The following is a 57,671-nucleotide window of genomic DNA, read 5'->3' on the forward strand; positions in this document are numbered from 1 at the left end:
AATTCACTTAGACTAAAGCGGTCTAAGTGGATTTTTCTGTGTGTAAGCATAAATATAGAAAACTTATAGTTTGTACATGACAAAAACGATGAAATACAAAAGTTTTGTAAGATTAGTGTAAAAATAAGTGCTTATTTACGAGAATAATTGTTATAATATTTAAAATAGTTGCAATAATCAAAAATTAATGCGAGGGGGAATTAACATGAAATTTAAAAGCGTCTTTGAAATTATCGGACCGACGATGGTCGGACCTTCATCGTCTCATACTGCAGGGGCAGTTAGAATCGGAATGGTTGCACGTGAATTATTCGGGGATTTGCCAGACCGTGTCGATATTTATTTATATGGTTCGTTTATGGAAACCTATCAAGGTCATGGGACAGATGTTGCATTAGTTGGAGGCTTGCTTGGTTATGATACAGACGATGACCGTATCAAGACCAGTTTACAGACGGCAGAAGAATTAGGAATGACTGTTAACTTTATTTCTATGCATGAAGATAAACCGCATCCGAATACGACGGTATTAAGTATGTCGAAAGGTGATCAAACGTTATCTGTTGAGGGTGTTTCTATCGGTGGAGGCAAAATTGAAATTGTCGCTATTAATGGTTTTCCAATCAGTATCTCAGGTAACTATCCAACATTATTAGTCTTTCATCGAGATACCTTCGGAACTATCGGACGAGTCACGAATATTTTAGGAGAAGCCAGTATTAATGTCGGTTCTATGCAAGTTGCGCGTAAAGAAAAAGGAGATTCTGCATTGATGACTTGTGAATTAGATGAAAGACCGGATGAAGCTATCTTAGATCAAATTAGAATGGTTAATGATGTTACAGCGGTATCCTTAATGGAAGATTGGAAAGAGAGGGGGATATAAGATGTTTCAAACAGTAGAAGAATTAGTAAAGAGATGTGAAACTGAAGACAAAGCGATTCATGAAATTATGTTAGAGCAAGAAATGGATGTGACGGGTGCGACGGCTGAGGAAGTATATGCGGGGATGTCGCATCATTTTAAAACGATGGAAAATGCCTTAGAAGAAGGCTTAAACGGGGTGACTTCTACAACGGGTTTAACGGGTGGCGATGCAGTACTGATTAAAAGATATTTAGAAAGCGGACAAGCTTTATCGGGTCCGATTTTATTAGATGCGGTGAGTAAAGCAGTGGCGACCAATGAAGTGAACGCGGCAATGGGGAAAATTTGTGCGACACCGACTGCGGGTTCTGCAGGGGTTGTGCCGGGTGTATTATTTGCGATTAAGCATCGCTTTAATCCTACGCAACGTGATATGTTGAACTTCTTGTTGACAGCAGGTGCATTCGGCTTTGTGGTTGCGAATAACGCATCCATTTCTGGTGCATCAGGCGGCTGTCAGGCAGAAGTCGGTTCTGCCGCTGCGATGGCTGCAGCCGCAACGGTTGAAATGGCTGGTGGTACGCCGCAGCAATCAGCTGAAGCTTTTGCAATTTGTATGAAGAATATGCTAGGTTTAGTATGTGACCCGGTAGCGGGATTAGTTGAAGTGCCTTGCGTAAAGAGAAATGCGGCAGGTGCTTCGAATGCGCTTGTGTCAGCGGATATGGCACTTGCGGGCGTGACGTCGCGTATTCCGACAGATGAAGTGATAGAAGCAATGTATCGTATCGGGCAGACGATGCCTTCTGCACTGCGTGAAACAGGACGTGGCGGCCTCGCTGGAACACCAACCGGCCAACGCTTAAAACAACAAATATTTGGTGATTAACATGTCTAAAGTAAACCTCATTGATCAGCCGTATACGTTAGACCAAATCAAAGGTTTAGGTCCAAAACGTATAGCGGTGTTAAATGAATTAAATATTTATAACGTAGAAGATTTAGTGCTTTATTTACCTGTACGCTATGAAGATAATAGTGTGGTAGATTTAAACGAAGCAGAAGATCAATCAACTGTGACAGTGGTCGGCGAAGTTTACACAACGCCCACTGTCGCTTTTTTTGGCAGAAACCGTTCTAAAGTTACTGTCCATTTAAAGGTCAACAATATAGCGGTAAAAGCTGTGTTTTTTAACCAACCGTATTTAAAAAAGAAAATCAACTTGCATGACCATGTGACAATTAAAGGTAAATGGAATCGTGCGAAACAAGAAATCAATGGCATGCGTCTCTTTACGACGAATCAGCCAGAGCAAGCACAAGATGGCGAACAATTAGAACCTGTCTATCGTATTAAAGAAGGCATTAAACAAAAGACGCTTCGAGATATCATTCGTAAAGTGTTAGATGATATTGAGATCAACGAATGGCTATCTGAAGATTTACGTCAAAAATATAAACTAGAGTCGTTAGCGTCAACGATTAGAACATTGCATTACGCAGATAATAAAACGGCGTTATTAAAAGCGCGCAGAACATACGCTTTTACTGAGTTGTTTTTATTTGAATTGCGGATGCAGTGGTTGAATCGTTTAGAAAAATCGAGTGATGAAGCGATTGAAATTGATTATGATTTAGCACAAGTCAAAGATTTTATTGACAGTTTACCGTTTGAATTAACGGATGCGCAAAAAACTGCAGTGAATGAAATTTTCAGAGATTTGAAAGCACCGCTTCGCATGCACCGCCTCCTCCAAGGTGACGTAGGTTCTGGTAAAACAGTCGTAGCCGCTTTATGTATGTATGCCTTAAAGACAGCAGGTTATCAATCTGCCTTAATGGTACCGACTGAAATCTTAGCGGAACAACATGCGGAAAGTTTAACGGAGCTATTTGGCGACCGCATGAATGTTGCGTTACTGACAGGTTCAGTTAAAGGTAAGAAGCGAAAACTCTTACTAGAGCAACTTGAAAACGGCACAATTGATTGTCTAATCGGTACACATGCCTTGATTCAAGATGATGTCTCTTTCCAAAATGTAGGACTAGTGATTACCGATGAACAACATCGCTTCGGTGTTAACCAACGTCAAGCATTACGTGAAAAGGGAGCCATGACGAATGTGCTCTTTATGACTGCGACACCGATTCCAAGAACGTTAGCCATTTCTGTTTTCGGTGAAATGGATGTGTCATCGATTAAACAATTGCCTAAAGGGCGTAAACCAATTAAAACGATGTGGGCAAAACATGAAGCCTATGAATCGGTCCTAAACCAAATGACAGCAGAGTTAAATAAAGGCAGACAAGCTTATGTGATCAGTCCGCTCATTGAGAGTTCGGAACACTTAGAAGATGTACAAAACGTCGTAGAGTTATATGAATCACTCGAACAACATTATGGTGTCGGTCGCGTCGGCTTACTGCACGGTAAAATGCCTGCAGATGAAAAAGATGATGTAATGCAGCGCTTTAACCAACATGACATTGATATTTTAGTTTCAACTACAGTGGTTGAAGTGGGTGTAAACGTACCGAATGCGACATTTATGATTATTTATGATGCTGATCGTTTCGGTTTATCTACACTCCATCAGTTAAGAGGTCGTGTCGGTCGTAGCGACCATCAAAGTTATTGTGTGCTGATTGCCTCTCCTAAAACAGAAACAGGGATTGAGCGTATGACTATTATGACGCAAACGACAGATGGATTTGAACTGAGTGAGCGTGACTTAGAAATGCGTGGACCTGGTGATTTCTTCGGGGTAAAACAAAGTGGTCTGCCTGATTTCTTAGTCGCAAACATAGTCGAAGATTATCGTATGTTAGAAGTCGCAAGAGATGAAGCGGCAGAACTTATTCAATCAGGTGTCTTCTTTACAGACCAATACGCGATTTTGCGCAACTTTGTAGAACAAAATCTCTTGCATACAAGTTTTGATTAAAAATGAACGCTTTAAATAATGACAAATCCTTTTGATTTAACAATACATGACACAACAGACTAATTTCGATACACTATACTTAATTAGGCTGTTGTGTTTTTTGTTGAGCAAATTTAAGAGAAAATGATATGATATGTAGGTAGTCTTAAGACTTGGTACTAATTAGGGGGTAAAGCGATGAAGTTGAAGAAACAAGAACGACGTGAAGCTATCAAACAACGACTGCAGGAAAACCCCTTTATGACTGATAATGAACTCAGTGATTTATTTTCTGTCAGTATCCAAACCATCAGATTAGATAGAACGTTTTTGAAGATTCCAGAATTACGTAAACGTATTAAAACCGTTGCTGAGCATAACTATAAGCATATTCGTGCAATAGAAGGAAATGAGATTATCGGAGATTTAATCCGGGTAGAACCAGATGTGACTGCAGAATCTTTGATTTATATTACGGAAGATTCAGTCTTTACACGTAATGACATTGCACGTGGACATATTCTTTTTGCGCAAGCGAATTCGTTATGCGTTGCTTTAATCCAAAAGAGTATGGTGCTGACGAGAGAAAGCCAAGTGACGTTTTTAAAACAAGTGAAACTGCATGATACAGTCCATGCCTTTGCGCAAGTGGTTGATTTCGGTTCGAAATATATTACTGTTGCGGTTTCGTCTTATGTGAAAGATAAATGTGTTTTTAAAGGTACATTTAAAATGTATTATTATAACGAGGAGTGATCACGAAATGGTGACATTAGCCATTGATATGATGGGCGGAGATGACGCACCGGGTATCGTGTTAGAAGCGGTAGAGCAAGCGTTGAATGACTTCCCAGATTTACATATAATTTTATTCGGAGATGAAGCACAGTGCACACTAAAACATGACCGTTTGGATTTCCGTCATACGACTGAAGAAATCGAAATGGAAGATGAGCCGGTTCGTGCCATTAAACGTAAAAAAGACAGTTCAATGGTCAGAGCTGCACAAGCAGTTAAAGACGGTGAAGCTTCTGGTTGTGTCTCAGCTGGTAATACCGGTGCTTTGATGTCAGCAGGTTTATTTATTGTCGGCCGTATTAAAGGTGTCGCACGTCCAGCATTAGTTGTAACTTTACCGACAGTTTCAGGTAAAGGTTTTGTGTTCTTAGATGTAGGTGCAAATGCGGATGCGAAACCGGAGCATTTATTACAGTATGCGCAACTCGGCAATATTTACGCTGAGAAAATCCGTGGAATCGGCACACCGAAAGTCGCATTATTAAACATCGGAACTGAAGCGAAAAAAGGTAACAGTTTAACGAAAGCGACGTATGATTTAATGAAAGCTGATCCATCATTCTATTTCTCAGGAAATGTTGAAGCGAAAACTTTAATGGAAGATGCGGCTGATGTCGTGGTCACTGATGGCTTTACAGGCAATATGGTCTTAAAGAATTTAGAAGGCACTGCGAAATCAATCGGTAAAATGTTAAAGTCTACATTAATGGCAAGCTTTAAAAATAAATTAGCTGCCTTAGTCTTGAAGAAAGACTTAAGCAACATGAGCAAAAAAATGGATTACGCTGAATATGGCGGTTCTGTATTACTTGGCTTAGATGGTATTGTGGTTAAAGCACATGGCAGTTCTAATGCGAGAGCTTTTTATTCTGCGATTCGCCAAGCGAAAATTGCAGGAGAACAACATATTGTTGAAGTAATGAAAGAGACGGTAGGTGAACAAAATGGGTAAAACAGCAATTATTTTTCCAGGACAAGGTGCACAAAAAGTAGGTATGGCGCAAGATTTGTATCAACAAGATACAAAAGCTACTGAAATTTTAGATGCTGCACAAGATGCGGCAGGCTTTGATTTATTAGAAACTATGTTTACAGATGAAGAAGGTAAACTAGGCGAAACTGAAAACACACAACCGGCATTGTTAACACATAGTATTGCGTTATTAAACGCATTAGGTGATGTTGATGCGGACTATACAATGGGACACAGCTTGGGTGAGTATTCAAGTTTAGTCGCAGCAAAAGTCTTAGCATTCGAAGATGCGGTTAAAATCGTCCGTAAAAGAGGCGAATTGATGGCACAAGCTTTCCCAAGCGGTGTCGGCAGCATGGCAGCGGTACTTGGTTTAGATTATGATGATGTCGCAAAAATCTGTGAAGATTTATCAGAAGAAGGTTCTATTATTGAACCGGCGAACATCAACTCACCAGGTCAAGTTGTAGTTTCAGGCCATAAAACAGCGATTGATCGTATTGTGAAAGAAGGTAAAAGCTTAGGTGCGAAACGTGTCTTACCATTAAAAGTGTCAGGACCTTTCCACTCATCTATGATGCAAGTCATTGAAAAAGACTTCGAAGATTACATCAATCAATTCGAATGGCACGATGCTGAAATTCCGGTTGTTCAAAACTACCATGCGCAAGCTGAAACTGACGCAGAAGTGATTAAACAAAACATGGTCAAACAATTGTATTCACCAGTTCAATTCATTCAATCAACTGAGTATTTAATTGAACAAGGTGTCGACCACTTTATTGAAATCGGACCAGGCAAAGTTTTATCGGGCTTAATCAAGAAAATCAACAGAGACGTTAAATTAACTTCGATTCAAACACTCGAAGATGTTAAAGGATGGAATGAACATGAGTAAAAGTGCATTAGTAACAGGAGCTTCAAGAGGTATTGGACGCAGTATTGCGTTACAGTTAGCTGAAGAAGGTTATAATGTCGCAGTCAACTATGCGGGCAATAAAGACAAAGCAGAAGCAGTTGTCGCAGAAATCAAGGATAAAGGCGTTGAATCCTTTGCGATTCAAGCAAATGTCGCAAATCCTGATGAAGTTAAAGACATGATTCAAGAAGTCGTAAAACAATTCGGTTCTTTAGACGTATTAGTCAACAACGCAGGTATTACACGTGATAACTTATTAATGCGTATGAAAGAACAAGAATGGGATGACGTGATCAACACAAACTTAAAAGGTGTGTTCAATTGTATTCAAAAAGCAACACGTCAAATGATGAAACAAAGAAGCGGTGCAATCATCAACTTATCTAGTGTGGTGGGCGCAGTCGGCAACCCTGGTCAAGCAAACTACGTTGCGACTAAAGCAGGGGTTATCGGTTTAACAAAAACTGCAGCACGTGAACTTGCGTCACGTAACATTACAGTTAACGCAGTAGCACCAGGCTTTATCGTTTCTGATATGACAGATGCGTTGAATGACGACCTTAAAGATCAAATGAAATCACAAATTCCATTAGGCCGTTTCGGCGAAGATACAGACATTGCGAACACAGTAGCTTTCTTAGCTTCTGACAAAGCAAAATACATTACTGGCCAAACTATCCATGTTAATGGCGGTATGTTTATGGAATAATAACCATTAATTCACGAGAAGTAGTGGGATTACACTATTTTGTGGGGTAATCCTACTTGTATTCTTGATGATAAAATGGGAAAATAATAGAGTCGTATAGGCTTTTTAAAGGAGGTGAATCGACGTGGAAAACTTCGATAAAGTTAAAGATATCATCGTTGACCGTTTAGGTGTAGATGCTGACAAAGTAACTGAAGATGCATCTTTCAAAGATGATTTAGGCGCTGACTCACTTGATATCGCAGAATTAGTTATGGAATTAGAAGACGAGTTCGGTACTGAAATTCCAGATGAAGAAGCTGAAAAAATCAATACAGTTGGTGACGCAGTAAACTTCATCAATAACCTTGAAAAATAATAACAATATTATCTGAGTCGTCTTAATCAGCGACTCAGATTTTTCTTTTGTTTTGCATTAAATTCACGTAAAATGAGACACATAAGCGCATACAGCGCGATGTTGTATTCTGTAAAATTAAAAGGAGGTCATCTTTTGACCAAGCATAAGAAAGACGCTATGCTGCAGGCTTTTAATCAAAAGTTTGCACAAAAAATGGAGATGTTACATCTCACGTATGACCATTTACCTCTATATCAACAAGCATTTTCACATTCCAGTTTTATCAACGATTTTAATATGGACCGACTTGCGCATAATGAGCGCTTAGAGTTCTTAGGAGATGCGGTATTAGAATTGACGGTTTCACGGTATTTATATGACAAATATCCAGGATTGCCTGAAGGGAATCTGACAAAATTGCGCGCGACCATCGTTTGTGAACCCTCACTTGTAATATTTGCGAATAAAATCAAATTAAATGAATTAATCCTACTTGGTAAAGGCGAAGAAAAAACAGGTGGACGTACACGTCCATCGCTCGTATCAGATGCCTTTGAAGCTTTTGTAGGCGCTTTATACTTAGACCAAGGATTAGATGTGGTATGGCAATTTGCGCAAGAAGTTATCTTCCCCTACGTTGAAGATGATGCGCTAATGGGTGTCATTGACTTTAAAACACAATTCCAAGAATATATTCATCGCTTGAATAAAGGCAGTGTCACATATCGTTTAATTCATGAAGAAGGTCCAGCACATCACCGTCTCTTTACCTCAGAAGTATTATTAGAAGGTGAAGCGGTGGCAGAAGGCCAAGGCAGAACGAAGAAAGAATCAGAACAAAAAGCCGCAGAGAAGGCTTATAAAGTGATGAATCAGAAACAATGAACAAGCTGTGTCAAACAGTGATAGGGAGATCGAGTGAAGTATGGTTTATTTAAAATCAATCAATGCAGTCGGATTCAAATCGTTTGCGCAGCAAACTGAAGTCCACTTTGACCAAGGTGTGACCGCAATTGTAGGTCCGAACGGCAGCGGTAAAAGTAACGTAACAGATGCCATCAAATGGGTCTTAGGTGAACAATCTGCGAAATCTTTACGCGGTTCGAAAATGGAAGATATTATCTTTTCCGGCGCAGAACATCGCAAAGCACAAAACTATGCGGAAGTTCGATTAAAATTAGATAATCATGCACATCAATTAAACGTTGAAGAAGACGAAATCATCGTTACACGCAGGCTGTACCGCAGCGGCGAGAGTGCGTATTATTTAAATAACGAACGTGCCCGTTTAAGAGATATCACAGATCTCTTTTTAGATTCAGGACTAGGTAAAGAAGCATTCAGTATTATCTCACAGGGTCGTGTAGATGAAATCTTGAATGCGAAACCTGCTGACAGACGTCAAATTATTGAAGAATCTGCAGGTGTATTAAAGTATAAAAAACGTAAAGCAGCATCTGTTCAAAAGTTAGATCAAACAGAAGAAAACTTAAATCGTGTTGAAGATATTTTGTATGATTTAGAAGGTCGTGTAGAACCTTTAAGAGAAGAAGCAGCGATTGCGAAAGAGTACCAACATTTATCTAAAGAAATGAAGAAAAGCGATGTATTGGTGACGGTTCATGATATTAATGAGTATAACGAAGCTATCAGTAAAGCAGATGAACGCTTAAATATCTTAAAGAGCCAACAAGCGCAAAAAGAAGCAGACCAAAATCGCTATTCTCGCACGCTAGCGAATTATAAAGCGGAATTAAATCAACAAAACGATGAAATTGAACGCTTGAATTATCAGTTAGTCCAAGCAACAGAAGCAGCAGAAAAATTATCAGGTCAGCTGAATGTATTAGAAGAACGTAAGCGTAACCAATCACAAACGAATGCGCGTTATGAAGAAGAACAAGAAGCATTGAAAGCACAGCATGCACAACTGATTGAAGATCAACAACAAGCTAAAGCAGATAAACAAACACTGACTGAAAAACAACAAAGTTTAGCTGCAGAAGTGAAAAAGCTTGAAGACCAATTATATGTATCAGATGCAGATCATGAAGAGCAACTTGAAGAGATTAAAAATAGTTATTATGATTTAATGTCTGAACAATCAGAGGTTAATAACGATATTCGCTTCCTCCAACGCACTATTGAAGAAAACGAAGCCAAACAAAATCGTTTAGATAGTCGTTTATTAGATGCGTTCAACCAATTAAAATCAATTCAGTCTGAAATTAATCAAATCACAGCACAACAAAAAGAAAAACAACAACAATTAGCTTCCTTAGAGCAACAACAAAAAGACAATGAAGCACAACTGACTGAAACGAAAAATAAACAAAACGAATACGAAGAAAAGTTATACCAAGCGTACCGTTATACAGATAAATTGAAAGCTAAAATAGAAAGTTTAACCAGTCGTGAAGAAGACTATACGTATTTCTTCAATGGTGTAAAACATGTCTTGAAAGCGAAAAACAATCCATTGAACGGTATCCATGGCGCAGTAGCAGAAGTGATTGATGTACCCTCAGAATTAACTACAGCTATTGAAACAGCATTAGGTGCTTCTATGCAGCATATTATTGTGGATACTGAAAAAGATGGACGTCAAGCGATTGCTTATTTAAAACAAAATCGTTTAGGCAGAGCAACATTCCTACCGTTAAATGTCATTCAACCAAGACGTTTACAAGCAGATATTATGAACACTGCCCAACAAGCAACAGGTTTTGTCGGGGTGGCTGCGGATTTAATCGGTGTAGATAACACCTATAGTGCGATTATTTATAATTTGATCGGCAATACCATTATTGTTGATGATTTAAAACACGCAAATGAATTAGCACAAGCGATTCGTTATCGCACACGTATTGTGACACTAGAAGGCGATATCGTGAATCCAGGCGGCTCTATGACTGGTGGCGGTCAACGTCAGACGAAAAGCATTTTAGCACAACGTGATGAATTGACGCAGTTGCGTGAACAGTTGAAACAATTTGAACAGCAGACAACTCAATTTGAAAAAGAAGTTCAAGCAGTCAAAGATGAAGCGAATCAATTGAGTGAAACATATTTAAAAATCAGTCAACAATATAACGAAGCTAAACAAGCGGTGCATAATATCGAACTAGAATTAGACCGTTTGAAGAAAAGTGAAGCACATATTAAGAGTGAACATGAAGAGTTTGAATTTGAGAAAAATGATGGCTATCAAAGTGAAAAGAGCCGTGAAACTTTAGAAGCGAAACAACAACAAAAAGAACAACTCGCGAAAAAGTTAGCCGATTTAGAGCAACAAATCGAAAGTTTGACGCAATTATCTAAAGAAGGTAAAGAAAGTACTGCACAATTACAGCAACAATTGCATCAAAAGCAATCAGATTTAGCTGTGTTGAAAGAACGTAGTAAAACACAACGTCAACAACTTGAACGTATTGATAATCAAATCAAACAAAATCAACTTCAACAAGAAAAATTAGCAGAAGATATTGAGCTGTTTAATTCTGATGAAGTGACAGGACAAAAAGCTTTTGAAACGATTCAAAAAGATATTGAAATCAAACAACAAGAAAAAGCAGATTTAAATGAACGCTTAGACGTATTAAAAGGTAAACGTCAAGAAACGAACGCTTCAATAGAAGAATTTGATGACAAACTTCAAGAAACACATCGCGATATCCTATCAATTGAAAACAGCTATCAAGATATCAAAGCAGAGCAATCCAAATTGGATGTGTTGATTTCACATAGTATGGATCACTTAAATGATGATTATCATTTAACGTTTGAAGCAGCAAAAGACCTCTATGAACAAGATGAGCCGATTGACGCTTTAAGACAGAAAGTAAAATTGACTAAAATGTCGATTGAAGAATTAGGTCCAGTTAACCTTAATGCGATTGAACAGTTTGAAGAAGTGTATGAACGCTTTACTTTCTTAGATGAACAACGTACTGATTTAAGAGAAGCGAAAGCGACATTAGAACAAATCATTCGTGAAATGGACCAAGCGGTAATGGATCGATTCAAAACAACATTCCATGCGGTTCAAGGACATTTCTCAGAAGTGTTTAAATCGTTATTCGGCGGCGGCCAAGCTGAACTGAAATTAACAGATGATGACTATTTAACTGCAGGTGTTGAAATTATCGTACAACCACCAGGTAAGAAGTTGCAGCATTTGTCATTACTTAGTGGCGGAGAGCGTGCATTAAGTGCAATTGCTTTATTATTTGCGTTATTGAAAGTACGCTCAGCACCATTTGTTATACTAGATGAAGTAGAAGCGGCTTTAGATGAGGCGAATGTGATTCGTTATGCGAATTACTTAAGACAATTATCTGAGAAGACACAGTTTATTGTGATTACACACCGTAAAGGAACAATGGAAGCGGCTGATAGACTATATGGTATTACTATGCAAGAATCTGGTGTATCTAAACTGGTAAGTGTGAATTTAAATACGATAGATGAAGTGTTGAAGGAGGAAGAAAAATGAGCTTTTTTAAACGACTAAAAGATAAGTTTGCGGGCAAACCAACGGAAGAAGAAAAAGAGCTTCAAGACTTGGACCAAACGGAATCGTCAGAAGAAGACAAGAAACCAGCTGAAAAAGAAGAAAAATCAACGTTACCTGAAGCAAAACCTAAAGAAGAACCGAAAGATGATTTCGATTTTGATGACGGTTTAATTTCTATTGAAGAATTTGAAGAAATTGAATCTCAAAAATTAGGTGCGAAATTCAGACAAGGTTTAGAGAAATCACGTGAAAACTTCCAAGAGCAATTAAATAACTTGATTGCACGTTATCGTACTGTGGATGAAGATTTCTTCGAAGCCTTAGAAGAAATGTTGATTACTGCTGACGTAGGTTTCAACACAGTGATGGAATTAGTTGATGAACTACGTACAGAAGCACAACGACGTAACATTAAAGAAACAGAAGACTTAAAAGAAGTTATCGTTGAAAAAATTGTAGAAATTTATCAACAAGAAGACGATAATTCTGAAGTGATGAACTTAGAAGATGGCCGTTTGAATGTCATCTTAATGGTCGGTGTCAATGGTGTAGGTAAAACGACTACTATCGGTAAATTGGCACACCGTTATAAAGCAGAAGGCAAGAAAGTGATGCTTGCGGCAGGTGATACATTCAGAGCCGGTGCAATCAACCAATTAAAAGTATGGGGCGAACGTGTCGGAGTAGATGTTATCAGCCAAAGCGAAGGTTCAGACCCAGCAGCGGTGATGTATGATGCGATTAATGCGGCCAAACACCAAGGTGTCGATATTTTAATCTGTGACACTGCAGGACGTTTACAAAACAAAGCGAACTTGATGAATGAGTTAGAAAAAATGAAACGTGTCATCGGACGTGCGGTTCCAGATGCGCCACATGAAGTATTGCTTTGCCTTGATGCGACAACTGGACAAAACGCATTATCACAAGCACGTAACTTCAAAGATGTAACGAATGTCACAGGTATTGTATTAACAAAACTTGACGGTACTGCTAAAGGTGGTATTGTATTAGCCATCCGTAATGAACTGCATATTCCAGTTAAATATGTCGGTTTAGGTGAGCAATTAGATGACTTACAACCATTCGATCCTGAAAGCTATGTTTATGGCTTATTTGCGGACATGATTGAACAAACAGTTGAAGAACATCAAGAAGAAGCAGCAGAAACAACAGAAAACGACGGTGACACACCTGATGAGCAAAAATGATTTAGTTAAAACATTGCGCATGAATTACTTGTTTGATTTTTATCAATCTTTATTGACGAAAAAACAACGTAATTATTTGGAATTATTTTATCTTGAAGATTACTCTTTGAGCGAAATCGCAGATACTTTTGATGTGAGTCGCCAAGCAGTATATGATAACATAAGAAGAACTGGTGATTTAGTAGAAGATTATGAAGCGAAATTAGCGCTTTATTCAAAATTTGAACAACGTCGTGAAATTTATACTCAAATGAAAGCATCTATTGAAGATCCGGATGCCTTGAAACAATATATTGAGAAACTAGAAGAATTAGAATAAGGAGGTCACTTGGATGGCATTTGAAGGATTATCCGATCGTTTACAAGCGACCATGCAGAAGATCCGAGGAAAAGGGAAAGTGACTGAAGCGGATATTAAAGCAATGATGCGTGAAGTGCGTCTTGCATTGCTTGAAGCCGATGTTAACTTCAAAGTGGTAAAATCATTTATCAAAACTGTTTCTGAACGTGCTTTAGGTTCAGATGTCATGCAATCTTTAACACCTGGCCAACAGGTTATCAAAATCGTTAAAGATGAATTAACACAATTAATGGGCGGCGAAAATGCGACGGTTAATATGGCAAATAAACCGCCGACAGTTGTGATGATGGTTGGTCTGCAAGGTGCAGGTAAAACGACAACTGCAGGTAAATTAGCATTATTAATGCGTAAAAAATACAATAAGAAACCATTGTTGGTTGCAGCCGATATCTATCGTCCAGCAGCGATTGACCAACTTCAAACAGTCGGTAAACAATTAGACATTCCAGTCTATAGTGAAGGCGACCAAGTCCAACCGCAACAAATCGTTGACAATGCATTAAAACATGCTAAAGAAGAACATTTAGACTTTGTGATTATCGATACAGCAGGTCGTCTGCATATTGATGAAAAACTGATGAACGAATTAGCTGAAGTTAAAGAATTGTCTAAACCAAATGAAATTATGTTGGTTGTAGATGCGATGACTGGTCAAGATGCAGTCAACGTTGCGCAATCATTTGATGATCAATTAGGTGTAACAGGTGTTACTTTAACAAAACTTGATGGTGACACTCGAGGCGGTGCAGCTTTATCTATCCGTTCTGTTACGCAAAAACCGATTAAATTTATTGGTGTCAGTGAGAAACTTGACGGTTTAGAATTGTTCCACCCTGAACGTATGGCGTCACGTATCTTAGGTATGGGTGATGTGTTAAGTTTAATCGAGAAAGCTCAACAAGATGTAGATGAATCTAAAGCAAAAGATTTAGAGAAGAAAATGCGTACTGCTTCATTTACATTAGATGATTTCTTAGAACAATTAGACCAAGTTAAAAATCTTGGACCATTAGATGAAATCATGAAAATGATTCCGGGTATGGGCAAAATGAAAGGTATGGATAAGTTGAATATGAGCGATAAACAAATCGATCATATCAAAGCAATTATCCAATCTATGACTTTAGCTGAACGTGAAAGACCAGAAATCTTAAACGTATCTCGTAAGAAACGTATCGCAAAAGGATCAGGTCGTTCACTTCAAGAAGTTAACCGTTTGATGAAACAATTCAATGACATGAAGAAAATGATGAAACAATTTACTGGCGGAGGCAAAGGTAAAAAAGGCAAACGCAGTCAAATTGAAAATATGATGAAAGGCATGAACTTGCCGTTCTAATCGAAAAAGGTGTTGTGAGCAGCGACTTACAACACCTTTTACTGTGTATTAGAGATAAAAAATAAAATTTGTAAAGAGAAACCTCTTTACAAACTTTCTGATACCTGTTATTATTATTTCTTGTAGAAAAGAAAACAAAGACTCAAAGGAGAGAATTATACATGGCAGTTAAAATTCGTTTAACACGTTTAGGCTCAAAAAGAAATCCATTCTACCGTATCGTAGCAGCAGATGCTCGTGCGCCACGTGATGGTCGTATCATCGAACAAATCGGAACTTATGATCCGGTTACTAAAGATGCGTCACAAACAGTTAAAATCGACGAAGAGTTAGCACTTAAATGGTTAGCTAACGGTGCGAAACCAACTGATACAGTTCACAATATCTTATCTAAAGAAGGTATTTTGAAAAAATTCGACGACCAACGTCAATCTAAGTAATTTAAGCTATAAGTTGCTTTAATCTCATAACCCTGAGACAATACACTTGTCTTAGGGTTATTGTTAAGTATTGGAGCTTTTTTCACGAGACCAAATATTGGAGGCAATGTGCATGAAAGTAGAAGTCGGTAAAATTGTAAATACACATGGGATAAAAGGTGAGGTACGTGTGAAATCTAACTCAGATTTTACAGACACACGCTTTCAACCTGGTGAAGTTTTGACATTGAATCACAAAGGCGAAGAAATTGCGTTAACAGTTGCTTCTTATCGTATGCACAAAGGGTTCCATATGTTGACATTTGAAGGTATCAACAACATTAATGATGTGGAGCACTTTAAAGGTGATATTCTGACACAAGAGCGTGATCATGAAGCAATTGAACTTGATGAACATGAGTTTTACTATTCCGACATTATCGGCTGCACAGTTTTTGATGGTGAAACACCGATTGGTCGTGTGAAAGAAATTTTTGAAACAGGTGCCAATGATGTATGGGTCGTTCAAGGTGATAAAGAGTACTTGATTCCCTATATCGCAGATGTTGTCCAAGAAGTAGATGTCTCTGGGCGCCGTATTCAAATTACGCCATTGGAAGGAATGTTCGACGAGTGAAAATTGATTATTTAACGCTGTTTCCAGAAATGTTTGATGGCGTATTAAATCATTCTATTTTAAAGCGTGCACAAGAGAAAGAGATTCTAACAGTGAACACCGTCAATTTCAGAGATTATGCGGTTAATAAACATAATCAAGTTGATGATTATCCATTCGGCGGCGGTCAAGGTATGGTATTGAAACCAGAACCTGTCTTTAATGCGATGAAAGACCTTGAGACGACAGAAAATACACGTGTGATATTAATGTGCCCACAAGGCAAACCCTTCTCACAAGCAGTGGCAGAAGAATTGAGCCAAGCAGAACACTTAGTGTTTATTTGTGGTCATTATGAAGGCTATGATGAACGTATCAGAGAACATTTAGTGACTGATGAAATCTCAATTGGAGATTATGTATTAACAGGTGGAGAATTGCCTGCGATGAGCATGACAGATGCGATTGTACGCTTGATTCCAGGTGTACTCGGCAATCAACAGTCACATCAAGATGACTCATTCTCTGATGGTTTATTAGAGTTTCCGCAATACACACGTCCAAGAGAATTTGAAGGTATGAAAGTACCAGACGTCTTATTATCAGGTAATCACGCAAACATTGATGCATGGCGACATGAACAAAAATTAATTAGAACATTTGTCAAAAGACCCGATTTACTAACAAAGTATCCATTAACATCAGAAGATGAAAAAATACTTGAAAACTACAAAAACCAATTGAAAACCAAATAGCAGTGTGCTAATATTATTTAAGTGTGCTAAGCACGAAAAATCACTATGATCCGCTGCTATTTTGTTGTCGAGGCAAGAACATAGTTTGAAGGAGAGAATAATAAAATGAGTAATCACAAATTAATCGAAGCAGTTACTAAATCACAATTACGCACAGACTTACCAAACTTCCGTGCCGGTGACACTGTACGTGTACACGTACGTATCGTCGAAGGTACTCGTGAACGTATCCAAGTCTTCGAAGGTGTCGTAATCAAACGTCGCGGTGGCGGAGTTTCAGAAACTTTCACAGTTCGTAAAATTTCATCTGGTGTAGGTGTGGAACGTACATTCCCATTACACACACCAAAAATTGAAAAAATCGAAGTGACTCGTCGCGGTAAAGTTAGACGTGCTAAACTTTACTACTTACGTAACTTACGTGGTAAAGCTGCTAGAATTAAAGAAATTCGCTAATTTTAGACAGATAGACATACGAGTAGACAAGACTGTTCCTAATCATGGAACAGTCTTTTTTTATGTAAATTGTCGTATGAAAATTCTGAAAAATTAGGTATAATAAAAGCATTCTATAAAATGAAGTCTTTATTTTTACAAGTACAACTAGAAAATCATCATAGAAGGAGTAGAAGTAAATGAAAAAGAAGGTTTTAGTAACGATTGCGATATTATTATTCTTTGCGGTTGTCGCAGTCAGTATTGTCAGGAACGAATTCACAGACCGTGTCAATCCGTTTCTAACGACTGAAAAATCATATGCGAAAGTTGAGAAAGGTACGCAGTTTTATGAAAATGTTCAAGCGTATTCAAAAGATGGAGAACGCGTGCCTTATAAGCTTACATTCAATGGTTTTGATCCTCAAAAAGAGAATGTCGTGATTATTCATAAAGGGAAATATGTGAAAGAAATCCATTATCTCGATACATTGCCTAAAGATGTAAAAGAATAAGAACGATTAAAGAATCGCCATTTTAATAGAGAAGGCGATTCTTTTATTTATATAGTTTAGATAGAATTGTCACTATTCCAATCATCTGCACTTGGCTATTGATGTGTGTGATATTGATGAATGATTTCATTGTATTCTCGTTGGTTATGTCCTCTGTATGCCCATAGTCTCACTTTAGAATAAACAATTTTGACATGTTTTAAAACATGTTTCGTTTTTACATTGTTATACAATCCTTGTGCTTTCCACATTTGTACAGCATCCTTCAAGTCATCTTCTTTTGGCACCATTTTGATATTAGGAAGAATGACATCTTCGAAAATAGCAATCTCAACCATATATATAGGAATATCAAAGGATTCTCCTTGAAGGTTGATGTTACTTCTCAGAAACAGTAAACTGTCTTCGAATTTCTTATTTTCTATCCACTCCTCTGAAGTAGCGGCTTTAAACAATGTCATAAGTGTTGAAGGTAAATAATAAGGGACAGTTTCATATAATGCATTTAGGGTTTGGTAAGCTTCTTTTAACGTCGTATGTGTAAGATAATTATCGCTGATAGCAACCATGTGACTTTTATAATCTGTGCTTATCTTATCTTTTATAGATGCGCTGGTTTCATGTGCTTCAAAGTATGAATTATAAAGTTTGACCACAATTTTAATAGGGATAAATCCGTATAAGTTTACAAGTGCTTCAAAGAATTTGATTTTAGTTTCAGTGTTTAAATCAGTAAGAATATTTGCCTGGATTTTATTATGCATCAAAGCTGGTAGAACCTTTTTGGCTTCCCCGACTGATAATCGATTATGGCACAAATCTTTTAATAACGCTTGTTGAAGGTCTTCATCTAAGGCTTGATCTGTAAAATCTTCAATCGACTGTTTAAGTATTTCTTCAGGCTGCAGACCACGTAAACTAAAATAACACTTTAAATGTTCAAATAAGTCACAAGGTAAATAAATCATACTGAGTTCAATGTCGCTAAACAAAATAAAGACCGCAATATTTTCACCAGGGAGTTCTGCACCTACAAAACTGTTTCTATCCTCATAAACCATATACGCAAAAAGTATACGTAAAGGTGGCACGATTTGAATTAGTTTTTCAAATAAGCCATAATCTCTCATCACTTTTTTGGTGATTAAGGCACACTTTTCAGAATCAGTCAGTTGATCATAATTATTAATATTAGCCATCACACATATAAAGTCTAAATTTTTTGTGTTATAACGTTCAGCTAAACATGTTTCAAAGTCCATGGTTTCATATAACCTGCGCTTTTCTTCTATTGAAGCTAAAGTTTCGATTTTTGTATGAACCCAATCTTCAAGCAACGGTAAGGAGGAATATTTTTCATTTAAACAATAGTGGTTATAATCATTTAAAAATTCAGGTGAGAGGTAGTAGCGGTCTTTAGCAATAGGGATGATATAGTATGTCGCTTTCAAATGAGTGAGTTGATAATAGTCTGTTCTAGAAAGTGTGATTATCGTAAGTGTGGAATTTAAAACAGACTCAAGTAATGCTTTTTCAGAAGCATTTAGAAGATGATCGAAATGATTCATTAATGTCTGATAGGAAATAGAGTTACTTTGAAGTGCTTTAGTAGAAAGTGAAGTGTTAAATTTTGGAAGTATGTGACTCAGATATTCGTGATTGGTGCTTTGGTAGTTACGTTCTTTCATGTTGTGTAATCAAACCTTTCTAGGCGAATGTTAATGGAGTAGAGATATAAAAATAGTATAAGTAAGAAGATAATAGGCTGTATATGCATAATCACAGACAGTAAAAAAAGCGTAAGTCATTGGTAAAAATAGTGTTGGGGATTAAAAAAACAGTGCGTATCCAAAATATAGAAGGATACACACTGTTTGTTTTATTGTTTCGTTTTGTTTCGTCTGAGTAGATAACGGCACCAGACCACGCTCAACACTAAACCAATTCCTGTGATGACGATTAATGGTTTTAATAATGGCGGTTCATATTTTAAATAAATATCTGTTTGACCTTTCTTAGTTGGAATTACTGTCATAATGCCATTACCTTGTTTAACTTCGTGTTTCTTACCATCGATTAACGCATACATTCCATTTCTATAGGCAGCAGGTAAGACAATGTAACCTTGTGTTGATTTTGGTTTTTGAATGTGTAAGTTACGGTTATTCTTAGTAACTTTGACAGGTGTTAAAGTATCTTTAGTACGATTTAAAGTACTGTAATCTTCACCATAAATACCTTTAAGCTGTAGACGGTATTTACCTTTTGGTAGTTGTAACTTCAGTTCTGGTGAAGCTTTAATACGCATAGTCACAGGGCTGACAAATCGTCGGTATTTGTAATCTAAGCGATTACGTTTTTGTTTATATTCATTGATTTTTACGTAGTGTTCTGAAGCTGGTGCGATACGTTCAACATCCATTTCTACATACATATCTTGATACTTATTCGCAACGGATTCAGGCAGCTGCATGGTTAAACCGCCATTGTTTTTTTGAACTTGAATATGTTTTTGATCTATTTGTTTTGCATCGCGTAATGTTGTCTTTGCTTTTTGTAGTAAGTTAGGGTTCGTTTTGAATGTTGAATTACCTTTTTTATCATCCCAAACAACGCCTTCTAACATGGCTTGTTCACGATCTAACGGTGATTTTAATTGGTCCATACTAAATGTTTTGTTGGTAATATGTGCACTTGGATAATCAATTTGATTTTTTGAATGAACAAAGATTCTATCATCATGTTTGATTTTATCTTTTAGTTCGAAACCGTATGGTATGTTTTTATCTGATTCCATTTTGAAGCGGTCTGTGACATCCCATAAAGCCATTAAGTTAGCTCGGTTATTAAATAAACGATAGGTACTGTTTTTATCAATCGGCATATTAATCTGCATCACATTATCATAATAATTAAGAATTTCACCATCAAAGATGCTTGAATAAAGCGAGATGCCGTTGTAGTTGTAAATGAATGGTGAGTTTAAACCATAAACACTCATATAATCAATACGCATTAAATCATCTTGATTTTCTTTTTGAATGGCTTTGATTTTTTTATTTAGCGGATGACTGAAGTAATCATAATTTGTGACTTGTTTTACTTCTGCTTCATACTCAGACAAGATATTTTCTTTATATTCTTTTAACTGCCAGAATTGTTGGACTAAAATTAATGCGACTAACATAAGCTTCATCCAATGCTTCATCTGACCTTTATAGATAATTAATATCAATGACAATACTGCGATGATGACAGCTGTGCTGATCCACCAATGCCATTCGCCTTCCGCATAACGTGATGAAATGATTAAGACTAAAACGGCTGGAATTGTTGCGGCAATTAAAGAAATGATAGACATTTCCGCTAAATATTGAATCATCAAAGCAACCAATATTGCGGCACTCATTGCCAGCATATAGACCCATCTGCGTTGCGGGATAGAAAAGCCGTTAAAGAAACTATCAAATGGGTTGGTAAATGAACCTAATAAGAAAATCCATGTCATAATCGCAAATAAACGATAGAAATAATGTTTGTATAGTTTAAATTGCAGTAGGGCAATCAAAACTAAAATCGACAATAAAATATGAAAACCTGATATAAATGTTTGTTTATCTGTGTTCAATAAATCTACAAAGAATGGATACTCTAATAATGGATTTTGTTTACGATCATTATGCAAGAATGAGCTGACACCTGTGTAAAATCCAAAACTAGCGACCATTAAACTTAATAGTATAGTTACCACTGTAATATAAATCTTCTGTATGCGGTTTAAGATATCCTCTTTATAAACTGCGACAGTTCTATAAATTAAATAAGCACCGATAATAATAGCTTCATAGTAACTGAAATAAAAGTTCGACATCAGCGTTAAGCCTAAACCGATAATCAATAAAGCGGCTTTACGTTCTCTAAATAACTTTTCTACACCTAATATTGTCAACGGTAAGTAAATCAATACATCACCATAAAATGACCAAGTGAAGTTGAAATACATCATGACATTAGAAGCGGTGTATAAAATTGTAGCGATCAGTGCGGTATAACGTTTTAATTTAAAATAGCGCATCATATAGTAAGCAGCAATAAATGTCAAAATGGCTTCTACAATCGCAAAGAATAATTGGTTTCCTGGCCAAAATTCAATACTGCTTGGATTCATATGTAAGAGATGTTCGCCTAACCACACAAATAAAAAGTTTAAGTAGGTAAGTGGAGAGGTTGAATAATAATAAGCTAAATCTGCGATATAATCTCCGCCTAAACCGAAAGAAATATCGTAGAAACTTGAAAAGTGTGTGACATGTTCATATAAGTATTTTTGAAATGGCATCATTTGTCTGAAACCATCGCCTGCACCACTGAATACAATTTGATGTTTCGTATAAGCGCGGATTGCAGGATAGAAAATAATCAGCATTATTAATGTGCCGATACCAGCAATTTTTAAAAAACGCACTAGGTTATGTTTTAGGGTGAATTTCATTTTTTGTCTCTCCTGAAATTAAAATGCATATGTAGAATTAGGTAATATACTACATATACCCTTTTTAATTTTAGCAGTAACGCGATTATAAAGGGAAATAAATCAACTAATATTAAAATTTTGTAAAGTATCATATTAACTTAATATGAATAATGTCTAACATATAGGGAATATAACTACCGGTAACAATTATATGGGAGTACTATCAATAACAAATCAATTTGGAGGTCTTAAACATATGGTTGAAGTAAGAAATGAATCAGGCATCACTCAAGTTGCGGAGAATGTGGACAGAGTTGCCGCATTAGAATTTTCATTCGTAGATGATTTATTAGCTTTAGATATTAAACCAGCTGCGATTGCTGATGATGGGAATAAAGAGAATTTATTTGAAGCAGTCAGAACACAGATTGGTGAATATGTTTCTTTAGGAGATAGAAACAATCCTGATTTAGATGCTTTAAGAGAAGCGGAACCACAATTAATTATTGCTGACGGTGAACGTCATCACAAAATCTATAGAGATTTAGAAAAAATTGCACCGACAATTTTACTTGAAAGCTTTGATGGCGATTATAAACAAAACTTAGAGTCATTCGAGTTAATCGGTAAAGCTGTATCAAAAGAACAAAAAGCGAAAACACGTGTCGCTGTGCATGAACAAAAGATCAAACAAATCGAAGAGGGTATTACTTTAGATAAAAGTTTAGGCACATTGGCTGCAGTAGTGACAGATAATCATATTGTAGGACATGATGCGAACAGTTATGTTGGTCAATTCTTAAAACGTCTTGGTTTCAAAATGGCAATCACTCAAGCAGATTCAAAAACGTATCCAGAATATAAAGATGGACCATATCTAAAATTAACGGATGAACAATTAAAAACATTAAATCCAGAACGTTTAATTTTAATGGTTGATGATGAAAATGCAGATGCATTAGAAGAATTACGTCAATCAGAAGTTTATAATTCAATCAATGCGAAGAAAAACGGACGTATTCATTTCGTAAACCGTGAATTATGGGCAAAATCACGTGGTTTAGTAGCGTCTGAACACATTGCAGAAGACTTAGCGAAATTCGAAGAATAAGTCTAAGTGAGATTAATACAAGTACCGAAAACATCTACCTTTTTCGGTACTTGTATTTTTTTATGATTTTATTGTAGTTTATGTAATGCATTGTATATTATGAGCGATTGTCGTTATTAATATTCATGTTTAAATTATTTAGTCGCTCAACTAAACTAGGATGACTTGATAAAATACTTCTACTTTTATAGTCAAATATGCCTAACTCAATAAATTTTTCGAATGCACTTTTTATATACTTAGTATTTACATACTCAGATGCATAAGTGTCACATTTTAATTCGCAATTTCTCTTGAACTTAAAGTTCAATGCTATAATGATAAAGTAAACCAGAATAAACAGAAAAACTACAATGAGTAACAAAATAATATTACTAGGCAGTTTGATTATAGGCATTAATAGAAAGAACACAAAAGGTGTTAAAGTGAAAGCACTTAATGAAACTAAATGCATTTTTAATGAGTCATTATCTTTTATATGACTATACTCATGTAAAAGAAAAAATCTGAGTTCATTTTCATTTAATTTTTGAATTAATGAGTCATCAATAATAATAACGGATTCCTTTTTTTTAACAGCGAATAGATTAGGTTTGAAGGGCATACTGACAGAATAAAAACTAATTTTTTTGTTTGTTAATTCAGGAACATACTCCGTTACAAACTTACTAGTAAGTCTCTTTTTGTTTACAAATATCAAATCGACAAGCGGTTTTAAAAATGCATAAAAAAAATAATCCAAAAGAAAAAGCAAACATATATTTTTTTAAATTGTAACTTAAAAAAGGAGTGCTTAAAACGTCGAATTTTAATAATACAGCTAGTATTAATAATAGCAATGAAATTATTCTCATATATATCAACTCCTTATCTAAATTGATCTTAATTGTAAAAAAAGGGCTTATATAGGTTTCAAATGCGCCTGCGAATATAATCAGTATAATTCCTAAAATAAACAATGATAGGTATTGATTATAATTATTTTTAATATCACCCCAATTTGATAAACCGATATAAGCTCTAATAAATAAACCGAGCATTTCTGGAGTAGCATGAATTAAAAAGCTAAGACCTCCATATTTAATCAAAATAGGTGAAAAACTATGTATTCTTTCGTATTTATCTCTTAATCAAAGTATTCAATAACTATTTGTTGTTTGAACATTTTTCACAGAAAACTTTTTGACTTTTCGCCCAGTTGCTAAGCATTGTATACCCTTTTAATTTGCTTTCGTTTATTTTTATAGTAATTACTTCATTTTTATTTATCTCTTTGTTACAGTTACTGCATCTTAATTTCTCAAGAAACATTAAATCTCCTCCTAATAATATAATATGAATAAGTAATAAGTAGTAAGGTGTCTTATACTTGCAGACTTGTCGATCGTTATAATGAAATAAGAAGGCAAGTGAAACTTATTAAGTTTCCATAATGGTATTACACTGATTGATATGATGATGAAAAGGTATATTACGTTAAACGGATTGTATAAATGATTATTAAAATATAAAGGTACATTGTTAAAGTATAAAATTATTACTTATTAGTCAAGTTATATTTGTATACAAATTTGTGGTTTTATTAAGGTTATGGTAGTAATTTGAATACTACCTTTTTCGGTGCTTGTATTTTTTTTATGCCGTATTATAAAGAAAATAGGGTATTAAACACTAATCAAGTTTAATTGAAATGACGGGAGTGGCGTATATGGAATACGAAGTAAAGCATTTAAATGAATTAAAGGTTATTGGTTATTTGAGTAAATATGCGACGATGCAAGACGCGCAACAAAATTTACCGAAAGCATGGCAAAAATTTCATGAATCAGGTGAAGAACAAACTTTATCTGAATTAAGCAACCACCAATTAGAAGGATACTTAGGAGTGATTGTACCTACAGAAGCAGGGATGAATTACTTAATTGCGGTAACTTCTGATAATCAATTTGGATCAGGCTTGCATCCTTATGCTCTACCTCAAGGCGATTATATGGTTGTAAATGCTAAAGGACCTGTACCAGAATCAATCCAGCAAGTATGTCAAAAAGTGTTTAACCCTGAGTTCTTAGCAAGCGAAGGTTATCACATGGCTGAAGGACCAGCTTTTGAATTCTATCCACATGGAGATGTGACTTCATCAGATTATGAAGCACAAGTGTATGTGCCGGTGGTAAAGAAAGAAGAATTAAACAACTAATATAAATTTAATTATTGATGTAAGAAACTCAAGCACTTAATCAGTTGTTTGGGTTTCTTTTTTCATTTTTTCAAGACTTCCAAAATATAGTATAATAGAGAGAATGTAAAATAGAGTAAAGCGATGAATGAAAGGTGATGAAACATGGTTATTCAATGGTATCCAGGGCATATGGCGAAAGCTAAACGTGAAGTGTCCGAACAGTTAAAGAAAGTGGATGTGGTCTTTGAATTAGTAGACGTACGTATCCCTTACAGTTCAAGAAACCCGATGATTGATGAAGTGATTCAAAATAAACCACGTGTGGTTATTTTAAATAAAAAAGATATGGCGAATTTAAATGAAACGGCCAAATGGGAAGACTATTTCAGAAGTAAAGGTTATTTCCCAGTATCAGTAGATGCGAAGCATGGTAAAGGCTTGAAATCAGTAGAACAAGCGGCTGTACAAGCGACAAAAGAAAAGTTCGAACGTGATAAAGCGAAAGGCTTAAAACCACGTGCAATTCGTGCCATGATTGTAGGTATTCCAAATGTAGGTAAATCTACGTTAATTAATAAACTTGCGAATAAAGCTATTGCGAAAACAGGTAATACACCAGGTGTAACGAAACAACAACAATGGATTAAAGTAGGTAAATCACTGCAATTATTAGATACACCAGGGATTTTATGGCCGAAATTTGAAGATCAAACAGTTGGTAAGAAATTAAGTTTAACAGGTGCGATTAAAGACAGTATCGTACACTTAGATGACGTTGCCATTTTTGGTTTAGAGTTCTATAAAGCACACGCGCTAGAAGCATTACAAAAACATTATAATATTGATTTAGATGCAGAAGCTGAAAATATTGAATGGTTTGATGCGATTGGACGTCGACGTGGTCTACTACAACGCGGCAATGAAGTGGATTATGAATCAGTCATTGAATTAATTATTAATGATATTAGAAATGCGAAACTTGGTACGCAAAGTTTTGATATTTATCAAGAGATGGCAGATGAAATTAAATAATGGGACAGTCAATCAAAGCAATTAAAGAAGCGTTAAAAGATGTAAAAACTTTAGCTGAACTGGAAACACTTGAATGGCATCAAGATGAAAGAAAAGGTGTACAACAAGCTTTATTAAGTCGTAAAAGACAATTAGAAAAGGAAGCGGCACTTGTTGAGCAGTACCAAGAGATGTCGTTATATGAAAATGATATTTTAGCGCATGACAATAAGGCGATTATTTGCGGTATAGATGAAGTCGGCAGAGGACCTTTAGCTGGTCCAGTAGTCGCATGTGCTGTGGTATTAAATGAAGGGCATGCATATTATGGTTTAAATGATTCAAAGAAAGTTTCGGCTGCTAAACGTGCCCAGCTGAAATCTGCGCTAGAAGCAGAAGCGACATATGCATACGGAATTGCGACTCCAGAAGAAATCGATGATTTAAATATTTATCAAGCAACGCAAGTGGCGATGATACGTGCGATTGAAGCTTTATCTATCAAACCGACGCATTTATTGATTGATGCGATGGAATTACCGTTAGATATTGAACAAACTTCTATCATTAAAGGTGACGCAAAAAGTGTGTCCATAGCAGCAGCCAGTATCATGGCAAAAGAATACCGTGATGCTTATATGCGCGAACTCGCAAAACAGTATCCGGGATATGATTTTGAACATAATGTTGGTTATGGCACAAAAGCACATTTAGCAGGAATTGATAAATTAGGTGTGATTCCAGAACATCGTAAATCATTTGAACCGATTAAATCTCTTACAACAAAATAGTTTTAAAAATAAGGTTGGTGCAAATTGTAATATTTGTTTCCAACCTTGTGTAATATTCAGATTAATTTGAAAAAAGCTAGAATAGTTGCAATATCACACTTCGCGAGGATTCGAGATAAAGTCTAAAAGTTAACAAAATTGACAAAAATAGCCGCTTTCAGTTTACAATAGCGCTTACATTTTCTATAATTAACAGTGTACTTAACCTAAGAAACAGGAGGATGGAGAATGAATATCCACGAGTATCAAGGAAAACAAATCTTTCGTTCAATGGGCGTTCCAGTTCCAGAAGGACGTGTAGCATTCACTGCTGAAGAAGCAGTAGACAAAGCTAAAGAATTAGACACTGATGTTTATGTTGTAAAAGCACAAATCCACGCTGGGGGTAGAGGTAAAGCTGGCGGTGTTAAAATCGCTAAGTCATTATCTGAAGTGGAAGCTTACGCTAATGAATTATTAGGTAAAACACTTGTAACTCACCAAACAGGTCCACAAGGTAAAGAAGTTAAACGTTTATACATTGAAGAGGGCTGCGATATTCAAAAAGAATATTATGTCGGATTCGTTATCGACCGTGCAACAGATCGTGTAACGTTAATGGCATCTGAAGAAGGCGGTACTGAAATTGAAGAAGTAGCGGCTAAAACGCCAGAAAAAATCTTCAAAGAAACAATCGATCCTGTTGTTGGTTTAGCACCATACCAAGCACGTCGTATTGCATTCAACATTAATATTCCAAAAGAATCAATCAATAAAGCGGCTAAATTCTTAATCGCTTTATACAATGTATTTATCGAAAAAGATGCATCAATCGTTGAAATCAACCCATTAGTTACAACTGGTGACGGTGATGTTTTAGCGTTAGATGCGAAAATCAACTTTGACGATAACGCATTATTCAGACACAAAGACATTTTAGAATTACGTGATTTAGAAGAAGAAGATCCAAAAGAAATCGAAGCTTCTAAATATGATTTATCATACATCGCTTTAGATGGCGACATCGGCTGCATGGTTAACGGTGCAGGTTTAGCGATGGCTACAATGGATACAATCAATCATTTTGGCGGAAATCCGGCTAACTTCTTAGACGTAGGCGGCGGCGCTACGAAAGAAAAAGTTACTGAAGCATTCAAAATCATCTTAGGTGATGATCATGTTAAAGGTATCTTTGTTAATATCTTCGGCGGAATCATGCGTTGTGATGTTATCGCAGAAGGTATCGTAGCAGCAGTTAAAGAAGTCGACTTAACATTACCTTTAGTAGTTCGTCTTGAAGGTACAAATGTTGAAATCGGTAAACAAATCTTAAAAGATTCAGGTTTAGCAATTGAGCCAGCAGCAACTATGGCTGAAGGCGCTCAAAAAATTGTCAAACTTGTCAAAGAAGTCTAAGGAAAGGATGAGACACTAAGATGAGCGTATATGTAGATAAGAACACAAAAGTAATTGTACAAGGTATCACTGGGTCTACAGCCCTTTTCCATACGAAACAAATGCTTGAATATGGTACTCAAATCGTTGCTGGGGTAACTCCTGGTAAAGGTGGTCAAGTTGTTGAAGGTGTACCAGTATTCAACACTGTAGAAGAAGCGAAAAAAGAAACAGGTGCAAACGTATCAATTATTTACGTACCAGCACCATTCGCAGCTGACGCAATTTTAGAATGTGCTGACGCTGAATTAGATTTAGCAATCTGTATTACAGAACACATTCCTGTATTAGATATGGTTAAAGTTAAACGTTATTTAGAAGATAAACACACTCGTTTAATCGGACCAAACTGCCCAGGTGTTATTTCACCAGATGATTGTAAAATCGGTATTATGCCTGGCTACATCCACAAAAAAGGCCACGTAGGTGTTGTATCTCGTTCAGGTACATTAACTTACGAAGCAGTGCATCAATTAACTGAAGAAGGCATTGGCCAAACTACAGCAGTAGGTATCGGTGGCGACCCAGTCAACGGTACAAACTTTATCGATGTATTAGATGCATTCAATAAAGACGAAGACACTAAAGCTGTCGTAATGATCGGTGAAATCGGCGGTACTGCTGAGGAAGAAGCGGCTGAATGGATTAGTAAAAATATGACAAAACCAGTTGTAGGATTCATTGGTGGTCAAACAGCACCTCCAGGAAAACGTATGGGTCACGCTGGTGCGATTATTTCTGGCGGTAAAGGTACTGCTAAAGAAAAAATCAAAACATTGAATGACAATGGTGTTAAAACTGCAGATACACCTTCTGAAATTGGTTCAACATTAATTGAAGCAGCTAAAGAAGCAGGTATCTATGAAGAGTTATTAACAGTTAAAAAAGACGCGTAATTCACTGCGTTTTATAAATCAGGCGTGGATTTGTACTTAGGTACAAGTCTGTGCCTTTTTTCATGTTAAAGTTGAGTATTCACATAGTCATTGAACATAACTTGATTTTTCATATATAATAGTAGAAACTCTGAATAAGCTTTTGTATAGAAAAGTATTGTTTCCATTATATAAAAGGTCGTATAATAACGAAAAAACCACAAGAAAGCAGGTAAACGATTGAACCTCAAAGAATTAGATTTAGAACTCCTCAGATTACGCTACGCAGGTTACTCCACAAAGCAAATATATGCACTTTTATTCAGGTATCCAGACTATTTTGAACTAAATTTACCAGAAAGAATGACAAAACTTCGACAATTTTCACAAAATACTGCCTCTAAAACTATGCTTCTGCATTATCAAACATATTGTCAGATAGAGCCTAATGATATTTATCAATCGTTAGTTGCTCAAAACATCCACTTAATTTCCATTTTTCATCCTGATTATCCTCACTTGCTTAAACACATTTATGCACCTCCATTATTATTATTTTGTAAAGGCAATAGAACTTGCTTAAAAGCACCTCACTATTTAAGTGTCGTCGGTTCTAGAGAAGCGACAAAGTATACACAAAATGCATTAGAATACCTCTTTAAGAATGAAGCATTACATGAGCTCGTTATCGTTTCAGGTTTAGCTAAAGGCGGAGATGCATTTGCACATGAAGCGGCTTTACACTATAATATGGCAACGATTGGCGTTTTAGCATTTGGTCATTATCATCATTATCCTAAAGAAACGCGTGCATTACGAAAACGAATAGAACAAACAGGTTTAACCCTCTCAGAATATATCCCCACAGATAGACCTGCCAGATATAAATTTCCGGAACGTAATCGTATCATTAGCGGCTTATCGCAAGGTGTACTGATTACTGAGTCTAGAGAAAGAAGCGGCGCACAAATCACAGTAGATTTAGCTTTAGAACAAGACAGAAATGTTTATGTGTTGCCAGGCAGCTTATTTCAAAAATTGACCATTGGAAATTTAAAACGCGCACAAGAAGGTGCGAAAATCGTTTTGAGTGCGCAAGATATTATGGAAGATTATGAAACATTAAATTGATTGAAAAAATGAAATAAAGACTTAAATGAAATGATGTCTGTTCATTTTCAGGTGAATTAAAATATTGACAAATGTAAAATAAACCGTTTATCATTTATCTTTGTAACAAGGAACATTTTATTTAAGCAGAGGGGGATCTACTTTGGCAGATAATTTAGTCATAGTTGAGTCGCCTGCAAAAGCTAAAACAATTGAAAAATATTTAGGGAAACGATATAAAGTTATCGCTTCAATGGGGCATGTCAGAGATTTGCCAAGAAGCCAAATGGGCGTTGATGTTGAAGATGATTTTGAACCCAAATATATTACGATTCGTGGTAAGGGACCAGTCGTTCAAGAGTTGAAGAGACATGCTAAAAAAGCAAAGAAAATCTTCCTAGCAAGTGACCCGGACCGTGAAGGTGAAGCAATTGCATGGCACTTAGCAAACATTTTGAAATTAGATGAACATGCGAAAAACCGAGTAGTATTTAACGAAATAACAAAAGATGCAGTTAAAGAAAGTTTTAAAACGCCGAGAAGTATTGAAATTAATTTAGTGGATGCACAACAAGCACGTCGTATTGTAGACAGATTAGTAGGTTATAACATTTCTCCGGTATTATGGAAAAAAGTTAAAAAAGGACTTTCAGCAGGACGTGTTCAATCTGTCGCATTACGTTTAGTCATTGATCGTGAAAATGAAATCCGTAACTTCAAACCAGAAGAATACTGGAAAATAGAAGGGAAATTCCGTTATAAAAAATCTACGTTTACAGCGAAATTCCTTCATTATAAAAACAAACCGTATAAACTACAAAAAAATGAAGACGTTAAATTCATTACAGACCAATTAAATGGTAATGAGTTTGAAGTGACTAAAGTCACACGTAAAGAGAAGAAACGTAATCCAGCAAATCCATTTACAACGTCTACTTTACAACAAGAAGCTTCAAGAAAATTAGGCTTCAAAACAAGAAAGACTATGATGGTTGCACAACAACTTTATGAAGGTATTGACCTTAAACGTCAAGGTACAGTTGGTTTGATTACGTATATGCGTACTGACTCTACACGTATTTCTGCAGATGCGAAAGCAGAAACAAAAGATTTTATCACTGAAAAGTACGGTAAAGAATATGTATCTCATCGTAAACAAACAGGTAAGCAAGGGGATCAAGATGCACACGAAGCTATTCGTCCTACAAAGACTCTGCGTACACCTGACGAAATGAAATCATTCTTAACAAAAGACCAACACCGTTTATATAAATTGATTTGGGAACGTTTTGTCGCAAGTCAAATGGCACCTGCTGTAATTGACACAGTTGCGATGGATGTTGAACAAGGTGATATTAAGTTCCGTGCGAATGGTCAAGCTATCAAATTCAAAGGATTCATGACATTATACGTTGAATCTAAAGATGAAGAAGAAGAACAAAACAAACGCTTGCCGATTATTGATGAAGGTGAAACTGTAATCGCAACAGATATCGAACCTTCTCAACACTTCACACAACCACCTCCAAGATATACGGAGGCGCGTTTAGTTAAAACGTTAGAAGAATTGAAAATCGGTAGACCATCTACGTATGCGCCGACAATTGATACGATTCAAAAACGTAATTATGTGAAGTTAGAAAGTAAACGTTTCGTACCTACTGAATTAGGTGAAATTGTTTATGAGCAAGTTAAAGAATACTTCCCAGAAATCATCGATGTTGAATTTACAGTAAACATGGAAACATTGCTGGATAAAATCGCTGAAGGCGATGAAAACTGGCGTAATGTTGTCGGCAACTTCTACAATGGCTTCAAAGACGATGTAGAACGTGCTGAAAAAGAAATGGAAAAAATTGAAATTAAAGATGAGCCTGCTGGTGAAGATTGCGAAAAATGCGGTTCACCAATGGTGATTAAAATGGGACGTTACGGCAAGTTTATGGCTTGTTCAAACTTCCCAGATTGCAGAAACACGAAAGCCATCGTTAAAGAAATCGGCGTGAAATGTCCGAAATGTAAGGATGGCGAAGTGGTAGAACGTAAATCGAAGAAAGGCAGAATCTTCTACGGCTGTTCAAACTATCCAGAATGTGACTTTATCTCATGGGATAAACCAGTCGGCAGAGATTGTCCGAAATGTGATCATCATTTAGTTGTTCGTAAAAAAGGACGTTCTAGTCAAGTCGTATGTTCGAACTGTGATTATAAAGAAGAAGTACAAAAGTAAAGTAAGAGCTGAGAGGTTGGACACAAAAAGCACAACGCTGCTTGCGTCTCGCCTCTTTTCATCTGAATGAGGAGGATTTATTTATGACAGAGACAGTTAACGTGGTCGGTGCAGGTTTAGCTGGTTCAGAAGCTGCATATCAGCTTGCGCAACGAGGCATCAAAGTTAATTTAATTGAAATGCGTCCAGTAAAACAAACACCAGCCCACCATACAGATAAATTCGCGGAATTAGTTTGTTCGAACTCATTACGCGGCAACTCACTGACAAATGCGGTAGGTGTGTTAAAAGAAGAAATGCGTCGCTTAGATTCATTGATTATTAGAGCGGCTGATAATGCACGTGTGCCAGCTGGCGGTGCGTTAGCAGTAGATAGACATGACTTTGCAGGTTATATTACTGATACTTTGAAATCCCATCCGAATATTACAGTTATCAATGAAGAAATTGAGAAAATCCCTGAAGGTTATACAATTATTGCGACAGGTCCATTAACGACAGAAGGGCTTGCGAAAGAAATTGTGGATATTACAGGTGAAGATCAACTTTACTTCTATGATGCGGCAGCACCGATTATCGAAAAAGATACGATTGATATGGATAAAGTCTACCTGAAGTCACGTTATGATAAAGGTGAAGCGGCTTACTTAAACTGTCCGATGACAGAAGAAGAATTCGACCGTTTTTATGATGCGGTGTTGGAAGCGGAAGTTGCGCCGGTAAATGAATTTGAAAAAGAAAAATATTTCGAAGGCTGTATGCCATTTGAAGTAATGGCTGAGCGCGGACGTAAAACATTACTATTTGGGCCAATGAAACCTGTAGGATTAGAAGACCCTAAAACAGGTAAGCGTCCATTTGCGGTGGTTCAATTACGTCAAGATGACGCAGCAGGTACACTTTATAATATTGTTGGATTCCAGACACATTTAAAATGGGGTGCACAAAAAGAAGTTATCCGTTTAATCCCTGGTTTGGAAAATGTTGATATTGTACGTTATGGCGTTATGCACCGTAATACATTTATCAACTCACCGGATGTCTTAAGTGAAACATATCAACTTAAAGGACATGATCAAGTTTACTTTGCAGGTCAAATGACTGGAGTAGAAGGTTATGTGGAAAGTGCTGCCAGCGGTTTAGTGGCTGGTATCAATGTGGCGCATAAACTACAAGGCAAAGCAGAAGTGATTTTCCCGCGTGAAACAATGATCGGCAGTATGGCATATTATATTTCACATGCGAAGAACAATAAGAACTTCCAACCGATGAATGCAAACTTCGGTTTAGTGCCTTCACTTGAGAAAAGAATTAAAGATAAAAAGGAACGTTATGAGCAACAAGCGAACCGTGCTTTAACGTACTTAGAAAACTTTAAGCAAACATTGTGATAAATTATGAATATTTTGATAAAATAGATTTGTGTTTAGAAAACGTTTGCGGTTTCGAGACTTAAATCACTGCAGCTCCCTCTGTCTATATGCTACAATGCAAATGATGGAGGGGTTTTTATTGAATAAAATCCAAGATTCTTTTTTATACATGTTAAAGGTAGAACGCTTTTTTTCTAAACATACTTTGAAATCATATCACGACGATTTGATGCAGTTTAATTCTTTTTTAGAACAGGAGCATTTACAATTAAAATCTTTTGAATATAAGGATGCAAGAAATTATTTATCTTATTTATATTCAAAAGGCTTGAAAAGAACAACAGTTTCTCGTAAAATTTCAACGTTACGGTCTTTTTATGAATACTGGATGACGCAAGATGACACAGTAGTAAATCCTTTTGTTCAACTTGTGCATCCAAAGAAAGAGCAATATTTGCCTCATTTTTTCTATGAAGAAGAAATGAGTGCGTTATTTGAAACAGTTGAAGAAGATGAACATAAAGGCATGCGTGATCGTGTCATTTTAGAATTATTATATGGTACGGGCATTCGTGTTTCAGAATTAGTGAACATTAAGTTAGAGGATTTAGATTTAAATTCACCAGGTGTGAAAGTGCTTGGGAAAGGTAATAAAGAACGCTTTATTCCTTTTGGAAATATGTGCAGAGAGAGTATTGAACGTTATCTTTCAGAATTTCCTCCGCTCAAAAAAGCGTCTCATGATTATTTGCTTGTAAATATGAATGGGCGACCGATTACTGAACGGGGCGTTCGTTATGTGTTGAATGATATTGTGAAACGCACATCGGGGGTGACGGATATCCACCCGCATAAATTGAGACATACCTTTGCGACACATATGTTGAATGAAGGTGCGGATTTAAGAACAGTGCAATCTTTGCTTGGTCATGTCAATCTTTCAACAACAGGGCGATATACGCATGTTTCCAACCAACAATTGCGCAAAGTCTATTTAAATGCACATCCTCGAGCTAAAAAGGAGAAATAGGAATGAATAATTCAATTCATGCGACAACAATCTTTGCGGTCAGACAAAATGGTCATGCTGCAATGGCAGGCGACGGTCAAGTGACATTAGGACAACAAGTCATCATGAAACAAACAGCAAGAAAAGTTCGTAGACTGTATGATGGCAAAGTCTTAGCTGGCTTCGCTGGTAGTGTGGCAGATGCCTTTACACTTTTCGAAAAATTCGAAACTAAGTTGCAAGAATTCAGCGGTAATTTAGAACGTGCTGCAGTTGAACTTGCACAAGAGTGGAGAGGCGATAAACGGCTGAGACAACTTGAAGCAATGCTAATTGTAATGGACAAAAACGCAATATTAGTCGTCAGCGGTACAGGTGAAGTAATCGCACCTGATGATGATTTAATTGCGATCGGTTCAGGCGGCAATTATGCTTTAAGTGCTGGACGTGCTTTAAAACGTCATACAGACATGTCAGCAAAAGACATGGCTTATGCAAGTTTGAAAGTCGCTTCAGAAATTTGTGTTTTCACAAATGACAACATTATTGTCGAAGAATTATAAGTACAACGAAATTTAAGACAACATTATTTTTCCAAAACATTGGAAGAGGTAAATTATATATTGGAGGTTGATCAACGAATGGATGCTAGCGCAATCAAACTTACCCCAAGAGACATTGTATCTCGTTTGAATGAATACATTGTCGGTCAAGATGACGCTAAGAAGAAAGTAGCCATTGCTTTGAGAAACAGATATCGCCGAAGTCAGTTGGACGAAGAATTAAAACAAGAAATCGTTCCGAAAAACATTTTGATGATTGGTCCAACTGGTGTGGGTAAAACTGAAATCGCAAGAAGAATGGCCAAAATCGTCGGCGCACCATTTATTAAAGTTGAAGCAACTAAGTTCACAGAGGTAGGCTATGTTGGACGTGATGTTGAAAGCATGGTACGTGACTTGGTTGATGTTGCTGTCAGACTTGTTAAAGAAGCTAGAAAAGAACAAGTTAAAGACGAAGCGATTAAAAAAGCGAATGAAAAATTGGTTAAATTGCTCGTACCGAGTATGAAGAAAAAAGCGAACCAAAATGCAGGTAATCCTTTTGAATCATTATTCGGCGGAATGATGCCGAACTTTGGCAACCAAGATGATGAAGATGAAGAACCGCCAACAGAAGACGTTAAAACAAAACGTTCTGAAATTCGCCGTCAATTATTAAATGGTGAATTAGAAGAAGAAAAAGTTCGTATCAAAGTTGAACAAGACCCAGGTGCAATGGGAATGTTAGGTACAAACCAAAACCAACAAGTTCAAGACATGATGAATCAATTGATGCCTAAGAAAAAAGTGGAGCGTGAAGTTCCAGTGAAAACTGCACGTAAAATTCTAGCTGATGATTATGCAGATGAATTAATCGATCATGAAACAGCAAACCAAGAAGCGCTAGAATTAGCAGAACAAATGGGCATTATCTTTATCGATGAAATTGATAAAGTAGCCAGCAATAATCATGCAGGCGGCCAAGACGTATCAAGACAAGGTGTACAACGTGACATCTTACCGATTGTCGAAGGCAGTGTCGTTCAAACGAAATATGGTAGTGTCAACACTGAACACATGCTCTTTATCGGAGCAGGTGCTTTCCATGTGTCAAAACCAAGTGATTTGATTCCTGAATTACAAGGACGTTTCCCAATTCGTGTTGAACTTGAAAGTTTATCAGTTGAAGATTTCGTGAATATTCTTAAAGAACCAAAACTTTCACTGATTAAACAATACGAAGCATTATTACAAACAGAAGAAGTAACGGTTAACTTCACAGACGAAGCGATTACGCGCTTAGCTGAAATTGCTTTCCAAGTTAACCAAGACACTGATAATATCGGTGCACGTCGACTTCATACGATTTTAGAAAAAATGCTGGAGGATCTTTCATACGAAGCACCTGGAATGCCGAATGCGGTGGTAGAGATAACAGCACAATATGTTGATGATAAATTGAAATCTATTTCTACAAACAAAGATTTAAGTGCATTTATCTTATAAACTTATAATTACAAATACAAAAGGAGAAGAAAAATGAGTTTACTTTCAAAAACAAGAGAATTGAATACACTGTTGCAAAAACATAAAGGAATTGCTGTAGATTTTAAAGACGTAGCGCGTAAAATTAGTGAGGTAACTGTAACTAATGTATTTATCGTTTCACGCAGAGGTAAAATCCTAGGAGCAAGCTTGAATGAATTGTTGAAAAACAGTCGAATCAATCAAATGTTGGAAGACCGCCATATTCCAAGTGAATATACTGAAAAATTAATGGACGTTAAACAAACAGAATCAAACATTGATATCGATGATGATTTATCTGTATTCCCTCCAGAAAACAGAGATGCGTTCATTGATAGTAAAACAACAATCTTCCCAGTATTAGGTGGTGGAGAACGTTTAGGTACTTTAGTACTTGGCCGTGTATCTGATGAGTTTAATGAAAACGACTTAGTACTAGGTGAATATGCAGCAACAGTATTAGGTATGGAAATCTTACGTGAAAAACACAGTGAAGTAGAACAAGAAGCACGTGATAAAGCAGCAATCAACATGGCGATCAATTCTTTATCATACTCAGAAAGAGAAGCAATCGAGCATATCTTTGAAGAATTAGGCGGTAAAGAAGGATTATTAATCGCATCTAAAGTTGCTGACCGTGTCGGCATCACGCGTTCAGTTATCGTAAATGCATTACGTAAACTTGAAAGTGCTGGTGTTATCGAGTCACGTTCACTTGGTATGAAAGGTACTTTCATCAAAGTTAAAAAAGAACAATTCTTAGACGAATTAGAAAAAACAAAATAAGACGATAGAACGCTGACAACTTAAATTTTAAATATTGCTTTATTGACGGCAGTATGTTATATTTAATGACGGCTATAAAGCCGATAACACACATAAAGAGCTGAAATGTAATTGGTGCGATGTTATTGCGTCGTTATTACATGAGCTATTTATGGAGGAAAATAACCAAATTGGAGGATTTTAATCATGGCAGTAATTTCAATGAAACAATTGCTAGAAGCAGGTGTTCACTTCGGTCACCAAACACGCCGTTGGAACCCAAAAATGAAAAAATACATTTTCACTGAAAGAAATGGTATCTATATCATCGACTTACAAAAAACAGTGAAAAAAGTTGACGAAGCTTACAACTTCCTTAAACAAGTATCAGAAGATGGCGGTAAAGTCTTATTCGTAGGTACTAAAAAACAAGCTCAAGAATCAATCAAAAATGAAGCTGAGCGCGCTGGTCAATTCTACGTTAACCAAAGATGGTTAGGCGGAATCTTGACTAACTACAAAACAATCTCTAAACGAGTAAAACGTATTTCTGAAATTGAAAAAATGGAAGAAGACGGCTTATTCGAAGTATTACCTAAAAAAGAAGTAGTTGAAATCAAAAAAGAATACGACCGTTTAATCAAATTCTTAGGTGGTATTCGTGATATGAAATCAATGCCTCAAGCATTATTCGTAGTTGACCCTCGTAAAGAGCGCAACGCGATTGCTGAAGCACGTAAATTACACATCCCAATCGTAGGTATCGTTGATACTAACTGCGATCCAGATGAAATTGATTACGTAATTCCAGCAAACGATGATGCTATCCGTGCCGTTAAATTATTAACAGGCAAAATGGCTGATGCGATCTTAGAAGGACAACAAGGTGTTTCTAATGAAGAAGTAGCTGCTGAGCAAAACATCGACTTAAAAGAAGAAGATAAAGGCGAAGCAAAAGAAACTGAAGAAACTTCTGTTGAATCAAACTAAGAATAATTCAAAATGGGTGATAAGATATTGAGGCTTATCACCTTTTTTTAAAAATAATATGAATAAAAAGTAAAGCTTTTATTGAGTATGCGATGCATACTTGATAAGCGTATAAAAAATAAAGAATAATCAGAGTTTACGCGTTTAACGCGAGACAAATAGAGTTATAATTAGAGAGAGAACTGATATACTATATTTGACTGATTATATTATGTTATATAAATGGAGGAAAATTGAATGGCACAAATTACAGCTAAATTAGTTAAAGAATTGCGCGAAAGAACTGGCGCAGGTATGATGGATTGTAAAAAAGCATTAGTAGAAACTGATGGCGATATCGAAAAAGCAATCGACTACCTACGTGAAAAAGGTATTGCGAAAGCTGCTAAAAAAGCAGATCGTATTGCTGCTGAAGGTATGACTTATGTTGGAGTTAACGGTAACGATGCTGTAATCGTTGAAATCAACTCTGAAACTGACTTCGTAGCACGTAACGAAGGCTTCCAAGAGCTAGTTAAAGAAATCGCTAACCAAATTCTTGAAACTAAACCAGAATCAGTTGACGCATTGTTAGAAACTAAATTATCAACAGGTGACACTGTTAGCGAACGTATCAACAAAGCAATCTCAACAATCGGTGAAAAATTAAGCTTACGTCGTTTCGCAGTTAGAACTAAAGGTGACAACGATGCATTCGGTGCATACGAACATATGGGCGGCCGTATCAGTGTATTAACAGTAGTTGAAGGTACAACTGACGAAGAAGCTGCTAAAGATGTTGCAATGCATATTGCTGCTATCAATCCTAAATATGTTTCTTCTGACCAAGTAAGCCAAGAAGAACTTGCACACGAAAAAGAAGTATTAAAACAACAAGCATTAAATGAAGGTAAACCAGAAAAAATCGTTGAAAAAATGGTTGAAGGCCGTTTACGCAAATATTTACAAGAAATTTGCGCAGTTGACCAAGACTTCGTTAAAAACCCTGATGTTACTGTTGAAGAATTCCTTAAATCAAAAGGCGGTAAATTAACTGACTTTGTACGCTATGAAGTAGGCGAAGGATTAGAAAAACGTGACGAAAACTTTGCTGACGAAGTTAAAGGACAAATGAAATAATAATCTATTAAAATGTTGAACAAGAAAGAAGACACCCTTGTATATCTATATAAATGCACACATTTGTATCGGACGTACCTCAATGTGTCTTCTTTACTTGTATCACATACATATTTTTACTATAGAGAGGATAAGAAAATGGCTGAAACTTCTAAATACAATCGCGTTGTCTTGAAATTGAGCGGAGAAGCACTAGCAGGAGAAAAAGGATTCGGAATTAATCCAATCATTATTAAAAGTGTTGCAAAACAAATTGCAGAAGTCGTAGAATTGGACTGTGAAATCGCAGTTATCGTTGGAGGCGGCAACATCTGGAGAGGTAAAACTGGCAGTGATTTAGGTATGGATCGCGGGACAGCTGACTACATGGGTATGTTAGCAACAGTTATGAATGCATTAGCACTCCAAGACAGTTTAGAACAACTTGACTGTGATACACGTGTTTTAACATCAATCGAAATGAAACAGGTCGCTGAACCTTATATTAGACGTCGTGCAATCAGACACCTAGAGAAAAAACGTGTTGTAATTTTTGCTGCGGGTATTGGCAACCCTTACTTCTCAACAGATACAACAGCTGCATTACGCGCAGCTGAAGTAGAAGCTGATGTAATTTTAATGGGTAAAAATAATGTTGACGGTGTTTACTCAGCTGATCCAAAAGTTGATAAAGACGCAGTTAAATATGAGCATTTGACATACATTCAAATGTTACAAGAGGGTCTTCAAGTCATGGACTCAACTGCCGCTTCATTCTGTATGGACAACAACATTCCGTTGAATGTGTTCTCTATTTCAGAAGAGGGTAATATTAAGCGTGCGGTATTAGGCGAAGAAATCGGAACAACTATAACTAAATAATTTTATAAATTTGAGGTGTAAGAAAGATGAGTGACATTTTAAGCGAAACGAAATTAAGAATGAAAAAATCTATCGAGAGTTTATCACGCGAATTTGCGACAGTTAACGCAGGTCGTGCAAACTCTAACTTATTAGCTAGTGTAAATGTTGATTACTATGGTGCACCAACACCTGTACAACAATTAGCAAGCATCAACGTACCTGAACCACGTTTATTAGTAGTATCACCTTACGACAAATCATCAATCTCTGAAATTGAGCGTGCAATCAACGCAGCAAACTTAGGTGTTAACCCTACAAGTGATGGTGAAGTGATTCGTATTACAGTACCTGCTTTAACTGAAGAACGTCGTAAAGAATTAGTAAAAGACGTTAAGAAAATGGCTGAAAATGCGAAAGTATCTGTACGTAATATTCGTCGTGACAGCAATGATGAATTGAAAAAAGACGAAAAAAATGGGGATATCTCAGAAGATGAATTACGTTCAGCAACAGAACAAGTTCAAAAAATCACTGATGATTCTATTAAAGAAATTGAAAAAGTATTAGATGAAAAAGAAAAAGACATTATGGCTGTCTAATCATCTAAACAGATTTAAGCAAGACAGTGTTTAAATCACTTATTAAAACTGTACCAACTCAGACTTTGGTACAGTTTTTTAATTGTTCTATTCATTGCGTTTAACGAGTGTGATAAAATGATAGATAATTGCATGAATAATCTATTATAATGTAACAGAGATAGATTGAGCTCGGAGGATAGACCATGTTTAAAAAGCTAAGAAATAAGAATCGTTCTGAAACTGAAACGAACCATTCAGAATTAGATTTACATAACATACCCGAACATATAGCGATTATCATGGATGGTAATGGCCGTTGGGCGAAGAAACGTAAAATGCCAAGAATCAAAGGGCATTATGAGGGAATGCAAACCATTAAGAAAATCACAAGAGCAGCAAATGATATTGGTGTAAAGTATTTAACGCTCTACGCCTTTTCAACTGAAAATTGGTCCCGTCCTGAACAAGAGGTAAATTATATTATGAATTTACCAGTGAATTTCCTTAAGACTTTTTTACCTGAATTAATTGAAAAAGATGTCAAAGTTGAAACTATCGGATTTACAGATGATCTGCCGGCATCAACGTTAAAAGCAATTAATCACGCGAAAGAAAAGACAGCACATAATCAAGGACTTAAATTGATTTTTGCGATTAATTACGGTGGAAGAGCAGAAATCGTAGACAGTGTTCGTCGAATGTTTGATGATATGCAGAAACAAGGATATAATAGCGAGGATATCACTGAAAGTATGATGAATCAGTATTTAATGACAAGTCAGTATCCTGATCCTGAATTATTGATTCGCACATCTGGGGAACAACGTATCAGCAATTTCTTAATATGGCAGATTTCATATAGTGAATTTATATTTGACCAGAAATTGTGGCCTGATTTTGATGAACAAGAATTGTATGATTGTATTAAGATATATCAAAAAAGACAACGTCGCTTCGGCGGGCTATTATAATTTAAGGTAGGAATTTAATATGAGAGTAAGAACGGTCACGGCTATTATTGCCTTAATCATCTTTTTACCGATATTAATTATCGGTGGTCAAGTACTGATGTACTTTTCATTTTTACTAGCGTTTATCGCTTTAAAAGAATTACTAAATATGAATAAAATCCGTTTTATTTCTATACCAGGGATTATCAGTGCACTTGGGCTCGTCATTATTATGTTGCCGCAAGATTTAGGTTCATTAGTCCCTGCTATACAGTTGAAGGGACTTGTAATCATGAGTTTCGTGGTACTAAGTTATACGGTTATGTCTAAAAACCGCTTCAGCTTCATCGACGCAGCCTTTTGCTTAATGTCTGTTGCATATGTCGGCATCGGCTTCATGTACTTATATGAAACACGTGAAGCAGGTCTTGCCTTCATTTTATATGCTTTCTTAGTCGTATGGACAACAGATACAGGGGCTTACTTATTTGGACGCAGTATCGGTAAACATAAATTATGGCCGGTTATCAGTCCAAATAAAACGATTGAAGGTTTTATCGGCGGCGTGCTATGCAGCTTGTTGGTACCGATCATTATGCAGATGTTTATTGAATTCCCAGTCAACATTTTCGTTATGATGGTTGTAACGGTTGTATTAAGTATGTTCGGACAACTTGGCGACTTAGTTGAATCAGGATTCAAACGTCACTTTGGTGTGAAAGACTCAGGTAAAATATTACCAGGACATGGTGGTATTCTCGATCGCTTCGACAGCTTTATGTTCGTATTACCGCTATTAAATATTTTACTTTTACAAAACTAAAAACGTGAGGCATGCGGTTATGCAAACAAAGAAACAGCGTTTGCTTAAGGCATGCCTCATTTTTGTAACATCGTATATTTGTTGTATGTTCGCATGATTTTCATTAAAATGATTTTATAAAATGTTACCGTCACATGTATCTTGTTTAAGCAAGTTTTACATATTTGATGGACCAATTAATTAAATAGGAGTGGCCCAATTTTGCTAATAACTATACTATCTTTTATTATCGTATTCGGCGTATTAGTCTTCGTGCATGAGTTCGGTCACATGTTCTTCGCGAAGCGTGCAGGGATTATGTGTCCTGAATTTGCGATAGGCATGGGACCGAAAATATTCAGTTTCAGAAAGAATGAAACGTTATATACTATCCGTTTATTACCCGTCGGCGGTTATGTCCGTATGGCAGGGGACGGTTTAGAAGAACCGCCTGTAGAACCAGGTATGTCAGTTAAGATTAAATTAAATGATCAAGATGAAATTACGCATATCTTGTTAGATGATCAACATAAATTCCAACAAGCAGAAGTCATTGAAGTGAAGAAAATTGACTTCAAAGATGAAATGTATTTAGAAGGTATTACCTCTTATGATGACGAACGCCATCGTTTTTATATTGCGAAAGAAGCATATTTTGTAGAAAATGGTTCGTTAATCCAAATTGCACCGCGTAATCGTCAATTGGTACACAAAACACCATGGCAAAAATTCTTAACATTGTTTGCAGGACCATTATTCAACTTCTTGCTTGCGATTGTGATTTTTATCGGATTAGCGTATTACCAAGGCACACCGAATAATGTGGTGAAACAAGTCGCGGATAATACACCAGCACAAGAAATCGGTTTGAAGCCTGGTGATAAAATTGAACAAATCGGTGATAAAAAAATTGAGAACTTTAAAGATATCACAAAAGCTTTAGAAGATAATAAAGGTCAAAAAGTTTCAATTCAATATGAGCGTGACGGTCACCAAAAATCAGCTGAATTCAAACCTAAAAAAGTCGTTGAGAAGTTAACCAAACTGACATCTCAAACACGCTATATCTTAGGTTTCCAACCTGATAAAGACCATAGCTCTCTGATTGCGCCGCTTACAACAGGTGTAGAGCAATTCTTCAAAGCAGGAACGATTATTTTCACAGCAATTGTGTCTATGATAGGGAGTATCTTTACAGGTGGATTTTCATTCGACATGTTGAATGGACCTGTCGGTATTTACCATAATGTTGATACTGTGGTGAAAACTGGTATCATTAACTTGATAGCATGGACAGCTATGTTAAGTGTGAACTTAGGTTTAATGAACCTATTACCAATTCCAGCATTAGACGGCGGAAGAATTCTGTTCGTTATTTATGAAGCGATTTTCAGAAAGCCCGTCAACAAAAAAGCGGAAGCCTACATTATTGGTGCAGGTGCTATATTTGTAGTAATTATTATGATATTAGTGACATGGAATGACATACAACGTTATTTCTTATAGGAAATGGAGGAGCTCAGTTTTATGAGACAGTCAAAAGTATTTATACCAACGTTAAGAGAGGTGCCAGCGGAAGCTGAAGCCTTAAGTCATCGATTACTGTTAAAAGCAGGATTGATTAAACAAAGTACAAGTGGAATTTATAGTTATTTACCGCTTGCGACACGTGTATTAAATAATATTACATCAATTATCAGAGAAGAAATGGAGAAAATTGATGCGGTAGAAATCTTAATGCCGGCATTACAACCTTCAGAATTATGGGAAGAATCAGGACGTTGGGAAGCTTATGGCAGTGAATTGATGCGTCTGACTGATCGTAATGGTCGTCAATTCGCGTTAGGACCAACACATGAAGAAGTCGTCACATCATTAGTACGTGATGAATTGAAATCTTATAAGCAATTACCTTTAACACTATTCCAAATTCAATCTAAATTCAGAGATGAAAAGCGTCCACGTTTCGGTTTATTACGCGGTCGTGAATTCATTATGAAAGATGCGTATTCATTCCATGCGGATGAAGCGTCATTAGATGAGACATACAATGATATGTATGATGCATATGGCCGTATCTTTAAGCGTGCGGGTATTAACGCACGTCCAGTGGTCGCAGATTCAGGTGCAATCGGCGGCAGCCATACTCATGAATTTATGGCGTTAAGTGAAATCGGTGAAGATACAATTGTTTACAGTGAAAACAGCGACTACGCTGCTAATATTGAAAAAGCAGAAGTTGTGTATGAGCCAAAAGCACACGATGAAGCTTTACTGGAATTAGAAAAGGTTGAAACACCAAATGCCCATACAGCACAAGAAGTGGCAGATTTCTTAAATCGCCCACTAGATCAAATTACGAAATCAATGGTATTCAAAGTAGATGGCGAATTTGTGATTGTCTTAGTGCGTGGCCATCATGAAGTGAATGATGTAAAATTAAAAGCTTACTTCGGTACAGACAATATTGAACTTGCGAGCCAAGATGAAATTATCAACTTAGTGGGTGCGAACCCAGGTTCAATCGGACCTATTCAAGAAAAAGGTATCAAAGTATATGCGGATAATTTCGTACAAGAAATCCCTAATATTGTCGTTGGTGCAAATGAAGATGGTTACCATTATGTGAATGCGAATCCAGAACGTGACTTTAACGTAGAAGCGTTCGGCGACTTCCGCTTCATCTTAGAAGGTGAACCGCTCAGCGATGGTTCAGGCGAAGCTAAATTCGCTGAAGGTATCGAAGTTGGACAAGTCTTCAAACTCGGCACAAAATACTCTGAATCTATGAATGCGACATTCTTAGATAACCAAGGTAAAGCACAACCATTAATCATGGGTTGCTATGGTATCGGGGTTTCAAGAACATTAAGTGCGATTGTAGAACAAAACAATGATGACAATGGTATTATCTGGCCTAAATCAGTGACACCATTTGAAGTACACTTAATTACGATTAATCCTAAGAAAGATGATCAAAGAGAACTTGGTGATGAGTTATACCAAGCGCTTCAAGCGTCATTTGAAGTCTTATACGATGATCGTAAAGAACGTGCAGGTGTTAAATTCAACGATGCTGACTTAATCGGTTTACCAGTGCGTGTTGTAGTTGGTAAACGTGCGGCAGAAGGTATTGTTGAAGTGAAACGTCGTGACAATGGAGAAAGCGAAGAAGTTGCGGCAGCAGATTTAGTGAATTACGTGAAAGATTTATACGAACAAATTTAATTTTATAAATCAAAAAGCCGAAGTGCTCTGACTGCACTTCGGCTTTTTACATAGCGAAAAATTCAGTTTGCTCATTTTAAGTATTACTGGAAATTTGGTATAATATTTTAGAACTTCAGAACAGAGATGAAAATCAACCGCGTTGTCAAACGTGGTTCCATTTTTTCTATACTCAAAAGGGCATGCACCTTTTTAAATAAATTAAAATTCTCCCTAACCGTATGAACGATGTAATTAATGACTAAGGTGGTAATGGTCTTGGCAATGACAAATCAAGAAAAATTTAAAGTGTTAGCTGATCAGATTAAAATTGCGAATCAGCTCGAACCAGATATTATAGAAAACAGTGAATTAAACCGCATTGATGTCTCTCAAAAAGAGCGGACATGGTTATTTCAAATTACACTACCTCGCTTTTTAACTTATGAAGACTACATGTTATTTACCCACGCTTTGATTGAAGAATTTAAAGAGATTGCGACTGTAGATTGGCATTTTGTTGTTCAAGATACAAGAAACCAAGATGAGTTTGCGATGAAATACTTCAACCATTGTATTGAACAGACGAGATTGTCACCCAAAGTAAAAGGACAATTAAGACAAAAACGTCTGATTACTTCAGGTAATGTCTTAAAAGTGATGGTTTCAAATGATATTGAACGTGATTATTTCCATAAAGCGTGTAACGGCAGCTTAGTCAAAGCATACCAACAATGCGGCTTTGACGTGAATAAGATTGTCTTTGAAACAGACACGTCTGAACATGATAATGATTTAGCTTCATTAGAAGCACATATTCAAGAAGAGGATCAACAAAGCGCAAGAGAAGCAACTGAAAAATTAGAACGTATGAAAGCTGAAAAAGCTAAGCAACAAGATAATAACGAAAGTGCTGTTGATAAATGTCAAATCGGTAAACCAATCCAAGTGGATAACGTCAGACCGATTGAATCTATTATTGAAGAAGAATTCAAAGTGGCGATTGAAGGCGTTATCTTTGATATGAATATCAAAGAACTAAAAAGTGGTCGTCACATCGTAGAATTAAAAGTAACAGATTACACAGACTCACTCGTACTAAAAATGTTTACACGTAAAAACAAAGACGATTTAGAACATTTCAAAGCGTTAAGTGTCGGTAAATGGGTACGTGCGCAAGGCCGTATTGAAGAAGATACTTTCGTACGTGATTTAGTCATGATGATGTCTGATATTGAAGAAATTAAGAAAACACCAAAACTAGATAAAGCAGAAGATAAGCGTGTGGAATTACATCTGCATACAGCGATGAGTCAAATGGACGGTATTAATCAAATCGGTGATTATGTGGCACAAGCTGCGAAATGGGGACATCCTGCCATCGCAGTAACGGACCATAATGTCGTTCAAGCTTATCCAGATGCGTTCAGTGCTGCTGAAAAGCATGGCATTAAAATGATTTACGGTATGGAAGGTATGCTAGTAGACGATGGTGTACCGATTGCATACAATCCGACTGACCGTAATCTTAAAGACGCGACTTATGTGGTATTTGACGTTGAGACGACTGGTTTATCAAACCAATACGACAAAATTATCGAGTTAGCCGCTGTAAAAGTCCATGATGGCGAAATCATTGATAAGTTCGAACGTTTCAGTAATCCGCATGAGCGTTTATCTGAAACTATCAAGAATTTGACGCACATCTCAGATGAAATGTTAGTTGATGCTCCTGAAATTGATGATGTATTAACAGAATTCAAAGAATGGGTCGGAGATGCGATTTTCGTTGCCCATAACGCATCCTTCGATATGGGCTTCATTGATACTGGCTATGAACGTGCAGGTTTAGGCCATTATACAAATGGTGTTATCGATACTTTAGAATTATCACGTACGATAAATACAGAATTTGGTAAACATGGTTTGAACTTCTTAGCCAAAAAATATGGTGTTGAACTGACACAACATCACCGTGCCATCTATGATACAGAAGCTACGGCTTATATTTTTATTAAAATGTTGAAACAAGTGGATGAACTCGGTGTTAAAAATCATCAAGATATCAACCAATCACTATCAAACGAAGATGCTTATAAACGTGCACGTCCAAGTCATGTGACGATTTTAGTTCAAAACCAAACAGGTTTAAAAAACTTATTCAAGATTGTCAGTGAATCCTTAGTGACGTATTACTATCGTACACCGAGAATTCCACGTTCATTATTAGATGAGTACCGTGAAGGTTTATTAATCGGTTCAGCATGTGATGAAGGTGAAGTCTTTACTGCGGTAATGCAGAAAGACCAATCTCAAGTTGAACATATTGCGAAATATTATGACTATATAGAAGTACAACCGCCTGCGTTATACCAAGATTTAATCGATCGTGAATTGATTCGTGATAATGAAACTATGATTGAGATTTATCAGCGTTTGCTTGAAGCGGGTAAAGCAGTCAATGTGCCAGTGGTTGCGACAGGTAATGTGCATTACTTAAATGAACACGATGCAATTGCACGTAAAATCTTAATCGCGTCTCAACCAGGTAACCCATTAAATCGTTCTACGTTACCAGAAGCACATTTCAGAACGACAGATGAAATGTTAGATGCATTCCATTTCTTAGGTGAAGAGAAAGCGAAAGAAATTGTCGTTGATAATACACAAGCACTAGCTGATCGTATTGAACGTGTTGTACCGATTAAAGACAAATTGTATACACCTAATATGGATGGTGCGAATGAAGAAATTCGTGAAATGAGTTATGCGAATGCGCGTAAATTATATGGTGATGATTTACCGCAAATTGTTATTGATCGTCTTGAAAAAGAATTAGAAAGTATTATTGGTAATGGATTCGCTGTTATCTACTTGATTTCGCAACGTTTGGTTAAGAAATCACTCAACGATGGTTACTTAGTAGGTTCACGTGGTTCTGTCGGCTCAAGCTTCGTTGCGACAATGACTGAAATTACCGAAGTGAATCCATTGCCTCCGCACTACATTTGTCCAAAATGTAAGAAGAGCGAGTTCTTTAATGACGGTTCCGTCGGTTCTGGTTTCGACTTGCCAGATAAGACATGTGAATGTGGTGCTGAAATGATTAAAGAAGGCCAAGATATTCCTTTCGAAACATTCTTAGGCTTCAAAGGTGACAAAGTACCAGATATTGACTTGAACTTCAGTGGTGAGTATCAACCTGAAGCACATAACTACACGAAAGTCTTATTCGGTGAAGATAAAGTATTCCGTGCCGGAACTATCGGTACAGTCGCAGAGAAAACTGCATTCGGTTATGTCAAAGGTTATTTAAATGACCAAGGTATTCATAAACGTGGTGCTGAAATTGACCGTTTAGTTAAAGGTTGTACTGGTGTTAAACGTACAACAGGTCAACACCCTGGCGGTATCATTGTAGTACCTGATGATATGGATATTTATGACTTTACTCCGATTCAATATCCAGCGGATGACCAATCATCAGCTTGGATGACAACGCACTTCGACTTCCACTCCATTCATGATAACGTCTTGAAACTCGATATTCTTGGACACGATGATCCAACGATGATTCGTATGCTTCAAGATTTATCAGGCATTGATCCGAAAACAGTGCCGGTCGATGACAAAGAAACAATGCGTATTTTCAGTACGCCAGAATCCTTAGGTGTTACAGAAGAAGACATTTTATGTAAGACAGGGACATTCGGTGTACCAGAATTCGGTACAGCGTTCGTTCGTCAAATGTTAGAAGATACGAAACCGACAACATTCTCTGAACTCGTTCAGATTTCTGGATTATCTCATGGTACAGACGTATGGTTAGGCAATGCCCAAGAATTAGTACGTTCAGGTACATGTGATCTATCTGGAGTTATCGGTTGTCGTGACGATATCATGGTGTATTTAATGTATGCCGGATTAGAACCATCATTAGCCTTCAAAATTATGGAGGCAGTACGTAAAGGTAAAGGCCTGCAAGAAGAATGGGAAGAAATCATGAAAGAGAATAATGTACCGGATTGGTATTTAGACTCATGTAAGAAAATCAAGTACATGTTCCCGAAAGCCCATGCGGCAGCTTACGTATTAATGGCGGTACGTATCGCTTACTTCAAAGTACATTATCCGTTATATTATTATGCGTCTTACTTTACTGTTCGTGCATCAGACTTTGACTTATTAACCATGATCAAAGATAAAGAAGGTATCAAAGCGGCAGTGAAAGATATGTATTCTAAATACATGGAACTTGGCAAGAAAGAAAAAGACGTTTTAACTGTGCTTGAAATCATGAACGAAATGGCGCATCGCGGTTTCCGTATGCAGCCGATCAGTTTAGAAAAGAGTCAGGCATTTGAATTTATTATTGAAGGTGATACATTGATTCCACCGTTTATTGCGGTGCCAGGTCTAGGTGAAAACGTAGCGAAACGTATTGTTGAAGCACGTAATGAAGGACCGTTCTTATCTAAAGAAGACTTGAATAAGAAAGCGGGTCTTTCTCAAAAAGTCATTGAGTATTTAGATGATTTAGGTTCATTACCTGGTTTACCTGATAAAGCACAATTATCAATTTTTGATATGTAATGCTTAAAAAGTGTCAACTGTGCTACAATTGGCATTTAAAGATGTACTGTGTTATAATCATAGTGCGTAAAAAATGAACTTTAGTCACGAAGAGTGGGGTTTACCCGCTCTTTTCTATTTGTATAAAGGAGGTCAGCATGAGTAAAATTACTGAACAAATCGAAACAATTATTCAACCGGTTTTAGATGAATTGAATTTTGAACTCGTGGATATTGAATTCACAAAAGAAGGTAGAGACCGCTATCTTAGAATCTCTATTGATAAAGAGGGCGGCGTTGATTTAAATGATTGCACATTAGCATCAGAAAAAATCAGCGCAGCAATGGATGAAGCAGATCCGATTGAACAAATGTATTACCTAGACGTTGCGTCACCAGGTGCTGAGCGTCCTATCAAAGACGATAAGGCGTTTCGTAATGCAGTCAATCAACCTGTATTTGTCACTCTTTATGCGCCGGTTGAAGGTGCTAAAGAATGGTTAGGTGTCTTGCAGTCAGTAGATGACGAGTCAGTTGTGATCGAAGTGCAAGTCAAATCAAAGAAAAAGCAAGTTGAAATCCCAAGAAATAAAATTGCTAAAGCACGTCATGCAGTTTTGATTTAACGTGAGTAGGAGGATTTAACCGTGTCAAATGAATTAATATTAGCAGTAGAATATTTGGAAAAAGAAAAGAAAATTCCTAGAGAAGTACTAATCGATGCGATTGAAGCAGCATTGATTACTGCTTATAAAAAGAACTATGAATCTTCACGTAATGCACGTGTGGAATTGAATATGGACGAAGGTACGTTCAAAGTTATCGCACGTAAAGAAGTCGTAGAAGAAGTATTTGATGACCGCGATGAAGTGGACATCAGTACAGCGTTGGTGAAAAACCCAGCATATGAAATCGGTGATATCTACGAAGAAGATGTTACACCGAAAGACTTCGGCCGTGTGGGTGCACAAGCAGCAAAACAAGCTGTGATGCAACGTTTACGCGATGCTGAAAGAGAAATTCTTTATGATGAATTTATCGATAAAGAAGAAGATATCATGACTGGTATCATCGACAGAGTCGATCACAGATATGTGTATGTTAACTTAGGACGCACTGAAGCGGTATTATCTGAAGCTGAAAGAAGTCCAAATGAAAGTTACATTCCAAATGAACGTATCAAAGTATACGTTAATAAAGTAGAACAAACGACAAAAGGTCCTCAAATCTATGTATCACGTAGTCATCCTGGCTTATTGAAACGTTTGTTTGAAGAAGAAGTACCTGAAATTTATGATGGTACTGTTGTGATTAAATCAGTTGCACGTGAAGCGGGCGACCGTTCAAAAATCAGTGTCTACTCTGAAAATGATGATATTGATGCTGTCGGCGCATGTGTAGGTGCAAAAGGGGTCCGTGTTGAAGCGATTGTTGAAGAGCTTGGCGGAGAAAAAATTGATATCGTACAATGGAATGAAAATCCTAAAGTCTTTGTGAAAAACGCATTAAGCCCTTCACAAGTTTTAGAAGTAATTGTAGACGAAGACAATCAATCTACAACAGTAGTTGTTCCTGATTATCAATTATCACTAGCTATCGGTAAACGTGGTCAAAACGCACGTTTAGCAGCGAAATTGACAGGTTGGAAAATCGATATTAAATCTGAAACAGATGCACGTGAAGCAGGTATCTACCCAGTGCCAGAACAAGACGAAGTTGAAGAAACACCAATCGAAGAAGATCTTTCTGAAGATGTGGTAGTGGCACAAGTAGAAGAAGTACCTGAAGTTGAGGAAGTTGAAGATGTTGAAGTAGAAGAAGCGGAAGACATTGAAGCAGCTGAATCAGAAGAAGACGAAGCTTCAGAAGAAACAGAAGCTAAAAAAGACGTAGAAGAATAATTTGGAGTGAATGCCTTTATGAAGAAAAAGAAGATTCCAATGAGAAAGTGTATACTTTCAAATGAAATGCGTCCCAAAAACGATATGATTCGTGTGGTTATAAACAAAGAAGGTGAAATTTCTGCAGATGCGACAGGTAAGAAACCTGGACGTGGTGCGTACGTTTCTAAAGATGTAGCACTTGTAGAAAAAGCACAGCAAAAAGGCATTTTAGAGAAGTTCTTTAATGCTGATGCTGAAATTTTAGAGCCTGTCTATAAAGAAATCATACGTCTCATTTACAGAGAAGAGATTCCAAAATGAATAAGAGCAACATCTTGAATTTTTTAGGATTGGCAATGCGGGCTGGCAAGGTTAAAAGTGGTGAGTCGGTTATTCTGACAGAAATCAAAAAGCGAAAAACATCGTTAGTGATTCTGTCTGAGGATGCGTCATCGAGGACAACCAAAGAAATCAGTCAAAAATGTGAGAGTTATCACGTTCCGTTGCGTATATTCGGTACAAGAGAAGAGTTAGGCCAAGCACTTGGCAAATCTTCTCGCGTGAATATAGCTATAATGGATAACGGTTTTGCCAAAAAGCTATTATCAATGATAGATGAATAACGTAAGGAGTGATTATATGAGTAAAAAGAGAATTTACGAGTATGCAAAAGATTTAAAATTAAAAAGTAAAGATGTTATTGATGAATTGAAGAAGATGAATGTTGAGGTGTCTAACCACATGCAAGCGTTAGAACCGAATGAAATCAAAGAGTTGGATAAAAAATTCAAACCAAATTCATCTAAAGATAAGCAAAACGATAAAGCTGCTCAAAATAATCACAAAAAACATCAAAACAATAATAAAGATAAAAATAATAATAACAACAATAATAGCGGTAATGCTAAAAAGAATAATAAAAAAGGCAACAAGAACCACAACAAAAATAATAATAAAAACAACAACAAACATAAGAAAAACAATAATCAAAAACCAGCACCAGAACAACCGAAAAAAGAAATGCCAGAAAAAATTACTTATTTAGAAGGTATTACGGTTGGCGAATTAGCTGACAAAATGAATATTGAGTCATCAAGTATTGTTAAGAAATTATTCTTACTTGGTATTATGGCAAACATTAACCAATCATTAGACGATGAAACAATTGAGTTAATCGCTGATGATTATGGTGTAGAAGTAGAAAAAGAAGTAGTCATTGACGAAGAAGACTTAGACATCTACTTCGATGATGAAGAAGAAGATCCGGATGCAATTGAGCGTCCAGCAGTTGTAACAATCATGGGACACGTTGACCATGGTAAAACAACGCTACTTGACTCAATCAGAAATACACATGTGACACAAGGTGAAGCGGGCGGTATCACACAACATATCGGTGCTTACCAAATCACAAATGACGGCAAAAAAATCACTTTCTTAGATACACCTGGACACGCAGCCTTCACTACTATGCGTGCACGTGGTGCGCAAGTCACTGATATCACAATCTTAGTGGTTGCAGCAGACGACGGTGTTATGCCTCAAACAATTGAAGCGATTAACCATGCGAAAGAAGCAGATGTGCCGATTATCGTAGCGGTAAACAAAATTGATAAACCAACAGCAAACCCTGATCGTGTTATGCAGGAATTAACTGAACACGGTTTATTCCCTGAAGACTGGGGCGGCGACACAATCTTCGTACCACTTTCAGCATTAAGCGGTGACGGTATTGAAGACTTATTAGAAATGATCGTCTTAGTATCAGAAGTACAAGAATTAAAAGCGAACCCAGACAAACGTGCTGTCGGTACAGTTATTGAAGCTGAATTAGACAAATCACGTGGTCCTGCGGCATCATTATTAGTTCAAAATGGTACGTTGCATGTGGGAGATGCTATTGTAGTAGGTAATACGTTCGGTCGTATCCGTGCAATGGTGAATGATTTAGGTCAACGTATCAAATCAGCTGGTCCATCAACACCGGTTGAAATTACTGGTATTAATGATGTACCACAAGCCGGTGACCGCTTCGTTGTCTTCTCTGACGAAAAACAAGCACGTAGAATCGGTGAAGCACGTCATGAAGAAAGCATCTTACAACAACGTCAAGAAAGCAAAAACGTTTCATTAGACAACTTGTTCGAACAAATGAAACAAGGTGAAATGAAAGACCTTAACGTAATCATCAAAGGTGACGTACAAGGTTCAGTAGAAGCATTAGCAGCTTCACTTATGAAAATTGATGTTGAAGGTGTTAACGTTCGTATCATCCATACAGCAGTGGGTGCAATCAACGAATCTGACGTTACACTTGCGAATGCTTCAAACGGTATTATCATCGGCTTCAACGTACGTCCTGACTCTGGTGCGAAACGTGCAGCTGAACAAGAAAATGTAGACTTACGTTTACACCGTGTTATCTACGACGTAATCGAAGAAATTGAATCAGCGATGAAAGGTATGCTTGACCCTGAATACGAAGAAAAAGTTATCGGACAAGCTGAAGTTCGTCAAACATTCAAAGTTTCTAAAGTCGGTACAATCGCAGGATGTTATGTAACTGAAGGTAAAATTACACGTAACGCAGGAGTACGCGTCATCCGTGACGGTATTGTCATCTTCGAAGGTAAACTTGATACGTTAAAACGTTTCAAAGACGATGCGAAAGAAGTGGCAAAAGGTTACGAGTGTGGTATTACAATTGAAAAATACAACGACTTAAAAGTTGACGATATTATCGAAGCATACGAAATGGTTGAAATCCAACGTTAAACTTGATAATTTAGATAAAAGCACTTCCTTAAGCGGGAGTGCTTTTTCGTATGATTAAGGGAATACTATCATAAATATAATTGGGAGGTGTATGTATGATGGTTAACAATATTTGGTTTAATCTTGCGAGTCAGGACTTAGACAAAAGCAAGAAGTTTTATCAAAATATCGGCTTTGAGATTATGGAACGTCCGGAACAAGAGGGCAAGATGTTCGGTATCAAAGCAAAAAAAGGCTCTCCGATAATGATTGTAGCCATGAAATACTTTGAATCATATATTCATCGCGTACCTTATGGTAATGATGCGTTGATTTCACTTTCGGTTGATACAAAAGAAGAAGCACATCAACTTAAAGAAGATGTACAGAGTTTCGGAGGTAAAATTATCGATCAACCTAAAGAACGTGATGGTTTTTATGGCTTCACATTTGAAGATATTGATGGGCATTTCTTCAACATTCTAGTTTTTGATGAATAAAAATCATAAAACATATTAAATATCCAATCTGATGATAGTCTCAGCACTGTATTCAGATTGGATTTTTTATTTTAAAACAGATTGACCTCTATAAGAACTGGGTTTGTAAATGTATTGTAAAGTTTCAATAAAAATCATAAAACTTATTGAAATAGGCTTTGCATAGGCATATGATTAAATCGAAATTATACATAACTTTTAACAAGTTGTGAGAAGTTGAATTTAATATCACTACAGCAATCTATTTTATAATCTAGAAGGTGAACAGCTATGAAAACAATCTTTGGACACAGGGGTGTACCAAGTGTCGCACCAGAGAACACGTTAGCATCTTATCATGCCGCAGCAGAAATTCCTGAACTGCAATGGATTGAAGTCGATGTCGGAATTACTGCAGATGAACAATTAATAATGATTCATGATGATTATTTAGATCGTACAACTTCAATGACAGGAGAAATCAGTGAAACCTTATTTAAAGATATCCAACAAGCGAGTGCAGGTTATTGGTTCCATCCAAAATTCAAAGAAGAAAAAGTTCTAACTTTCGATGAATTTATTGATTTTGTGAATGCCTCTCAACTAAATGTCAATATTGAACTAAAAGGTATTACAGGTAATCATGGACCAAAATTAGCTAAATCATTAATTAAACAGTTACTTGAAGCAATGCCGAAATTTAGTCCTGAAGTAGAAATATTATTTTCAAGCTTTAATATTCCATTGCTTAAAGCAGTTCAAGAAGCACTTCCTCAATATCCTAGAGCGGTACTCTATGAAATGTGTGCATTTTATGAAGATTGGCGTACAGTTTTAGATTTTTGTGATACACATATTTTGCATTTGGAAGATATTGATTTGACTGAAGCGTTAGTCAGACGTATCAAAGATGATGGTTATATTTTAAATGTATATACCGTGAATGATGTAGATAGAGTGAACCAACTCTTTAACCTTGGCGTGGATGGTGTGTTTACAGACTATCCGCAAAATTTAGTACATTTGCAAGAATCACTTTGACATAGGCCGCAACTAGGAGGAAAAACAACATGAATTGGCTGATGCATAAACTAGGATTGAAAAATGCGAGACAACTGGCAGGATACCTTTCTGTTGTCACTGCAGGACAAATTATTTATTCAGGATTCGAAGCTTTTAAAGGTACGTTTTATCACCAACTCTTGCAGGTACTGCATGTTAATAATGCGGAACTTGGTGTGATTTTTAGTTTAATCGGGTTATCAATGTTCTTCTATATTCCAGGTGGATGGATCAATAATAGATTCTCGATTCGTTCTTTACTCATCACGGGGATGTCAATTCGTTTTATCACGATGTGTA

The 57,671-nt window shown here is 36.7% G+C and carries 51 protein-coding genes (1 of these 51 running past the window's edge); 48 read left to right on the forward strand and 3 right to left on the reverse strand.

Annotated elements, in window-relative coordinates:
• Positions 1-205 precede the first annotated feature (205 nt).
• The 18 genes from sdaAB to HMPREF3031_RS04890 all read left to right on the forward strand — a co-directional run bounded on the left by sdaAB (position 206) and on the right by HMPREF3031_RS04890 (position 17,698).
• Positions 206-886, forward strand: coding sequence for an L-serine ammonia-lyase, iron-sulfur-dependent subunit beta (gene sdaAB / locus HMPREF3031_RS04805; RefSeq protein ID WP_002480660.1), 681 nt, complete (start codon positions 206-208; stop codon positions 884-886).
• Between the two features lies 1 nt (position 887).
• Positions 888-1,757, forward strand: coding sequence for an L-serine ammonia-lyase, iron-sulfur-dependent, subunit alpha (gene sdaAA / locus HMPREF3031_RS04810; RefSeq protein ID WP_057511041.1), 870 nt, complete (start codon positions 888-890; stop codon positions 1,755-1,757).
• Between the two features lies 1 nt (position 1,758).
• Positions 1,759-3,813, forward strand: coding sequence for an ATP-dependent DNA helicase RecG (recG, locus tag HMPREF3031_RS04815; RefSeq protein WP_070724642.1), 2,055 nt, complete (start codon positions 1,759-1,761; stop codon positions 3,811-3,813).
• Between the two features lie 177 nt (positions 3,814-3,990).
• Positions 3,991-4,548 carry a transcription factor FapR gene (fapR, locus tag HMPREF3031_RS04820; protein WP_002480663.1) on the forward strand — a complete coding sequence of 186 codons (558 nt, stop codon included), beginning with the start codon at positions 3,991-3,993 and terminating at the stop codon, positions 4,546-4,548.
• Between the two features lie 7 nt (positions 4,549-4,555).
• Entirely contained in the window at positions 4,556-5,542 is a 987-nt protein-coding gene (plsX, locus tag HMPREF3031_RS04825) for a phosphate acyltransferase PlsX (protein WP_002480664.1), read from the forward strand.
• Complete coding sequence (gene fabD / locus HMPREF3031_RS04830) at positions 5,535-6,461, forward strand: ACP S-malonyltransferase (protein WP_002480665.1); 927 nt, start codon at positions 5,535-5,537, stop codon at positions 6,459-6,461. Before plsX ends, fabD begins: the two co-directional genes overlap by 8 nt.
• Positions 6,454-7,191 carry a 3-oxoacyl-[acyl-carrier-protein] reductase gene (gene fabG / locus HMPREF3031_RS04835; protein ID WP_002480666.1) on the forward strand — a complete coding sequence of 246 codons (738 nt, stop codon included), beginning with the start codon at positions 6,454-6,456 and terminating at the stop codon, positions 7,189-7,191. The genes fabD and fabG overlap by 8 nt, the downstream gene beginning before the upstream one ends.
• 124 nt (positions 7,192-7,315) lie before the next feature.
• Positions 7,316-7,549 (forward strand): acyl carrier protein, encoded by a 234-nt coding sequence (locus HMPREF3031_RS04840; RefSeq protein ID WP_002480667.1) that lies wholly within the window; start codon positions 7,316-7,318, stop codon positions 7,547-7,549.
• A 159-nt stretch (positions 7,550-7,708) separates the two neighbouring features.
• Positions 7,709-8,416 (forward strand): ribonuclease III, encoded by a 708-nt coding sequence (gene rnc / locus HMPREF3031_RS04845; RefSeq protein ID WP_373879098.1) that lies wholly within the window; start codon positions 7,709-7,711, stop codon positions 8,414-8,416.
• Between the two features lie 40 nt (positions 8,417-8,456).
• The gene (smc, locus tag HMPREF3031_RS04850) at positions 8,457-12,026 is read left to right on the forward strand and encodes a chromosome segregation protein SMC (RefSeq protein WP_002480669.1); all 3,570 of its coding nucleotides are present in this window, start codon (positions 8,457-8,459) and stop codon (positions 12,024-12,026) included.
• Positions 12,023-13,258 carry a signal recognition particle-docking protein FtsY gene (gene ftsY, locus HMPREF3031_RS04855; protein WP_002480670.1) on the forward strand — a complete coding sequence of 412 codons (1,236 nt, stop codon included), beginning with the start codon at positions 12,023-12,025 and terminating at the stop codon, positions 13,256-13,258. The genes smc and ftsY overlap by 4 nt, the downstream gene beginning before the upstream one ends.
• Positions 13,245-13,577: a putative DNA-binding protein gene (locus HMPREF3031_RS04860; RefSeq protein WP_002480671.1), complete on the forward strand. Its 333-nt coding sequence runs from the start codon at positions 13,245-13,247 to the stop codon at positions 13,575-13,577. Before ftsY ends, HMPREF3031_RS04860 begins: the two co-directional genes overlap by 14 nt.
• Positions 13,578-13,590: 13 nt before the next feature.
• Positions 13,591-14,958: a signal recognition particle protein gene (ffh, locus tag HMPREF3031_RS04865; protein ID WP_002480672.1), complete on the forward strand. Its 1,368-nt coding sequence runs from the start codon at positions 13,591-13,593 to the stop codon at positions 14,956-14,958.
• Between the two features lie 161 nt (positions 14,959-15,119).
• Positions 15,120-15,398, forward strand: coding sequence for a 30S ribosomal protein S16 (gene rpsP, locus HMPREF3031_RS04870; RefSeq protein WP_002480673.1), 279 nt, complete (start codon positions 15,120-15,122; stop codon positions 15,396-15,398).
• Between the two features lie 112 nt (positions 15,399-15,510).
• Positions 15,511-16,014, forward strand: a complete 504-nt coding sequence (gene rimM, locus HMPREF3031_RS04875; protein WP_002480674.1) for a ribosome maturation factor RimM — start codon at positions 15,511-15,513, stop codon at positions 16,012-16,014.
• Positions 16,011-16,748 carry a tRNA (guanosine(37)-N1)-methyltransferase TrmD gene (gene trmD / locus HMPREF3031_RS04880; RefSeq protein ID WP_002480675.1) on the forward strand — a complete coding sequence of 246 codons (738 nt, stop codon included), beginning with the start codon at positions 16,011-16,013 and terminating at the stop codon, positions 16,746-16,748. Before rimM ends, trmD begins: the two co-directional genes overlap by 4 nt.
• A gap of 105 nt (positions 16,749-16,853) precedes the next feature.
• On the forward strand, positions 16,854-17,204 hold the full coding sequence (gene rplS / locus HMPREF3031_RS04885) for a 50S ribosomal protein L19 (protein ID WP_002480676.1): 351 nt from the start codon (positions 16,854-16,856) through the stop codon (positions 17,202-17,204).
• A 179-nt stretch (positions 17,205-17,383) separates the two neighbouring features.
• Entirely contained in the window at positions 17,384-17,698 is a 315-nt protein-coding gene (locus HMPREF3031_RS04890) for a YxeA family protein (protein ID WP_002480677.1), read from the forward strand.
• 95 nt (positions 17,699-17,793) lie between these two features.
• On the opposite strand, the gene HMPREF3031_RS04895 is transcribed toward HMPREF3031_RS04890, so the two are convergent.
• Both HMPREF3031_RS04895 and HMPREF3031_RS04900 read right to left on the reverse strand, forming a co-directional pair.
• A complete protein-coding gene (locus tag HMPREF3031_RS04895) occupies positions 17,794-19,386 on the reverse strand; it encodes a hypothetical protein (protein WP_002480678.1) in 1,593 nt (530 codons plus the stop codon).
• A gap of 191 nt (positions 19,387-19,577) precedes the next feature.
• A complete protein-coding gene (locus HMPREF3031_RS04900; RefSeq protein WP_002480679.1) occupies positions 19,578-22,190 on the reverse strand; it encodes a YfhO family protein in 2,613 nt (870 codons plus the stop codon).
• 238 nt (positions 22,191-22,428) lie between these two features.
• Here HMPREF3031_RS04900 and HMPREF3031_RS04905 point away from each other — a divergent pair, with 238 nt between their 5' ends.
• On the forward strand, positions 22,429-23,283 hold the full coding sequence (locus HMPREF3031_RS04905; RefSeq protein WP_002480680.1) for an ABC transporter substrate-binding protein: 855 nt from the start codon (positions 22,429-22,431) through the stop codon (positions 23,281-23,283).
• A 97-nt stretch (positions 23,284-23,380) separates the two neighbouring features.
• Here the strand turns inward: HMPREF3031_RS04905 and HMPREF3031_RS13875 are convergent, their stop codons facing one another.
• On the reverse strand, positions 23,381-24,037 hold the full coding sequence (locus HMPREF3031_RS13875; RefSeq protein WP_373880221.1) for a M48 family metallopeptidase: 657 nt from the start codon (positions 24,035-24,037) through the stop codon (positions 23,381-23,383).
• 954 nt (positions 24,038-24,991) lie between these two features.
• Between HMPREF3031_RS13875 and HMPREF3031_RS04920 the strand changes: the two genes are divergently transcribed.
• From HMPREF3031_RS04920 to HMPREF3031_RS05060, 29 genes are all read left to right on the forward strand, one after another.
• Positions 24,992-25,480 carry a GyrI-like domain-containing protein gene (locus HMPREF3031_RS04920; RefSeq protein ID WP_002480682.1) on the forward strand — a complete coding sequence of 163 codons (489 nt, stop codon included), beginning with the start codon at positions 24,992-24,994 and terminating at the stop codon, positions 25,478-25,480.
• 144 nt (positions 25,481-25,624) lie between these two features.
• Positions 25,625-26,494 carry a ribosome biogenesis GTPase YlqF gene (gene ylqF / locus HMPREF3031_RS04925; protein ID WP_070724643.1) on the forward strand — a complete coding sequence of 290 codons (870 nt, stop codon included), beginning with the start codon at positions 25,625-25,627 and terminating at the stop codon, positions 26,492-26,494.
• Positions 26,494-27,264: a ribonuclease HII gene (locus HMPREF3031_RS04930; RefSeq protein ID WP_002480684.1), complete on the forward strand. Its 771-nt coding sequence runs from the start codon at positions 26,494-26,496 to the stop codon at positions 27,262-27,264. The genes ylqF and HMPREF3031_RS04930 overlap by 1 nt, the downstream gene beginning before the upstream one ends.
• A 228-nt stretch (positions 27,265-27,492) precedes the next feature.
• A complete protein-coding gene (gene sucC / locus HMPREF3031_RS04935; RefSeq protein ID WP_002480685.1) occupies positions 27,493-28,659 on the forward strand; it encodes an ADP-forming succinate--CoA ligase subunit beta in 1,167 nt (388 codons plus the stop codon).
• A gap of 20 nt (positions 28,660-28,679) precedes the next feature.
• A complete protein-coding gene (sucD, locus tag HMPREF3031_RS04940) occupies positions 28,680-29,594 on the forward strand; it encodes a succinate--CoA ligase subunit alpha (protein ID WP_002480686.1) in 915 nt (304 codons plus the stop codon).
• A 219-nt stretch (positions 29,595-29,813) separates the two neighbouring features.
• Positions 29,814-30,704, forward strand: a complete 891-nt coding sequence (dprA, locus tag HMPREF3031_RS04945) for a DNA-processing protein DprA (RefSeq protein ID WP_002480687.1) — start codon at positions 29,814-29,816, stop codon at positions 30,702-30,704.
• Positions 30,705-30,846: 142 nt separating this feature from the next.
• Positions 30,847-32,913, forward strand: coding sequence for a type I DNA topoisomerase (gene topA, locus HMPREF3031_RS04950; RefSeq protein ID WP_023015697.1), 2,067 nt, complete (start codon positions 30,847-30,849; stop codon positions 32,911-32,913).
• A gap of 83 nt (positions 32,914-32,996) precedes the next feature.
• A complete protein-coding gene (gene trmFO, locus HMPREF3031_RS04955; RefSeq protein ID WP_002480689.1) occupies positions 32,997-34,304 on the forward strand; it encodes an FADH(2)-oxidizing methylenetetrahydrofolate--tRNA-(uracil(54)-C(5))-methyltransferase TrmFO in 1,308 nt (435 codons plus the stop codon).
• Between the two features lie 121 nt (positions 34,305-34,425).
• Positions 34,426-35,316: a tyrosine recombinase XerC gene (gene xerC / locus HMPREF3031_RS04960; RefSeq protein WP_002480690.1), complete on the forward strand. Its 891-nt coding sequence runs from the start codon at positions 34,426-34,428 to the stop codon at positions 35,314-35,316.
• A gap of 2 nt (positions 35,317-35,318) precedes the next feature.
• The gene (hslV, locus tag HMPREF3031_RS04965; RefSeq protein ID WP_002480691.1) at positions 35,319-35,858 is read left to right on the forward strand and encodes an ATP-dependent protease subunit HslV; all 540 of its coding nucleotides are present in this window, start codon (positions 35,319-35,321) and stop codon (positions 35,856-35,858) included.
• A 78-nt stretch (positions 35,859-35,936) separates the two neighbouring features.
• Positions 35,937-37,343: an ATP-dependent protease ATPase subunit HslU gene (hslU, locus tag HMPREF3031_RS04970; RefSeq protein ID WP_002480692.1), complete on the forward strand. Its 1,407-nt coding sequence runs from the start codon at positions 35,937-35,939 to the stop codon at positions 37,341-37,343.
• A 33-nt stretch (positions 37,344-37,376) separates the two neighbouring features.
• Positions 37,377-38,150: a GTP-sensing pleiotropic transcriptional regulator CodY gene (codY, locus tag HMPREF3031_RS04975; RefSeq protein WP_002480693.1), complete on the forward strand. Its 774-nt coding sequence runs from the start codon at positions 37,377-37,379 to the stop codon at positions 38,148-38,150.
• 186 nt (positions 38,151-38,336) lie between these two features.
• The gene (rpsB, locus tag HMPREF3031_RS04980; RefSeq protein WP_002480694.1) at positions 38,337-39,119 is read left to right on the forward strand and encodes a 30S ribosomal protein S2; all 783 of its coding nucleotides are present in this window, start codon (positions 38,337-38,339) and stop codon (positions 39,117-39,119) included.
• 237 nt (positions 39,120-39,356) lie between these two features.
• On the forward strand, positions 39,357-40,238 hold the full coding sequence (gene tsf / locus HMPREF3031_RS04985; protein ID WP_002480695.1) for a translation elongation factor Ts: 882 nt from the start codon (positions 39,357-39,359) through the stop codon (positions 40,236-40,238).
• 138 nt (positions 40,239-40,376) lie between these two features.
• The gene (gene pyrH / locus HMPREF3031_RS04990; protein WP_002480696.1) at positions 40,377-41,099 is read left to right on the forward strand and encodes a UMP kinase; all 723 of its coding nucleotides are present in this window, start codon (positions 40,377-40,379) and stop codon (positions 41,097-41,099) included.
• A gap of 26 nt (positions 41,100-41,125) precedes the next feature.
• Positions 41,126-41,680, forward strand: a complete 555-nt coding sequence (frr, locus tag HMPREF3031_RS04995; protein WP_002480697.1) for a ribosome recycling factor — start codon at positions 41,126-41,128, stop codon at positions 41,678-41,680.
• A gap of 185 nt (positions 41,681-41,865) precedes the next feature.
• The gene (locus HMPREF3031_RS05000; RefSeq protein ID WP_002480698.1) at positions 41,866-42,633 is read left to right on the forward strand and encodes an isoprenyl transferase; all 768 of its coding nucleotides are present in this window, start codon (positions 41,866-41,868) and stop codon (positions 42,631-42,633) included.
• Positions 42,634-42,652: 19 nt separating this feature from the next.
• Positions 42,653-43,435: a phosphatidate cytidylyltransferase gene (locus HMPREF3031_RS05005; RefSeq protein WP_002480699.1), complete on the forward strand. Its 783-nt coding sequence runs from the start codon at positions 42,653-42,655 to the stop codon at positions 43,433-43,435.
• 201 nt (positions 43,436-43,636) lie between these two features.
• Complete coding sequence (gene rseP, locus HMPREF3031_RS05010) at positions 43,637-44,920, forward strand: RIP metalloprotease RseP (protein WP_002480700.1); 1,284 nt, start codon at positions 43,637-43,639, stop codon at positions 44,918-44,920.
• 21 nt (positions 44,921-44,941) lie between these two features.
• Entirely contained in the window at positions 44,942-46,642 is a 1,701-nt protein-coding gene (locus HMPREF3031_RS05015; RefSeq protein ID WP_002480701.1) for a proline--tRNA ligase, read from the forward strand.
• A gap of 264 nt (positions 46,643-46,906) precedes the next feature.
• On the forward strand, positions 46,907-51,214 hold the full coding sequence (locus HMPREF3031_RS05020) for a PolC-type DNA polymerase III (protein ID WP_105978763.1): 4,308 nt from the start codon (positions 46,907-46,909) through the stop codon (positions 51,212-51,214).
• Positions 51,215-51,351: 137 nt separating this feature from the next.
• Entirely contained in the window at positions 51,352-51,819 is a 468-nt protein-coding gene (gene rimP / locus HMPREF3031_RS05025; RefSeq protein WP_002480703.1) for a ribosome maturation factor RimP, read from the forward strand.
• Positions 51,820-51,840: 21 nt separating this feature from the next.
• Positions 51,841-53,094, forward strand: coding sequence for a transcription termination factor NusA (nusA, locus tag HMPREF3031_RS05030; protein WP_002480704.1), 1,254 nt, complete (start codon positions 51,841-51,843; stop codon positions 53,092-53,094).
• An 18-nt stretch (positions 53,095-53,112) separates the two neighbouring features.
• On the forward strand, positions 53,113-53,397 hold the full coding sequence (gene rnpM / locus HMPREF3031_RS05035; protein ID WP_002480705.1) for an RNase P modulator RnpM: 285 nt from the start codon (positions 53,113-53,115) through the stop codon (positions 53,395-53,397).
• The gene (locus HMPREF3031_RS05040; RefSeq protein ID WP_023015690.1) at positions 53,394-53,699 is read left to right on the forward strand and encodes a YlxQ family RNA-binding protein; all 306 of its coding nucleotides are present in this window, start codon (positions 53,394-53,396) and stop codon (positions 53,697-53,699) included. The genes rnpM and HMPREF3031_RS05040 overlap by 4 nt, the downstream gene beginning before the upstream one ends.
• Positions 53,700-53,715: 16 nt before the next feature.
• Positions 53,716-55,851 carry a translation initiation factor IF-2 gene (infB, locus tag HMPREF3031_RS05045; protein WP_023015689.1) on the forward strand — a complete coding sequence of 712 codons (2,136 nt, stop codon included), beginning with the start codon at positions 53,716-53,718 and terminating at the stop codon, positions 55,849-55,851.
• A gap of 95 nt (positions 55,852-55,946) precedes the next feature.
• The gene (locus HMPREF3031_RS05050; RefSeq protein ID WP_002480708.1) at positions 55,947-56,330 is read left to right on the forward strand and encodes a VOC family protein; all 384 of its coding nucleotides are present in this window, start codon (positions 55,947-55,949) and stop codon (positions 56,328-56,330) included.
• Between the two features lie 270 nt (positions 56,331-56,600).
• Positions 56,601-57,350, forward strand: coding sequence for a glycerophosphodiester phosphodiesterase family protein (locus tag HMPREF3031_RS05055; protein WP_070724645.1), 750 nt, complete (start codon positions 56,601-56,603; stop codon positions 57,348-57,350).
• Positions 57,351-57,379: 29 nt separating this feature from the next.
• A protein-coding gene (locus HMPREF3031_RS05060) for an MFS transporter (RefSeq protein ID WP_070724647.1) crosses the window boundary here: on the forward strand, positions 57,380-57,671 show its 5' portion. The gene runs 995 nt beyond the window's last position; 292 of the gene's 1,287 nt are visible here — the first part of the coding sequence; it begins with the start codon at positions 57,380-57,382; the stop codon falls past the right edge of the window.

It is taken from the genome of Staphylococcus sp. HMSC072B07 (assembly GCF_001815505.1).
In the GTDB taxonomy this organism is placed as follows: Bacteria; Bacillota; Bacilli; order Staphylococcales; family Staphylococcaceae; genus Staphylococcus; species Staphylococcus simulans.

Coding starts and splice junctions, on each gene's coding strand:
- sdaAB (WP_002480660.1), top strand. CDS start 206: ATGAAATTTAAAAGCGTCTTTGAAATTATCGGACCGACGATGGTCGGA.
- sdaAA (WP_057511041.1), top strand. CDS start 888: ATGTTTCAAACAGTAGAAGAATTAGTAAAGAGATGTGAAACTGAAGAC.
- recG (WP_070724642.1), top strand. CDS start 1,759: ATGTCTAAAGTAAACCTCATTGATCAGCCGTATACGTTAGACCAAATC.
- fapR (WP_002480663.1), top strand. CDS start 3,991: ATGAAGTTGAAGAAACAAGAACGACGTGAAGCTATCAAACAACGACTG.
- plsX (WP_002480664.1), top strand. CDS start 4,556: ATGGTGACATTAGCCATTGATATGATGGGCGGAGATGACGCACCGGGT.
- fabD (WP_002480665.1), top strand. CDS start 5,535: ATGGGTAAAACAGCAATTATTTTTCCAGGACAAGGTGCACAAAAAGTA.
- fabG (WP_002480666.1), top strand. CDS start 6,454: ATGAGTAAAAGTGCATTAGTAACAGGAGCTTCAAGAGGTATTGGACGC.
- rnc (WP_373879098.1), top strand. CDS start 7,709: ATGCTGCAGGCTTTTAATCAAAAGTTTGCACAAAAAATGGAGATGTTA.
- smc (WP_002480669.1), top strand. CDS start 8,457: ATGGTTTATTTAAAATCAATCAATGCAGTCGGATTCAAATCGTTTGCG.
- ftsY (WP_002480670.1), top strand. CDS start 12,023: ATGAGCTTTTTTAAACGACTAAAAGATAAGTTTGCGGGCAAACCAACG.
- HMPREF3031_RS04860 (WP_002480671.1), top strand. CDS start 13,245: ATGAGCAAAAATGATTTAGTTAAAACATTGCGCATGAATTACTTGTTT.
- ffh (WP_002480672.1), top strand. CDS start 13,591: ATGGCATTTGAAGGATTATCCGATCGTTTACAAGCGACCATGCAGAAG.
- rpsP (WP_002480673.1), top strand. CDS start 15,120: ATGGCAGTTAAAATTCGTTTAACACGTTTAGGCTCAAAAAGAAATCCA.
- rimM (WP_002480674.1), top strand. CDS start 15,511: ATGAAAGTAGAAGTCGGTAAAATTGTAAATACACATGGGATAAAAGGT.
- rplS (WP_002480676.1), top strand. CDS start 16,854: ATGAGTAATCACAAATTAATCGAAGCAGTTACTAAATCACAATTACGC.
- HMPREF3031_RS04890 (WP_002480677.1), top strand. CDS start 17,384: ATGAAAAAGAAGGTTTTAGTAACGATTGCGATATTATTATTCTTTGCG.
- HMPREF3031_RS04895 (WP_002480678.1), bottom strand. CDS start 19,386: ATGAAAGAACGTAACTACCAAAGCACCAATCACGAATATCTGAGTCAC.
- HMPREF3031_RS04900 (WP_002480679.1), bottom strand. CDS start 22,190: ATGAAATTCACCCTAAAACATAACCTAGTGCGTTTTTTAAAAATTGCT.
- HMPREF3031_RS04905 (WP_002480680.1), top strand. CDS start 22,429: ATGGTTGAAGTAAGAAATGAATCAGGCATCACTCAAGTTGCGGAGAAT.
- HMPREF3031_RS04920 (WP_002480682.1), top strand. CDS start 24,992: ATGGAATACGAAGTAAAGCATTTAAATGAATTAAAGGTTATTGGTTAT.
- ylqF (WP_070724643.1), top strand. CDS start 25,625: ATGGTTATTCAATGGTATCCAGGGCATATGGCGAAAGCTAAACGTGAA.
- HMPREF3031_RS04930 (WP_002480684.1), top strand. CDS start 26,494: ATGGGACAGTCAATCAAAGCAATTAAAGAAGCGTTAAAAGATGTAAAA.
- sucC (WP_002480685.1), top strand. CDS start 27,493: ATGAATATCCACGAGTATCAAGGAAAACAAATCTTTCGTTCAATGGGC.
- sucD (WP_002480686.1), top strand. CDS start 28,680: ATGAGCGTATATGTAGATAAGAACACAAAAGTAATTGTACAAGGTATC.
- trmFO (WP_002480689.1), top strand. CDS start 32,997: ATGACAGAGACAGTTAACGTGGTCGGTGCAGGTTTAGCTGGTTCAGAA.
- hslV (WP_002480691.1), top strand. CDS start 35,319: ATGAATAATTCAATTCATGCGACAACAATCTTTGCGGTCAGACAAAAT.
- hslU (WP_002480692.1), top strand. CDS start 35,937: ATGGATGCTAGCGCAATCAAACTTACCCCAAGAGACATTGTATCTCGT.
- codY (WP_002480693.1), top strand. CDS start 37,377: ATGAGTTTACTTTCAAAAACAAGAGAATTGAATACACTGTTGCAAAAA.
- rpsB (WP_002480694.1), top strand. CDS start 38,337: ATGGCAGTAATTTCAATGAAACAATTGCTAGAAGCAGGTGTTCACTTC.
- tsf (WP_002480695.1), top strand. CDS start 39,357: ATGGCACAAATTACAGCTAAATTAGTTAAAGAATTGCGCGAAAGAACT.
- pyrH (WP_002480696.1), top strand. CDS start 40,377: ATGGCTGAAACTTCTAAATACAATCGCGTTGTCTTGAAATTGAGCGGA.
- frr (WP_002480697.1), top strand. CDS start 41,126: ATGAGTGACATTTTAAGCGAAACGAAATTAAGAATGAAAAAATCTATC.
- HMPREF3031_RS05000 (WP_002480698.1), top strand. CDS start 41,866: ATGTTTAAAAAGCTAAGAAATAAGAATCGTTCTGAAACTGAAACGAAC.
- HMPREF3031_RS05005 (WP_002480699.1), top strand. CDS start 42,653: ATGAGAGTAAGAACGGTCACGGCTATTATTGCCTTAATCATCTTTTTA.
- HMPREF3031_RS05015 (WP_002480701.1), top strand. CDS start 44,942: ATGAGACAGTCAAAAGTATTTATACCAACGTTAAGAGAGGTGCCAGCG.
- HMPREF3031_RS05020 (WP_105978763.1), top strand. CDS start 46,907: ATGACAAATCAAGAAAAATTTAAAGTGTTAGCTGATCAGATTAAAATT.
- rimP (WP_002480703.1), top strand. CDS start 51,352: ATGAGTAAAATTACTGAACAAATCGAAACAATTATTCAACCGGTTTTA.
- rnpM (WP_002480705.1), top strand. CDS start 53,113: ATGAAGAAAAAGAAGATTCCAATGAGAAAGTGTATACTTTCAAATGAA.
- HMPREF3031_RS05040 (WP_023015690.1), top strand. CDS start 53,394: ATGAATAAGAGCAACATCTTGAATTTTTTAGGATTGGCAATGCGGGCT.
- infB (WP_023015689.1), top strand. CDS start 53,716: ATGAGTAAAAAGAGAATTTACGAGTATGCAAAAGATTTAAAATTAAAA.
- HMPREF3031_RS05050 (WP_002480708.1), top strand. CDS start 55,947: ATGATGGTTAACAATATTTGGTTTAATCTTGCGAGTCAGGACTTAGAC.
- HMPREF3031_RS05055 (WP_070724645.1), top strand. CDS start 56,601: ATGAAAACAATCTTTGGACACAGGGGTGTACCAAGTGTCGCACCAGAG.